Consider the following 57,671-nt stretch of genomic DNA (forward strand, 5'->3'; position numbering starts at 1 on the left):
CGCGAGGCCCGCCTCCGCGCAGGCGGCCAGCCACGCGACGACGACCAGGGCGATCGCGCCGGAGACGAGGGTGGGGCTCATGACACGGTCGGGGCGGGCGACGGGCCGGTCAGGCCCTTCTCGGCCCGCCACCCGTCCACGATGGCCGCCTGGAGACCGAACATCTCGGCCTTCTCGTCGGGCTCCTCGTGGTCGTAGCCGAGCAGGTGCAGCACACCATGGACGGCGAGCAGCTGGAGCTCCTCGTCCATGGAGTGCTGCGTGGGCGCTTCCTCACCCTGCTTCTTGGCGACCTCGGGGCACAGCACGATGTCGCCGAGGAGCCCCTGCGGGGGCTCCTCGTCGTCCTTGCTGGGCGGCCTGAGCTCGTCCATCGGGAAGGACATGACGTCCGTCGGCCCCGGCAGGTCCATCCACTGGATGTGCAGCTGCTCCATGGCGTCGGCGTCCACGACGATCACCGAGAGCTCGGAGAGCGGGTGGATGCGCATCCGCGCGAGGGCGTAGCGGGCGATGTCGAGGATCGCCTGCTCGTCGACCTCGGTTCCGGACTCGTTGTTGACGTCGATCGACATGGTGGCGCTGGGTCTACTTCCGCTTGTTACGGCCGCCCTTGTGGGTGCCGTTCTCCGTACCGTTCTCGCTGTCGTACTTCTCGTACGCGTCGACGATACGGCCGACGAGCTTGTGCCGTACGACGTCCTGGGACGACAGGCGGGAGAAGTGCACGTCGTCGAGGCCCTCCAGGATGTCCTGGACCTGCCTAAGACCCGACTTGGTGCCGTTCGGCAGGTCGACCTGCGTCACGTCACCCGTGATCACGATCTTCGAGTCGAAGCCGAGGCGGGTGAGGAACATCTTCATCTGCTCGGGGCTCGTGTTCTGGGCCTCGTCCAGGATGATGAAGGCGTCATTCAAGGTACGTCCGCGCATGTACGCCAGGGGCGCGACCTCGATGGTCCCGGCGGCCATGAGCCTCGGGATCGAGTCCGGGTCCAGCATGTCGTGCAGCGCGTCGTACAGGGGGCGCAGGTACGGGTCGATCTTCTCGTAGAGGGTGCCGGGGAGGAAGCCGAGCCGCTCCCCCGCCTCGACCGCGGGCCGGGTCAGGATGATGCGGTTGACCTGCTTGGACTGCAGGGCCTGGACCGCCTTGGCCATCGCCAGGTACGTCTTGCCGGTACCGGCGGGGCCGATGCCGAAGACGATCGTGTGCTTGTCGATCGCGTCGACGTACCGCTTCTGGTTGAGGGTCTTGGGGCGGATCGTGCGGCCCCGCGAGGAGAGGATGTTCTGGGTGAGGACCTCGGCCGGGGTCTCCGGACCGTCGCCCTCGCCGTTCTCCGTGGCTCTGAGCATCGCGATCGAGCGTTCCACTGCGTCCTCCGTCATCGGCTGTCCGGTGCGGAGCACCAGCATCATCTCGTCGAACAGGCGCTGGACGAGGGCGACTTCGGCCGCGTCGCCGACGGCGCTGATCTCGTTGCCCCGGACGTGGATGTCGGCCGCCGGGAAGGCCTTCTCGATCACGCGCAACAGGGAGTCGCCGGACCCCAGCACCGTCACCATGGGGTGCTGGGCGGGGACGGTGAACTGTGCTCTCGCCTGCCCCTGTGCGGGTGTGTGAGCTGTGGGTGTCTGAGTCATGGGCCGGCGCTTAAGGCCTGCGGTTCCTCCTCATCACGGCCGCGTAGCTGAGAGCGGCCTCGCGATACCAAGGGTACGACGCGGCGGTGACAACGCCGTAGGGCTTTTCGGGGGCGAGGTGAGTGGGGGGCGTAGGTTTTCGCGGCCGAGGTGAGTGGGGGGCGTGGGTCGAATGTCGGCCGCGGCCCGGTGGGGGCTGGTCGCGCAGTTCCCCGCGCCCCTAGGCGTGCTTCGCTCAAGCTGCGGGCAATCGTGCCGCCTAGGGGCGGCACCCGTCCCAAAGAGAGGCGGCACCCGGCAAGCGCCGGGCGAGCGACCCCACCCCCGCCGCACCCCCGCGCACCGCTGAACCTCAGGCCGACCTGAACCCGATCGTCGGTACAGCCCGCCGCAACGGCCAGGGCCGGGCGTCGGACTCCGGCACCAGCCCCGCCAGGAACGCGTACCGACGGAGCGCGGCCGGGTCCTGGCCGTCGACGGACTGGACGCGGCGCCACCAGGCCCCGATCTCGGACCACCCGGGGGCCGAGAGGGACCCCCCGAACTCCTGGACGGAGAGCGCGGCGGTGAGGCCCGCGAAGGCGAGCCGGTCGGCCAGGGGCCACCCCGCGAGCGTGCTGGTGACGAAGCCCGCGACGAACACGTCCCCCGCACCGGTGGGATCGAGGGCCTCGACGGCGATGGCCGGCACCTCGGCACTCTCCCCGGTCCGCCGGTCGACGGCGTACGCCCCCTCCGCACCGAGGGTGACGACGGCGAGCGGCACGTGATCGGTGAGGGCGTGCGCCGCGGCGCGAGGACAGCCGGCCCCGGTGTACCGCATCGCCTCCTCCGCGTTCGGCAGGAAGGCCTCGCAGTGGGCGAGGTCGGGCAGCGCCGCCAGGTCCCACGCCCCGGTGTCGTCCCAGCCGACGTCGGCGAAGATGCGCGTGCCCTTGCTCGCGGCCTGGGCGATCCAGGGGGCGCGCACGCCGGGCGTGAGGGAGGCGATGGCGGCACGGGCGCCGGGCGGGCAGTCGGGGGCGGGCTCCTCCGGGGGCGGCTCGTGGCCGTGGGAGACCATCGTGCGCTCGCCCTCGTAGGCCATGGAGACGGTGACCGGTGAGTGCCAGCCGGGCACCGTGCGCGACGGGCCGAGGTCGATGCCCTCACCGTGGGCGAGGGCGTCCCAGCAGTACTCGCCGTAGTGGTCGTCGCCGAACGCGGCGGCGAGGGAGGTCTTCAGGCCGAGCCTGGCCAGCGCCGTCGCCATGTTGGCCACGCCGCCGGGGCTCGACCCCATCCCGCGCGCCCAGGACTCGGTCCCGCGCACCGGGGCGGAGTCGAGCCCGGTGAAGACGATGTCCAGGAAGACGGTGCCGGTGAGGTACACGTCCCAGGGCGGGTCGTCCGGTCCGCGCAGGGCGGCGAGGGGATCGACCTGGGGCTGACACGGCCCGGCCTTTCCCCGGTACGACAATCCCTTTCCGATGGGCGCGGCGGGCGCCTTGGACGCGATCACGGTGTGCTCCCTGACCAGTGGTGCCGATTCAGCCAGTCTGCACCACACCACTGACAACCCGCCGCGTCACACGGCGACCACCGGTCGCACCGGGCCGTCGGCCCGAGCCCGGACCAGGGCCCGGACCCGTGCCCGCCGGGGCGCTACCAGCGAGGCACCGCCGGCGTCACCCACCCCGGCTCGGCGACCCGCATCGCCGCCGCGTCGTCCCGCTCGCGCAGCGCACCGTCGTCATCGAGCCACCGCTGATGCAGGAACGCGAGCTTGTCGCGGTCGACCTCGACACCGAGCCCGGGCGCGTCCGACACGGCGACCTTGCCGCCGTCGAAGGTGAGCCGCTCGGTGAGCACGTCCTCCGACTGCCAGGGGTAGTGGGAGTCGCAGGCGTGGTGCAGGTTCGGGACGGTGGACGCGACATGGGTCATCGCGGCCAGGGAGATCCCGAGGTGGGTGTTGGAGTGCATCGACACCCCGACCCCGAACGTCCGGCAGATCGCGGCCAGTTGCTGCGTGTTCCGCAGCCCGCCCCAGTAGTGGTGGTCGGACAGGACCACCTGGACGGCGTCCCGGGTGAACGCCTCCTTGATCTCCGCGAAGGTCGTCACGCACATGTTGGTGGCCAGCGGCACGTCGGTCGCGGCGGACACCTCGGCCATCGCGTCGGTGCCGAGCGCGGGGTCCTCCAGGTACTCCAGGACCTCCCCCAGCTCCGCGGCGACCTTCAGCGAAGTCTCCACGCTCCAGGCGCCGTTGGGGTCCAGCCGCAGCGGATGCCCGGGGAAGGCCTCGGCGAGGGCGCGGATCGCGGCGATCTCCTCGTCCGGCGGGAAGACCCCGCCCTTGAGCTTGAACGAGGTGAAGCCGTACCGCTCGGTGAACAGGCGGGCCTGCTCGACCACCCCGGCCGGGTCGACCGCGGCACCCCAGTCGTCCTTCTCCGAGGCGACGCCCTCGGGGTGGTCGGCCCACTTGTAGAAGAGGTACGCGCTGTACTCGACGGCGTCCCGCACCTTGCCGCCGAGCAGCGCGTGCACGGGCAGGCCGAGCGCCTTGCCGAGGGCGTCGAGACAGGCGACCTCGAAGCCGGAGACGACGGACAGGCGCAGCTTGTCGGCGGTCTGGACCCCGCGCAGCCCGCCGACATCGACCTGCCCCGAGACCCGGGCGTCGTCCACGGCCACCTCGTCGGCGACGGTGAACAGGCCGTTCAGGTCACCGACCTGACGTCCGATCAGCTTGTCGGCGAACGGCCGGGCCAGCTCCAGGTACTTGGTGTCGCCGTAGGTCTCGCCGACGCCGGTGATCCCGTCGGCGGTCTCGACCTCGACGATCAGGCGGGGCGTGTACGGCTGGTGCACGCCCTGGGTGTTGAGCAGCGGCGGGTCGGCGACCAGGATCGGGGTGAGGCGGACGTCGGTGATCGTGAGGTTCACAGGGCGGCTCCTACGAGGTCGAGTCCGGCGGCCAGCAGCGTGCGCAGCTCGGCGAGGTCGGCGGCCGAGGGGTCGGTGAGCGGGGCGCGCACGGGTCCCACCGGGCGGCCACGCAACCGTGCGGCGGCCTTGACCAGCGACACGGCGTATCCGGGCACCCGGTCGCGCAGTTCGACGAGCGGGACGTAGAAGTCGCGCAGCAGCTTCTGGACGGTGCTGTCGTCGCCGGCGTTCAGGGCGGCGAAGAAGGCGTTCGCGATCTCGGGGGCGAAGGCGTGGACGGCGGAGGAGTAGGCGGGGACGCCGACGGTGGCGTAGGCGCGGGCCTGGATCTCGGCGGTGGAGGCGCCGTTGAAGAACAGGAAGTCCTCGGGGGCGGCGAGGGTCAGACGCTGGAGGCGGTCGAGGTCGCTGTGGCCGTCCTTGAGGCCGATGACGGTCGGGATCTGCGCGAGGCGCCTGAGGGAGGCGGCCGTGAAGGCGACCTGGCCGCGCTGGTAGGCGATGAGCGGCAGCCGGGTGCGGGCCGCGATCTGCTCCACCTGCGCGACGAGCCCGTCCTGCGGGGCGGCGACGAGGTAGTGCGGCAGGACGAGCAGCGCGTCGGCGCCGGCCTCCTCCGCGATGCGCGCGAAGCGGGCGGCCTGCGCCCAGCCGTAGCCGACACCGGCGACGACGGACACGCTCCCGGCCGCCTCCTCGACGGCGATGGTCACGACCCGGCGGTACTCGTCCTCGTCCAGCGAGAAGAACTCGCCGGTGCCGCAGGCCGGGAAGACGGCGCCGGGGCCGGTGGCGATCTGGGCCGCGACATGGGCGCGGAAGCCGTCGGGGTCGAGAGAGCCGTCGTCGTGGAAGCTGGTCAGCGGGAACGACAGCACACCGCGTGCCATGCCCTCCCGCAGTCGCCGGGTCGTGTCCGTAGCGAGACTCACCCTCGCTCATCTCCCTATGTAAACGTCATCTACGTATGAAGATGAAGATTAGGTAGGCGAACCACTGTCGTCAATGGGTGGACCCGCCCCGATTACGATCGGCTCATGTCAGACACCGGGGGCGTACGAGAAGTGAAGTCGGCCGCGCGCACGGTCGAACTGCTGGAGCTGCTGGCCGCGCGCGGCGACCGCCCGGCGCGCCTCCAGGAGCTCGCGGACCGGCTGGGCGTGCCGCGCAGCTCGATGTACGCGCTGCTCCAGACCCTCATCTCGCGCGGCTGGGTGCGCACGGACGTCACCGGCTCGCTCTACGGCATCGGCATCCACGCCCTGCTCACCGGCACCAGCTATCTCGACTCCGACCCGCGTGTGCGGGCCGTACGGCCGTATCTCGACGAGGCGTCCCAGGCGCTCGGCGAGACGATCCACCTGGGGCGCCTGGACGGCCGGGACGTGGCGTATCTCGCGACCCGGGAGTCCCACGAGTACCTGCGGACCATCAGCCGCGTCGGGCGCCGCCTCCCCGCCCACGTGGGCGCGCTGGGCAAGGCGCTGCTGGCCGAACGGGACGACACGGAGCTGCCCGAGGGGCCGTACGAGGCCCTCACCCCCAACTCGCACACCACCCGCGAGTCCCTGCTCGCCGACCTCGCCGAGGTACGGTCCCGCGGCTACTCGATCGACCGCGAGGAGGGCGTCCCCGGCATCGTCGGCTTCGGTTTCGTCCTGCGCTACGACTCCCCCGCCACCGACGCGATCAGCTGCTCGGTGCCCGTCGCCCGCCTCACACCGGAGCACGAGGCGCAGATCATCACGGTGATGCGGGAGATCAGAGCCAAGATCGAGGCGACGGCACCGGGTGCCGGAGGCGCCCCTCACTGGCGGTAGCCCACCCCGAGGAAGCGGAGCGAAAAGACGCTCGTCTACCCGGCCCCTCCCGCCCCAAACGCAACGTGCCTCACATCACACCCCCCGCTCTTCTTCCGGAACCGCGTGCTTGATACAAATTCTCCGCGCGTTCCTGTCCGTCGACGGTCGTCGCCCATCCCCTTCTCGAGCCGCTTCTTTCGCATGCCCTGGGAACGCCCGTGTCCGCCCGCACCACCGCCCTGCCCTGGCCCCTCGTCGCCCTTTTCACGGCCGGGTACCTAGCCCCGTACCTCCTCCCGACCACCGTCGGAAGGCTCGACTCGGGACTTCCGCTCACCGCCACCGAGGCGGGTGCCGTCGGCAGCGCCCTGCTGCTGAGTTCGGCGTCGGCGGGATTCCTGCTCGCCTCCCGTGCCGACCGGATCGGCCCCCGGACCCTCGCCCGCGTCGGCCTGGCCCTGGCCGTCCTCGGATACGGCGGCGCCGCCCTCACCACCTCCGTCCCGGCCGTGATCGCGGGCGCGCTGCTCGGCGGCTTCGGCTCCGGCACCGCCACCACGGTCGCCGCCACCGGAATCGCCGCCCGACCGGACCCGCACCGCACCACCACGTTCGGCCTGCTCGGGGTCTCCGCCCTCGCGGGCGCCGTCTACCTGACGGTCCCCCACCTGGGCCCCGGCCACGGCCAGCCGCTCGCCGCGATCGCCCTCACCGCGCTCGCCGTCTGGCCCCTGACCGGCCGCCTCCCGGCACGTACCGCCGTCCCGCGCACCCGTCTCGACGGCGGCCGCCTCCCCCGCCCCCGCTCGGGCCTCCTCCTCGCCACCGCCCTGTTCTGCTGGTCCCTGGCGCAGAACTCCCTATGGGGCGTCAGCGGCCGGATCGGCCTGACCCAGGCCCACCTGCCGGAGACCACCGTCGGCGCGGTCTTCGCCATGGCCCTCGGCGCCGGACTCCTGGGCGTCCTCGGCGCGAGCGCGGTCGGGCCCCGCTTCGGCTCGGCCGTACCCGTCGGCGCCGGCACCGTCCTCATCGCGCTCTGCATCGCGCTCAGCGCGTCCGCGACCGACCTGGCGACCTTCGCGACCGGCGAGATCGCCTGGAACCTGCTCTACCCGGTCGTCCTCTCCTACGTCATCGGCCTCGCCGCCTCCCTCGACCCCCGCGGCCGCTGGGCCGTCCTCGTCGGCTCCGCCTCCTCCCTCGGCACCGCCGCCGGCCCCCTCACCGGCAGCCTCCTGTCCACCCAGCTCGGCTTCCCCGCCACGGGCACGGTCCTGGCGGTCGGCCTACTGCTGATCGCGGTGCCGATGACGGCGGTGGCGCTGGCTCCGAGGCGGGTTCCCGTCCCCACGGTCGTCGAGATCGAGGTCACGCCTCTCAAGACCGGCTCAGGTCATCTCAGCCCGTCCGGCGTTTGAGGACGAGGCCCCTTCAGGGCCGAAGCGGGGGTCTGGGGGCGGCAGCCCCAGGGACGGTCACCCAGACCCCCGGTCACCCGAACTCGTACGCCTCCACCTCGGAGAGATACCGAGCCCGCCGCTCCTCGTCATGCTCAAGAAACGCCGCCACGAACGAGTTCCGGGCCAACTCCCGCAACCGCTCCTCGCCCAGGCCCAGCGCCAAGCGCACCGCGTCGAAGTTGTCGCCCGCGTAACCCCCGAAGTACGCCGGATCGTCGGAGTTGACCGTGCACAACAGCCCCGCGTCGAGCATGGCGGGCAGCGGATGGTCACCGAGGACGTCGACGGTACGGAGCCGGACGTTGGAGAGCGGGCACAGCGTCAGCGGGATCCGGTCCCGCACGAGCCGGGCGACCAGCTCCGGGGACTCCATGCAGCGCAGCCCGTGGTCGATCCGCTCCACCCCGAGCACGTCCAGCGCCTCGACGATGTACGACGGCGGCCCCTCCTCACCGGCATGCGCCACCCGCCGCAGCCCCAGCGCCGCCGCGGCCTCGTACACCTCGCGGAACTTCACCGGCGGATGCCCGACCTCGGCGGAGTCGAGCCCGACGCCGACGATCCGGTCGAGGTACGGCTTCGCGGCGTCCAGCGTCTCCAGGGCCGACTCGGCGGACTCGTCCCGCAGGAAGCAAAGGATCAGCTGCGTGGACACCCCGTGCCGGGCCTCGCTGTCGCCCAGCGCCCGCCACAGCCCCTCGACGACCGTGCCCATGTCCACGCCCCGCGCGAGGTGCGCCTGCGGGTCGAAGAAGATCTCCGCGTGCCGCACCCCCTGCGCGGCGGCCCGGGCGAGATAGGCGTTCGCCAGGTCCTCGAAGTCCCGCTCGGTGCGGAGCACCGCCATGAGCTCGTAGTACAGGTTCAGAAACGACTGGAGATCCTCGAACCGGTACGCCTTGCGGAGTTCGTCCGTGTCGGCGTACGGCAGCTCGACGCCGTTGCGGGTGGCCAGCTCGAACGCCAGCTCCGGCTCCAGCGTGCCTTCGATGTGCAGGTGCAGCTCAGCTTTGGGGATGGACATCAAAGCATCGTACGGCTGCTTTATCGCCGTTTCGGAACCGGTACCCGCATGAGGTCGTGGGCCACGGTCAGCTCCCCCTCGTACCCGGCCGCCCGCGCCTGCCGCTCGAACTCCTCCGGCTCGGAGTAGCGCTGACTGAAGTGGGTGAGGACGAGATGGCGGACACCGGCGTCCCGCGCGACCCGCGCCGCCTGGCCTGCCGTCAGATGTCCGTGGTCCACGGCGAGTTGCTCGTCCTCGTCGAGGAACGTCGACTCGATGACCAGCATGTCGCAGCCCTCGGCCAGCGCGTGCACGCCGTCGCAGAGCCGGGTGTCCATGACGAACGCGAACCGCTGCCCCCGCCGGACCTCACTGACCTCGCCGAGGGAGACGCCGTTCAGTGAACCCTCTCGCTGGATCCGTCCCACGTCCGGCCCCTTGATGCCGTGCGCGGCGAGCCGGTCGGGCAGCATGCGGAAGCCGTCGGGCTCGATGATCCGGTAGCCGTAGGACTCGACGGGATGCGAGAGCTTGCGGGCTTCGAGGGTGTACGACGGTGTGGTGGCGAGGGGGCCGTCCGCGCTCACCGGTGCCTCGACGAGCCGGACCGTCTCCCGGTAGGCCGTCGCGTAGCGCAGCCGGTCGAAGAAGCGCTGCCCCGACTTCGGGTAGTGCGCGCTGATCTCGTGCGGGACCCGGTCGAGGTTGATGCGCTGGATGACTCCGGCGAGGCCGAGGGAGTGGTCGCCGTGGAAGTGTGTGACGCAGATCCGGTTCAGGTCGTGGGCGGCGACCCCGGCGCGCAGCATCTGGCGCTGGGTGCCCTCGCCGGGGTCGAACAGGATGCCCTCGCCGTCCCAGCGCAGCAGGTAGCCGTTGTGGTTGCGGTGCCGGGTCGGGACCTGGCTGGCGGTGCCGAGGACGACCATCTCACGTACGGACACGGCGAGTTACCCGGGGGGCCACTGGAGGCCGCGGCCGCCGAGGACGTGCGCGTGGGCGTGCCAGACGGTCTGGCCGGCGCCGCTTCCCGTGTTGAAGATCGTGCGGTAGCTCTCCAGCTTCTCGTCGTCGGCGACGGCCTGGGTCTCGCGCAGGACGTCGGCGGCGATGGCGGGGGCGCCGGCGGCGAGGGTGGCGGCGTTCTCGTAGTGCGCCTTGGGGATCACCAGGACGTGGGTGGGGGCCTGGGGGTTGATGTCCCGGAAGGCGACGGTGGTGTCCGTCTCCCGCACGATCGTCGCCGGGATCTGGCCTGCGACGATCTTGCAGAACAGGCAGTCGTCCTGGGGTTCCCCTGGCATGGTGATCCTTTCGGAGTAGGGCTCGGGACGCATCGTATCGTCGCCGGGTGCGGGTGCGTTTGGGCTGGTCGCGCCCCTAAAGGGTCGGCACCGCGGGCGGAGTCTTCGCCGGACCGGTCTCCAGCGCCTCCAACGCGATCCTGATCGCCTCATCCAGTTGCGCGTCGCGTCCCGCCACATAGTCCTGAGGCCGCTGCACGACCTCCACGTCGGGATCGACGCCGTGGTTCTCCACGCCCCACTCGTAGTTCTCCAGCCAGAACGCGTACTTCGGCTGGGTGATGAGCGTGCCGTCGACCAGGCGGTAGCGGCTGTCGATGCCGATGACGCCGCCCCAGGTGCGCACGCCGACGACCGGGCCGATGCCGAGGGCCTTGATCGCCGCGTTGACGATGTCGCCGTCGGAGCCTGAGAACTCGTTGGCGACGGCGACGACGGGGCCGCGGGGGGCGTCTTCGGGATAGCTGTACGGCCGCATCCCGCGCGGGACGGCCCAGCCGACGATCCTGCGCGCCAGCTTCTCGATGACGAGCTGGGAGGTGTGGCCGCCGCGGTTCTCGCGGACGTCGACGACGAGGCCCTCGCGGCCGACCTCGACGCGCAGGTCGCGGTGGATCTGGGCCCAGCCGGGGGCCTGCATGTCGGGGACGTGGAGGTAGCCGAGCCGGCCGCCGGACTTCTCGTGGACGTATGCGCGCCGGTCGGCGACCCAGGCGTGGTAGCGCAGCGGTTCCTCGTCGGCGACGGGGACGACGACGGCGTGCCGTACCTCGCCGCCGCCGGAGGGCGAGATGGTCAGCTCGACGGGCTTGCCTGCCGTGCCGACGAGGAGCGGGCCCGGCCCGGTGACCGGGTCGACCGGGTGGCCGCCGACCGCGACGATCGCGTCCCCGGCGCGTACCGCGACGCCGGGCGCGGCGAGCGGGGAACGGGCGTCGGGGTCGGAGGTCTCGGTCGGCAGGACGCGGTCGATCCGCCACTGTGCCGTCCCCTGGGGGCCGTCCTCGTGGCGGGAGATGTCCGCGCCGAGCAGCCCCTGCCGGGGCCCGTGGCCGTAGCCGCCGCGCGGCTTGACGTAGGCGTGCGAGGTGCCCAGTTCGCCCTGGACCTCCCACAGGAGGTCGACGAGGTCGTCGTGGGTGGCGACCCGGTCCAGGACGGGCCGGTAGCGGTCGAGGACGCCGGTCCAGTCGACGCCGTTCATGTCGGCCCGCCAGAAGTGGTCCCGCATGATGCGGCCGGTCTCCTCGTACATCTGCCGCCACTCGGCCGTGGGGTCGACCTGCTGGCGGACCCGGCCGAGGTCGACGGTGATGTTGGAGTCGCTGTCGTCGTCGTTCGAGGCCCGCCGGTCACTGGGTACGACCTTCAGGCGGCCGTCGGTCCACAGCAGGACCCGCTTGCCGTCGCCGCTGACGGCGAAGTGGTCGGCGTCGGCGGCCAGGTGCTCCAGGCGCTGCTGGGCGAGGTCGTAGCGCTCCAGCTCGGTCTTGGGGTCGGGGTCGTCCGGGGTGGCCCGGGAGGAGCCGAGGACGCCCTGCACCGGGTGGCGCAGCCAGAGCAGGCCGTCCTTGGCGGCCCGCAGATTGGAGTAGCGGGCGGCCTCGACCGGGAAGGGCACGATCCGGTCGGCGAGGCCTTCGAGGTCGATACGGGTGGCCGGGGTGCCCTCGCTGTCGGGGGTCTCGTCCTTGTCCGGCGCGTCGAAGGGGCGGCCGTGCCGCTGCGGGCCGAACGGGGACGGTGTGGTCGCCGCGAGGGTGATCAGGTGCGGGCGGTCGCCGATGACGAAGGCCAGGTCGAAGACGTGCTCGTCGTAGACCGGGTCGAAGGAGCGGTTGGAGAGGAAGGCGAGGTGCTTGCCGTCGAGGGTGAAGGCGGGGGCGTAGTCCTGGAAGCGCAGCGGGGTCGCCTCGGTGACCGACAGGTCGGTGGTGTTGGCGAGGCGGAGCTGACGCAGCGGGCGCGGGCCGGGGTGCGACCAGGCCAGCCAGGCGGAGTCGGGCGAGAAGACCAGGCCGGAGACGTCACCGTCCTCGCTGCGGTCGACCTCTCGGACCTCGCCGGTCTCCCGCTCGACGAGCAGGACCCGGCCGTCGTGCGCGGCGACCGCGGCCCGGCTGCCGTCCGGCGCCATGGCGAGCCCGAGGACCCGGCCGAGCTGTCCGGCGGCGAGGCGGCGCGGGGTGGCGCCCGGGGCCAGACCGGTGGCGGGCGCGAACTCCAGGGCGTCGTCGCCCTCCGCGTCCGTCACCCACACCACCCACTCCTCCCCGTCCGCCCGGAAGGTGCGCGGCAGCCGCGTCCGTACGCCGGGTTCGGCGGCCAGCGCGCGGGCCGGACCGGAGCGGTGGGTGACCCAGTGCACGGCACCGCGGACGGCGATCGCGCTGCCGCGGCCGGTGTGGTCGGGGGCGCCGGAGCTGAACCAGCGGGCGGCGTTGACCGCGAACGGCTGCCGGTCGACGCGCTGGCCGCCGAGCCGTACGTCGAGCCTGCGGGGCTCGGCGCCGTCCAGGTCGTCCAGGATCCACAGCTCACCGGCGCTGGAGTACACGACCCGGGTGCCGTCACCGGACGCGTGCCGGGCGTAGAAGCCGTCGAGAGGGGTGTGCCGGCGCAGGTCGGAGCCGTCGGCGAGGGAGGAGTAGAGCGCGCCGACGCCCTCGTGGTCGGAGAGGAAGGCGATACGGTCGCCGGCCCAGGTGGGGTACTCGATGTTCCCGGCGAGGTCCTCGTGCAGCCGGACGAACTCCCCGTCCCCCGCGCGGTCGATCCACAGCTTGCCCGCGGTGCCGCCCCGGTAGCGCTTCCACCAGGCCGCCTCGCGGCCCATCGGCGAGGAGACGAGCACCGTGCCCGCGTCGCCGAACTCCACGCTGCCGACGAGACCGTAGGGCAGGCGGGCGGCGGGGCCGCCGTCGAGCGGGACGGCGTACGCCCATCTGCGGCGCAGGTTGGCCTGGCCGTACGTGGTGACCGCGAGGACCTGTCCGTCCGGGGTCCAGCCGCGCACCTGGGTCTGTGAACTGCCCCAGTGGGTGAGGCGCTTGGCGGGGCCGCCGTCGACCGGGGCGATGTGCACCTCGGGGTCGCCGTCACGCGTGGAGGTCCAGGCGACGGTGGTGCCGTCGGGCGAGATGCGGGGGTGGGTGACCGGTACGTTGTCGGCGCTGACCCGCCAGGCGCGGCCGCCGTCGAGCGGGGCGAGCCACACGTCGTCCTCGGCGGTGAAGGCGACCGATTCGCCGTGCAGATGCGGGAACCGGAGGTATGCGGAGGTCGCTGGCTGTGTCACCCGATCACCCTATGCAGGGGCGGCGAGGGACGACAGGGGTTTGGATCACTTGCCCTCGGGCCAGCAGTCGGGCTCGCTCTGGCAGTACACGGTCTTCGTGACGGTCACGGTGACGGTGGCGCCGGGCTGCTGCGGGTTGTTGACGGGCGGGGTGGACGGGGCGTTGCAGTTCCCCAGTCCCTCCACGTGGAACCACTCCTTGCCGTCGATCTTGGCGGTGAGATCGCCGCGTACGCAGGCCCCGCTGACCGCGCGGGTGATCCTGCCGGTGACGGTGATGTCCTTGCCGTCCTCGGTCTCGCCCTCGCAGTCGACCTCGGCGACGGCGTTCTCGGTGGCGCTCGGCGAGGCCCCGTCGTCGCCGTACGACGCCGTGCAGTTGAGCCAGCGCACGTCCGCCTTCTGCCGCTCCAGCTCGGCCGTCACGGTCTGGTCGGTCGTGTACGCCACGGTCGCCGAGTTCAGCCCACCGGGCTCACAGGCCACCATGCTCCCCACAGCCACGACAGCGAGTCCCGCCACGGCCACGACCCGCTGTCCCCGTGGTCGACTCCGAATCCGCCTCAAAGCCCCCATGGACGGCAGCGTGCCACCGTCGTGCCCGACGCGGAAGGGCGCATACGGCCATGCGCGCGCCCCGCCGTCCGGACGACATGCCCCCGTGGCGACCAGCCACCGAGGGTCGACGGAGCACTCCTCAGCCGCGCAGCAGCAGCCACTCCTGCAACTCCACCAGGTTCCCCTCCGGGTCCTTGAGGTGGGCGACGCGCATCCGGTCGGTCATCGGGGCGGGGCCGTGCAGGAGGACCGCCCCACGCGCGGCGATCTGCTCGCAGTAGGCGTCCAGGTCGTCGACGCGCAGGACGACCAGGGAGCGGTGGCCGGTGGCCGTGTCGCCCAGTTCGCCCAGCACCTCGGCCATCATGGCCCGGTCCTGGAGGGCGATGCCCGCCGAGCCGGTGGCGGGGCTGAACTTCTCGTACGGACCCTCCGCCGCCCCCGACTGGGGCTTCAGGCCGAGGACCTCGGCGTAGAAGCGGTAACAGGCGGCGAAGTCGGTGACGAGGAGGCGTACTTGGGCGAGTTCCACGGCCGTTCTCCAGAGGGGCGGGACCAGGTGTTCAGGACCAGCGTCCGGTGCGGCCGAGGAGCAGGGCCGTCGCCGCGGTGCCGGCGGTCGATGTACGCAGCACGGTACGGCCCAGGCGGTACGCCTTCGCACCCGCCTCCTCGAAGAGCGCCAACTCCTCGGGGGAGACGCCTCCTTCGGGGCCGACGACCAGCACGATCTCGCCCTCGGCGGGCAGTTCGGCGGTCGCCAGCGGCTCGCTGCCGTAGTCGCGGTCCTCGTGCAGGACGGCGGCGAAGTCGGCTTTGGCGAGAAGTGCGGCAACCTGCTTGCTCGTCGCCGCGTCCGCCACCTCCGGGAAGCGCACCCGGCGGGACTGCTTGCCGGCCTCGCGGGCGGTGGCCCGCCACTTGGCGAGCGCCTTCAGGCCGCGGTCGCCCCGCCATTGCGTGACGCACCGGGAGGCCGCCCACGGGACGATCGCGTCGACGCCGGTCTCGGTCATCGTCTCGACGGCGAGTTCCCCCCGGTCCCCCTTGGGGAGGGCCTGGACGACGGTGATCCGGGGGGACTCCGGGGGCTCCTCGGAGACGGTGGTCATGTGGAGGATCAGCCGGTCCTTGCCCTCGGTGCCGATCACCTCGCACACCGCGTGGCGCCCGGCGCCGTCGGTGAGGACGACCTCCTCACCGGCTCGCAGCCGCTTCACGGAGACCGCGTGCCGTCCCTCGGGGCCGTCGAGGACGTACTGTCCGCCGCTCGCACCGGCGTCGGGGACGTGCTCGACCACGAACACCGGGGCGGTCATCGCAGCTCGCCCTTGGTCGACAACGCTGTCTTGGCCGCGTCGAGTTCGGCGGCCAGGACCTCCACCAGCCGCCCCGCCGACAGCTCCCGGGCCATGCGGTGCCCCTGTCCCGCCCACAGCGCCATGCCCTGCGGGTCGCTCGCCTTGGCGGCCGCCTTGCGCAGCGGCGAGGTGAGGTGGTGGACCTCCGGGTAGGCGGCGGGGGCGTAGGGCCCGTGCTCGCGCAGGAAGCGGTTGACCAGGCCGCGGGCCGGGCGGCCGGAGAAGGCCCGCGTCAACTCCGTACGGACGAACAGGGGGTTGGTCAGCGCCTGCTTGTGCACGGCGTGCGCGCCGGACTCGGGGGTGGCGAGGAACGCGGTACCGAGCTGGGCCGCGCTCGCGCCCGCGGCGAGCACGGCGGCGATCTGGCTGCCGCGCATGATGCCGCCCGCGGCGACGATCGGGATGTTCACGGTCTCGCGGATCTGGGCGACCAGGGAGAGCAGTCCGATGGCGGAGCCGTCGGTCTCCGGGACGTCCCGGTGGGTGCCCTGGTGGCCGCCCGCCTCGATACCCTGCGCGATCACCGCGTCGGCGCCGGCCCGCTCCACGGCGAGGGCCTCCTCGGCGGTGGTCGCGGTGACCAGCGTGACGGTTCCGGCGCGGCGCAGGGAGTCCAGCACCTCCCGGCTCGGGACGCCGAAGTGGAAGGAGACCGCCGGCACGGGGTTGTCCAGCAGCACCGCGAGCTTGGCGTCGTAGCCGTCGTCACGGCCGCTGTCCGGGTCACCGAGCTCGGTCTCGTACCAGCCGGCCTCACCGGCCAGCTGGTGGGCGTAGACGTCCACGGCCGCCGGGTCCGCGTACTCCGGCTGCGGCATGAAGAGGTTCACGCCGAAGGGACGGTTCGACAGGCTCCGCAGCTGTTTGATCTCCTGGTACATACCGTCGGCGGTCTTGTACCCGGCGGCCAGGAACCCCAGCCCGCCGGCCTCGGCGACGGCGGCGGCCAGATGCGGTACGGAGACGCCGCCCGCCATCGGGGCCTGCACGATCGGGTGGGGGAGGAGATCGGTCAGTGCGGAGGACATGACGGCATGTTGTCACGTCCTCCGGACAACTCCGAATCGACCCTGGCACCCGTCCCGCGACGCCGGTCAGCGGCCGTTGAACGCGCGCCCCGACTCGCGTCAGCGGCCGTTGAACGCGTCCTTCAACCGCGAGAACAGCCCTTGCTGCCCCGGCTGGAACTGCCCCTGGGGCCGTTCCTCGCCGCGGAGTTTGGCCAGTTCGCGGAGGAGGCGTTCCTGCTCGGGGTCGAGCTTGGTCGGGGTCTGGACCTCGACGTGGACGATGAGGTCGCCGCGCCCGCCGCCGCGCAGGTGGGTGACGCCCCGGGCGTGCAGCGGGATCGACTGGCCGGACTGGGTGCCGGGCCGGATGTCGACCTCCTCCAGGCCGTCCAGCGTCTCCAGCGGGACCTTGGTGCCGAGGGACGCCGCCGTCATCGGCAGCGTGACCGTGCAGTGCAGGTCGTCGCCGCGCCGCTGGAACTGCGCGTGCGGCAGCTCGTGGATCTCGACGTACAGGTCGCCGGCGGGGCCGCCGCCGGGGCCGACCTCGCCCTCGCCCGCGAGCTGGATCCGGGTGCCGTTGTCCACACCGGCCGGGATCTTCACCGTCAGGGTGCGCCGCGAGCGGACCCGGCCGTCACCGGCGCACTCCGGGCACGGCGTCGGGACGACCGTGCCGAAGCCCTGGCACTGCGGGCAGGGCCGCGAGGTCATGACCTGGCCGAGGAAGGACCGCGTCACCTGCGAGACCTCACCGCGACCGCGGCACATGTCACAGGTCTGGGCCGAGGTCCCCGGCGCCGCGCCCTCACCACTGCAGGTGGTGCACACGATCGCCGTGTCGACCTGGATGTCCTTCGTGGTGCCGAAGGCCGCCTCGTCGAGCTCGATCTCCAGCCGGATCATCGCGTCCTGGCCGCGCCGCGTGCGCGAGCGCGGACCGCGCTGGGACGCCGTACCGAAGAAGGCGTCCATGATGTCCGAGAAGTTCCCGAAGCCACCGGCGCCGAAGCCGCCCGCGCCTCCGCCGCCCGCCTGCGAGAGGGGGTCGCCGCCGAGGTCGTAGACCTGCTTCTTCTGCGGGTCCGAGAGCACCTCGTAGGCGGCGTTGATCTCCTTGAACCGCTCCTGGGTCTTCGGATCGGGGTTGACGTCCGGGTGCAGCTCGCGTGCGAGCCGACGGAACGCCTTCTTGATCTCATCCTGCGACGCGTCGCGGCGCACGCCGAGAACGGCGTAGTAGTCCGTGGCCACTTACGACTCCGCCAGGATCTGTCCGACGTACCGTGCCACTGCGCGTACCGCTCCCATCGTTCCCGGGTAATCCATGCGGGTCGGTCCGACCACGCCGAGCTTGGCGACTGCCTCGCCGCCCGAACCGTAGCCGACCGAGACCACGGACGTGGAGTTGAGTCCCTCGTAGGCGTTCTCGTGACCGATGCGTACGGTCATGCCCGAATCCCCGGCCTCACCAAGGAGTTTGAGGAGCACGACCTGCTCCTCCAATGCCTCCAGGACGGGCCGGATCGTGAGGGGAAAGTCATGTCCGAAGCGGGTGAGATTGGCGGTGCCGCCGATCATCAGCCGCTCCTCGTTCTCCTCGACGAGCGTCTCCAGGAGAGTGGAGAGCACCGTCGTGACCGTGCCCCGGTCCTCGATGTCGAAACCCTCGGGCAGGTCCTCGACCAGGTGCGGGACATCGGCGAAGCGGCGTCCCGCGACCCGGCTGTTGAGCCGCGCCCGCAGATCCGCGAGCGAGGCCTCGCCGAACGGCGCCGGGCAGTCCACCATCCGCTGCTCGACCCGGCCGGTGTCGGTGATCAGCACGAGCATCACCCGCGCGGGGGCGAGTGAGAGCAGCTCGACGTGCCGCACCGTCGAACGGGTCAGCGAGGGGTACTGCACGATGGCGACCTGACGTGTGAGCTGCGCGAGCAGCCGCACGGTCCGGGCCACGACGTCGTCGAGGTCGACGGCACCGTCGAGGAAGTTCTGGATGGCACGCCGCTCGGGCGCGCTCATCGGCTTGACGCCGGCCAGCTTGTCGACGAACAGCCGGTAGCCCTTGTCCGTGGGGATCCGCCCGGCACTGGTGTGCGGCTGGGCGATGAACCCCTCGTCCTCCAGGGCCGCCATGTCGTTGCGCACGGTGGCCGGGGAGACGCCCAGGTTGTGCCGCTCCGTCAGGGCCTTCGACCCCACCGGCTCCTCGGTGCCGACGTAGTCCTGGACGATGGCGCGCAGCACCTGAAGCCTGCGTTCACTCAGCACGTCGCGCTCACCTCCGGAATGTCGTCCCCCAGTCCCCTGGGTGCCTCGCCTGGCACTCTTCACATCCGAGTGCCAGCGTTCCCCGGCCCAGTGTACGGCCGTGGGGTACGCCCCGGGCAAGGCCGGTCCTGCGATGTCGTGCTCGGCGGTGCCCTTTTGGTTAGCGTCGCGGTATGAGCGTGACTTGGGAAGAGTGCGGGTGGCAGCGGCTGGCGGCCGGTGTGGGGCGGTGCCGGCTGCCGGGCTGGGACTGCACGACGGGACTGGTCGTGGGCGAGGGCACGGCCCTGTTGATCGACAGCGGGTCGAGCCTGGAGGAGGGCGCGCGGCTGCGGGAGCAGGCTGAGCGGCTGTCCGGCCACCGTGTGACCCATGTCGCCCTCACCCACCCCCACTTCGACCACGTCCTCGGTACGGCCGCCTTCGCGGGCGCCGAGGTGTTCGGCGCGGTGGGCGTCGACGCGGTGCTCGGCGGCCGGCACGGCCGCGAGGAGATGCGCGAGGACGCGGTGCGCAACGGGCTGGACGCAGGCCTGGCCGACGAGGCCGCCGACGCGCTGGTGCCGCCCCGCCACCTCGTCTCCGGCGAGTGGACCCTCGACCTGGGCGGCGGCCGGCAGGCGCTCCTGGCGAACGTCGGCCCGGGTCACACCGCCCACGACCTCGCCGTGCTGGTCCCCGGCTCGCCCGAGGTGGTCTTCTGCGGCGACCTGGTCGAGGAGTCCGGCGCACCGCAGGCGGGCCCGGACGCCGTACCGTCGCAGTGGCCGGCCGCGCTGGACCGGCTGCTGGCGCTCGGCGGCGAGGACGCGCTGTACGTGCCCGGTCACGGAGCGGTGGTGGACGCGGCGTTCGTCCGGGCGCAACGGGACGCCCTGGCGGCGCGTTTCGGCGTGTCGCGCTGACCGGGGATCGAGTTCTCCTATCGTCGTTCGAATGCGCCAGTACTCCGCCGACCTGACCCCTCCCTGGAAGAAGCCCAAGCCCGTCCCCGAGGTCCCCGCCGAGCCCGGCCTGGTGGTGGAGGAGCCCGGCACCGGCTTCTGCGGCGCGGTGATCCGCTGCGAGGCGGGCACGGTGACCCTGGAGGACCGCTTCGGCAAGCACCGCGTGTTCCCCCTGGAGCCGCGCGGCTTCCTCCTGGAGGGCCGCGTGGTGACCCTGGTCCGGCCCGCGTCCGCCGCTCCGGCCCGCCCCTCCCGTACGGCCTCCGGCTCGGTCGCCGTCCCCGGCGCCCGCGCCCGCGTGGCCCGCGCCGGGCGCATCTACGTCGAGGGCCGCCACGACGCGGAACTGGTCGAGAAGGTCTGGGGCGACGACCTGCGCATCGAGGGCGTCGTCGTGGAGTACCTGGAGGGCGTCGACGACCTCCCGGCCATCGTCGCCGACTTCGCCCCCGGCCCCGACGCCCGCCTCGGCGTCCTCGTGGACCACCTCGTCCCCGGCAGCAAGGAGTCCCGCATCGCCGCCGCGGTGACCAGCGAACACGCCCTGATCGTCGGCCACCCCTACATCGACATCTGGGAAGCCGTGAAGCCCTCCGCGGTCGGCATCCAGTCCTGGCCCCGCGTCCCCCACGGCCAGGACTGGAAAACAGGCGTGTGCCGTGCCCTGGGCTGGCCCTCGGACAACACGGGCGCGGTCTGGCAGGCCATCCTGAAGCGCGTCACCTCGTACAAGGACCTGGAACCGGAACTCCTGGGCCGAGTGGAGGAACTGATCGACTTCGTCACGGCACCGAAGTGAGCACGCCGGACGTTCCCAGCCCGTCCGGCGCATGAGAACGAGCCCGCACCCTCCAGCCCGTCCGGCGCATGAGAACGAGCCCGCACCCTCCAGCCCGTCCAGCGCATGAGAACGAGCCCGCACCCTCCAGCCCGTCCGGCGTTTGAGGACGAGGCCCCTTCAGGGCCGACAGCGGGGGTCTGGGGGCGCAGCCCCCAGGGATGGGACGGGTAGGGGCGGCGGGGGCGAAACCCCTCAGTCCACCAGGTCCCGAACCACCGCATCCGCCAGCAACCGCCCCCGCAGAGTCAGCACCGCACGCCCCTCCCCGTAAGCCCTCTCATCCAGCAGCCCCCCGGACAGCGCCCGCCGGGAAGCCGCAAGCCCCTCCTCCCGCAACAGCGACAACGGCACCCCCTCCCGAAGCCGCAGTTCCAGCAGAATCCGCTCCACCCGCCGGTCCTCGTCCGAGAGCAGTTCCCGTCCGGCCCCGGGCGACCGCCCCGCCGCCAGCGCCCCCGCATACGCCCCGGGATGCTTCACGTTCCACCACCGCACCCCGCCCACGTGCGAGTGCGCCCCAGGCCCGGCCCCCCACCAGTCGGCGCCCCGCCAGTACAGCTCGTTGTGCAGGCACCGCCCCGCATCGGAGGTGGCCCAGTTCGACACCTCGTACCACTCGAACCCGGCCGAGGACAGCACGGACTCGGCGAACAGATACCGGTCCGCGTGCACGTCGTCGTCGGTCATCGGAACCTCGCCGCGACGAATACGACGGGCCAGCTGCGTCCCCTCCTCGACGATCAGCGCGTACGCCGACACATGGTCCGGCCCGGCCCCGATCGCCGCCTCCAGCGAGGCCCGCCAGTCGTCGTCGGACTCGCCGGGCGTGCCGTAGATCAGATCGAGGTTCACATGGGAGAACCCCGCCGCCCGGGCCTCGGCGACGCACGCCTCCGGCCGCCCCGGCGTGTGCGTACGGTCCAGGACCTTCAGCACGTGCTGCCGGGCGCTCTGCATTCCGAAGGAGACCCGGTTGAAGCCGCCCTCCCGAAGGGCCGCCAGATACGCCGGATCCACCGACTCCGGATTCGCCTCGGTGGTCACCTCCGCGTCGGCCGCCAGCCCGAACTCGTCGCGGATCGCCCCCAGCATCCGTACGAGATCACCGGCGCCCAGCAGCGTCGGCGTACCGCCACCGACGAACACCGTACGGACCTCGCGCGGATCGTCGCCCAGCACCTTGCGGGCGAGGCGGATCTCGTCGACGAGGGTGTCGGCGTAGTTGTCGCGGGAGGCGAGGACACCACCGGTGCCGCGCAGCTCGGTGGCCGTGTAGGTGTTGAAGTCGCAGTACCCGCAGCGGGTCGCGCAGTAGGGGACGTGCAGATAGAACCCGAGGGGCCGGTCGGCCGCCCCGGCGAGCGCCGACGCGGGCAGGGCGCCGTCGTCGGGCACGGGCTCGCCGTCGGGGAGTGCGGAAGGCATGTCCCCCATTGTCCCGCACGCCGGGACCGGCCCCGGATGCCGTCCCGTACGCCCGCCCCGGACCCGGATGGCCCAGCAGGAGCGACCGCGCGGACGGCGGTGCCGTTTTGCTGGAAACCCACCCCGAGTCAGGAGGCCGACGTGGGCATATCCGGACTTCTCACCGCTGCCACGGCGCTCGCGGGCGCCCTGCTGCCGACGCTCGCGCCCCCGGTCGCCGCCACCCCGCATCCGGCGGTGCCCTGCACGGCCGGGACCGGCCCCTACCAGCGTGAGATGGAGCGGTATCTGCGACTCCCGGTGGACGGCCGACAGACCCCCACCGACTGCGAGGCGATCCGCGCCTTCCAGACCCGCAACGGCGTACGGCCCGCCGACGGCTACGCCGGTCTCGCCACGTACCGCACGATGCGGGTCGTCGAGGCCCGCCCGAACCCGAACGCGGCCGGGAACTGCCCCGTCCGCTCCTACCGGATCGCCTGCGTGGACCTGACCCGGCAGCTGATGTGGGTGCAGGTGGGGACCCGGGTGACGTTCGCGCCGGTGCCGATCCGCTCGGGCCGCGACGGCTACGAGACCCGTACCGGCTGGTTCTCGGTCTACTGGCGCGCGCGGGACCACTACTCGGACCTGTACGACAACGCGCCCATGCCGTACTCGCAGTTCTTCAGCAACGGACAGGCCTTCCACGGCACGTACAACGACCTCTTCCAGGGCGGCTCGCACGGCTGCGTGAACCTGCGGCTGGACGACGCGCGCCGGCTGTGGGACGCGCTGGCCCAGGACGACGCGGTGTACGTGTGGGGCGAGAAGCCCGGCACCGAGCGCCGCCTCAGGGCAGGAAGCCTGCTCCGAGACGCTCTCCCCGTGGGGCCCCGGGCAGCACGTACGCCACCGCCGACCCCCGGTGCTCACTGAACCGGCTCAGCTCGTCCTGCGCGGCCATCCGCCGCTGCACCCGCACGAACAGGTTCGGGTCCCTCATGAAGGCGAGGAAGAGCAGGCCGCGGTCGTCGGGGCCGTTGTCGTAGGAGTAGCCGCGGCGCAGCATCCGGGCGCCCGCGTCGAGCCGGGGGCTGGCCGCGCGGGCGTGGGAGCCGAGCGGGGTGACGTACCGGCCCCGCTCGGTCTTGGCGAAGATGTCCACCTCGTCCTCCTCCCGGCCACCGCCCAGCGGAGCACCGTCGGCCCGCCGCCGCCCGATGACCGCCTCCTGACGGTCGGTGGCGAGCCGCCCGAACTCCGCCACCCGCAGATGCACCCGGCGTACGACGAGGAAGGTGGCGTTCCCCTTCCACACCCACCGCTCGCACTCCTCGGGGGTCGGGTTGGAGCTGCCGTCCTTGAAGCCGAGCAGGTTGCGGGGCGTGGCGCCGGGCGGGGCGGGCGGCAGGAAGCCCGCCTGGCTCCAGCGCGGGCGCAGGGGCTCCTCCTCGGCGAGCCGGAGAGCCGTCCGCCGCAGGATCCGGGCGTCGTCGGCGCAGAGCTGGACGATCAGGTCGCCGCCGCAGTGGGCGGGGTCGAGCCGGTCGCCGGGGAAGGGCGGCAGCTCCCGCAGACCGGCGGGGACGGGAAGACCGAGGCGGGCGGGGAGGCGGGGGCCGATGCCGACGGTGGCGGTGAGCGAGGCGGGCCGACCGCCACCGGCGAGGACACGGCTCCACCCCCACAGGACCGCCTTCAGGGCCCGGACGCCCTCCGCGCCGCGCAGCGCGGGGTCGAGGTCGTGGGCGAGGACGAGCGCGTTCCGCTGCTGCGCCGTGGTCACACCGTCCTGCCGCGCGCCGTGCCGGCCGGGTCCCCTGCGCCCGGCAGGGTCGCCGTCGGCCCGCGTACAGGCGGTCGCCGCGAGTCCGGCGCCTGCGGCGGCGAGGACACTCCGGCGAGCCGGCGCACTGTCGTAAATCACATCAAGCGTGTTGAATCCGGCATCCGTTGCCTTGGGCACGAACGGGACGATACATCTGCGGCGTGCGATCGAACCGTTTCCCGCGCCTCCTGCTGCTCACCTCGCTCCTGGCCGCGCTCGCCGCGTGCGCGCCCGGCTCCCCCGGCGGCGCGCAGGGCGGTACCGGCGGGGCCGCCGTCGTCCGGGTCCCGCAGGACACCGGCTCGCTCCAGCGGGCGGTGGACCGGGTGCGCCCCGGCGGCCTGGTCCTGGTCTCCCCCGGCGTCTACCGCGAGAGCGTCACCGTGGCCAAGCCGCGCGTGGTGCTGCGCGGCACCGCCCGCTCGACGGTCGTCGTGGACGGGGAGTTCGAGCGGTCCAACGGCATCACCGTCACGGGCGCCGGTGCGGTCGTGGAGAACCTGACCGTCCGCAACCACCTCGCCAACGGCGTGCTGTTCACCGGGGTGACGGACGAGCGGTTCCAGGGGGTGGGCGCGGGCGGATCGGCGTACGACCCGCTGGACACGGTGAGGTTCCCGCCGCTGAAGGGCTTCCGGGCCTCGTACGTGACGGCGTACAACAACGCCCTCTACGGCATCTACGCCTTCGACGCCCGCGCCGGTGTCATCGAGCACTCCTACGCCTCCGGGCACGCCGACTCCGGTGTCTACGTCGGCCAGTGCCGGCCCTGCGACACGGTGGTCCGGCACAACACGGTGGAGCACAACGCGGTGGGCCTGGAGGTGACGAACGCCTCCGAGCGGCTGTATCTGCTGGGCAACCGCGCCTCGCGCAACCGGGTGGGCCTCACCCTCAACTCCAACGACCTGGAGGCGCTCGGACCCCAGCACGACGCGGTGATCGTGGGCAACACGCTCACCGACAACAACGACGACCGCAGCCCCGAGCAGGCCGACGGCGGCTTCGGCATCGGGATCGGCGCGGGCGGCGGACGCGGCAACCTGATCGAGCGCAACCTCGTCACCGGCAACCGCTCGGCGGGCGTACTGCTCTCCGACGTCCAGGGCTACCCGGCCCGGGACAACACGGTCCGCGGCAACCGGGTCGACGGCAACGGCACGGACCTGGTCCTGGCGACGGGCGCCCCGGCGGGCAACTGCTTCACGGACAACGGCGGTTCGCGCACCAGCCCGGCGCGTCTGGCCGTTCTCGCCGCGTGCGGCCGCGCCACCCGACGTGCCGAGGCGCCCGTGCCCGCGGAACCGGGCAGCGGCGTCCTCCCGCTCGGCCGCGCCCGCCCCGTCCAGGCGCCACCGGGCATCTCCTTCCAGGACGCCCCGGCCCCGCCCGCCCAGCCGAACCGGCCGGGCGGCACGACCGAGCCCCCGCGACCGGCGACGAATTTGCCGGGCCGGGTGGATCCCGGGGCGTATCCGTTGCCGGGGCGGGGGTGACACGGCCCCCGCTCCGAGCCCGGGGCCGGTCAACGACCGGTGGCGCCCTTCCAGGGTTCCTCCGGCACCCTCCCCGGCACCCGGCCCGCCGTCACGTCGACCGTCACCGTCCGCCCGGTTCCGAGATCCGCCGTGAGCCGGCGCAGGTTGCCGTCGGCGTCGATCCAGTACGCCAGCGGAGAGCGGCCTGACGGTGAGCCGCCGGTGCCCCGCGGCCGGGGGCGCGGGCCGCTGAAGACGTCGTAGGAGCGACCGCCGATGCGCTCGCCCCGCAGCCACAACGGGCCGGACTGCGCGAGGAGTTGGGCGTTGTCGGGGCGGTCGGACGCGAGGGACAGCACCAGCCGCAGCCCGACGTCGAGCGGCCCTCCGGCATACGCCCGCCGCACCCACGCCCGCTCCCGCACCTCCCGCGCGGCCCGGACCACGTCCCCGCCCCGGTCGCCCGGGGCGTCCGCCACCGCCACCCCCGCCGGATCCCACGCCAGCAGTCCCCGCGCGTCCCCGGCCTCGTACGCCCCGACCGCCCGATGCCTACGGTGATCGACCACCGCGCGGACCACGGTCGCCCCGGACGGCGTGGCCGCGCGGAGCGTGACGGCCGACGGGCTCGCCCGGTACGTGCGGAAGCGGGTCAGGGCCATGCGTTGGGCCTCGGGCGCCGAGAGGGCACGCGGACCGTCGTCGGAGCCGGTCCCGGTCCCGGCACCAGTCCCGGTCGCTGTCAGGAGTACGGCGGTGAGGCCGCCCGCCGCCAGCAGGGCTCCGCCGGCCGCCGCGAGCCCCTTGGTCTTCGCCTTGATGCGCATGGCACGTCTCTACACGCGGGCGGGCCGCCCACCGGTCCACACCGGTGGGCGGCCCGCCCGGGGTTCACCCCCGTGGGGGTGTCAGCGCTGGGTGTCAGTGCCGGGGTGTCAGCACTTGCCCTTGCACGGCTCCCCGCGCTTGTTGGCGATCTTCACGACCAGTCCGTCGCCGGTCGCCGCGTTCTTGAGGGTGAGCGCGTACGGCCCGGAGACCGGCTTCTTCGGCAGGACGTAGCCCTCGGGGACGTCCGTCTCGACCAGGTAGTACGTGCCGGCCGGGAGGCCGCCGAAGGCGCACCTGCCCTGGTTCGAGGTGACGCAGTCGTCGACCAGGGTGTCCTTCTTGGCGCCCTGACGCTGCAGCCCGGACGTGCCGTTGCTGTCGCGCCACAGCTGGAACACCGCGCCGCCCAGCGGCTTCTTGGTCTTGGCGTCGGTCTTGAGGACCGTCAGACCCAGCGCCTTGACCAGGCCCGCGTCGAGCGTGAGGTCCTGGCGCTTGCCCGGGCCGAGGGTGACGACCGGGGAGCAGCCGGTGGCGGGGTCCACCACGGAGTCGTCGCCGACCTTGCCCGCGTCCTGCTTGGTCCACAGGTAGCCGGCCGGCTTCACGAAGCACACCTTGTACGAACCGTCGGCGAGCCCGTCGAAGAGGTACTTGCCCTTGTCGTCGGTCTTCGTCGTCCCGATGACCTTGCCGGTCTTGGGGTCGACCAGGTTCACGGTGACACCCGGCACCGGCTTCTCGTCCGGGTCCTGGATGCCATCGCCGTCGGTGTCGTACCAGACGTAGTCGCCCAGCTTGTTGACCGGACCGACCAGGCCCGCGTCGATGTCGTGGTCGACGTGGCCGGGGTCGCCGACGCGCACGCCGGTGGCACCGGCTGAGTCGACGTCCGAGTCGATCGCCGTGTTCGAACCGGCGCCCCGGACCGTCCACTTGAGCTCGGCGAGCTTCGGGGCGCCCGGGAGCTTGCTCGGGTCGATGCCGCTGTAGTCGAAGGTGGCCTTGTAGGCGGTGTTGGGCTTCAGGCCCTGGGCGGTACCGAGGTAGTACTCGCCGTTGGCGTCGGTCTTGGTCGTCAGCTTGGTGCCGTCCGGCGCCGTCAGCGTGACCACCACTCCGGCGATCGGCGGCTCGGACGGGTCCTGGACGCCGTCGCCGTCGGAGTCGTACCAGACCCGGTTGCCGATCTGGACGGGCGCCTGGTCGCACAGGAGCTCCAGGTCGGCGAGGCCGTTGCCCTTGCCGAAGAGCGAGGCGTCGTACGAGGAGCCGAAGGTGATGTCGCCCGCGACGGCCCCGTTCTCGGAGTTCCAGCGGCGCACGCCCTGCTCGTAGGCCCGGTTGGTGAACGGGTCGTAGACCGTGCTCCACAGCTTCTTGCGGTACGGCTGGAGGACCGTGCCGCCCTCGCCGATCTGGTCGTGCTGGGCGTCGCCGAGGACGGTGAGGTCGTTGTAGAACTCGCCGTTGCCCGGGCCGAGCTTGTTGCCGGGCAGATTGCCGGTGAGCATGCCGCAGCCGGCGTTGTTCTCCAGCGTGTAGCCCGCGCCGGACTTGCAGGCGCGCAGGACGTCACCGGCGGCCAGCCCCGAGGAGAGCTCGGTCGTGGTGTTGTACCGGTAGGTCAGGTGGCCCTGCATGTCACCGAAGCGGTCGCGCATGCCCAGGATCAGGTCGCCGTTGTCGGCGATCTCGATGTTGGACAGGATCGGCTGCGGGGCGGAGACGAAGCTGTGCTCCTCGCGCTCGGGGACCCGCTGGTTCCAGGCCTCCCACAGGCCGCTCATCCGCTGGCCGACGGTGGTCATGTCGGTGCAGCGGTAGTTGGTGGCGGGAGCGCCGGTGAAGCGGTAGGCGCAGCCGCGCGGGTAGTTCAGCGCGTAGGTGAAGACCGGGGCGAACATGCCGGCCTTGAACTCGTACACGTGTGCGCTGAGCTTGGACGGGTCGCCCCAGGGGGCGGCGGTGGTCACGGTCGTCTCGGCGCCGCAGACCCCGCCGACCAGCACCCGGCCGCCGCGGACGCCGAGGCCGTACGGGTGCCAGTCGCCGACGCAAGTGGCCGGCTTCGGGACGGCGTACGACGTCGGCGTGCCGGCGGTGACGGCGTTGCCGGTGCCCTGGAGGGGCACGGTGTACAGCTTGGAGTCGTTGAGGTTGACGGCGTAGAGGGTCTTGCCGTCCCCGGAGACGTCGACGTCACCGAGGCCCTCGCGGCCCACCTTCGGGTAGACGGCGTTGTCGTTGAGGTAGTTGTTGGCGCTGTCGTGCGCGGTCAGCGTGCCGGGCAGGGTGGTGAAGGTCGTGACGGCCTTGCTGGTCGCGTTGTAGCGGTAGATCGCGTTGACCGCGCCCGCCGGGCCGTACGCGGTGTGCCGCTTGACCAGCGTTCCCATGAACACGTTGCCGGTGCGGTCCGTCCCGATACCGAAGACCGCCTGCTGCTTGGTGGTGTCGGTGAGCTGGGTGAACGTACCGCCGGGCGGGGTGTTCGTGACGTCTCCGAGGAAGGACACCAGGCCGTACTTGCCTGTCGCGTCGGCCTTGGCCAGCCCGCAGGTGACCAGGGTCGGGTTCTCCTGGCAGTACTGGTCCGGGTCCCAGAACCCGGTCGTGTAGGTGACGTTCTTCCCGCCGCCGACGTCGACGAAGCCGACCGCGCTGCGCATGACGTCCGCGCCGGTGCCGAGGCCGGCGACCGCCTCGGAGAGGGTGCCCGGGTCCGGGTTGGTGACCTGGATCCGGTACTTGCCGCCCAGCAGGGCGGAGGTCGCCGGGGTGAAGACCGCGGTGCCGTCGGCGGCGGTGGTCGCGGTGAGGCTCGTACCGGCGTCGTCGGTCAGGGTGACCTTGACGCCGGCGAGTCCGGGTTCCAGGACGCTGTCGTAGGTTCCGTCGGCGTCCACCTCGGTGACCACCCGGACGGTCACCTTGCCGTCGCCGGTGCCGGCGGCCCGTGCGGTCGGCGCGCCGACAGAGCCGGCCACCGTCCCGGCCGCCAGCAGGGCCAGGCTGATTCCGCCCAGCCCTGTCGCTTTCCAGTTTCTGTGCAGCACGCTTTCCTCGTCTCGTGAAAACGGCCCCCAGATTCATGTATAGAAAGTGTGAAGAGTTACTAATCGGACCATTGGGATTAAAGGTGGAGTAAGGGGAGGCGAACGGAGGTGACGGGAGGCGAGCGGAGGCGAGAACGCGGAGGTGAGAACGGGGGAACAGGCGGTCAGCGCCGGTCCGCCTGGAGCACCAGCAGCGCCAGGTCGTCCTCCGGCGGACGCGTGCCGAACTCGTGCACCAGTCGCCGGATGCGCTCCGCGATCAGCTCCGCGTCGAGCCCCGTGCAGCCTGCGAGCGCCTCGGCGAGCCCGTCCTCGTCGTCGAACTGCCGTGAGCCGCTGCGCCGCTCGGTGACCCCGTCCGTCACGCACAGCAGGCTGTCCCCGGGCCGCAGCTCGAAGGTCTCGGAGGTGTACGTCGCGTCCTCGACGACCCCGAGCAGGGTCTGCGGCCGCGCGGCCGTGCGGACCTCGCCGCCCGCCTCGAGGAGCAGCGGCAGCGGGTGTCCGGCGGAGGCGAGGGTGCAGCGCACTCCGCCGTCGAAGGGGACCAGTTCGCCGTAGAGGAGCGACAGGAAGCGGGTCTGCGGGCCGTCGCCCGGGGTGGGCGGGCGGCCGCTCGCGGAGGCCAGGGCGCGGGCCGCGGCGTCGGCGGCCTCCGTGGCGTCGTCGAGGAGGAGTTGGTTGAGGCGGTCCAGGACGTCGCCGACCTGGTAACCCTCGCGGGCCAGCAGCCGCAGCCAGGGCCGGGCGAGGCCGATGACGACGGCCGCCTCGGGCCCCTTGCCCTGGACGTCGCCGACGGCGAAGCACCAGCGGCCGTCGCCGGCCGGGAAGAGGTCGTAGAAGTCACCGCTGGGCCCGCCCTTGTCGCACGGCTCGTACACCAGGGCGCTGCGCACCCCCGGTATCTCGGCGACCGCGCCGGGCAGCAGGCCGCGCTGGAGCACGGCGCTGATGGTGGCCTGCCGGGCGTACCGGCGGGCGGCGCCGACGGCGAGGGCGACCCGGCGGCTGAGGTCCTCGACGAGCCCGGTGATCTCGTCGGGGAAGGACGGCACCCCGGACCGGCCGATGACCAGGGTGCCGAGCGGACGGCCACCGGCGGTCAGCCGGTACGCCAGCGCGGCCCCGTGCGCGCCCAGCGCCTCGCAGGGCCAGCGGAAGGGAGCCGGTCCGGCCCGGGCGGCCTCGGGCGGGTGCGGGGGCTCCTTCTCCAGAGCCCGGCGCAGCTCCTCGATGCGGTTCTCGCTGCCGTGCCACACCCGGGCCAGCCTCGGGCCGTCGCCCCCGGTCCCGCCGGCCGGTCTGCTGCGGCCGGTGACCTCGTCCTCCAGCCAGACCGCGCACCAGTCGGCCAGCCGCGGCACGATGAGCTGTCCGGCGAGCGCGGCCACCAGGTTCTCGTCGAGCTGCCCGGCGAGCAGGTCGGAGGCCTCGGCGAGGAAGGACAGGGCGCCCCGGTCGAGCCAGTCCCGTTCCGGCCCGGGTTCCGGGCGGCGCGGGTGTGCCCGCCCGGGCGGGGCGGACTGCGGGGGCGAGGCGGAGGGCGAAAGTGAGGCGGACCGCGAAGGCGAGGCGGACCGTGAGGGCGGGTCCGGCGCGAGCAACTCCGCCACGCGCAGCTCGCGCTCCCCGGCGTACGCCTCCAGCGCCTCGACGGTCGACTCCGCCTGCGCGGGCAGCCGCGCCCACACCGTCTTGGCGCCGGTGCGGAAGGTGATGCCCCAGGACTCGGCGAGCGCGGCCACCAGCCGCAGGCCGCGCCCGTACTCCGGCACCTCCGGAATCTCGTACGACGGTTCGACGGCGCTGTCACGGGGAGCACGGGAGGGGTGGCGGTCCAGGACCTCGACGACGAGGGCGCCGGTGTCGGGCTCCAGGCGGCAGTCCACCTCGACGTCGGTGCCCGCGTGCACGACGGCGTTGGTGACCAGTTCGCTGAGGACGACCAGCCCGTCGCCGAGCTGACGGTCGGTGAGGTGCTCGGTGCCGGGCAGCGCTTCCTCGGTCCACTCGGCGAGCGCGGTGCGCAGCAACGCCCGGGCGGAGCAGGGCGCGGAGGAGCCGCCGGGCAGGCTCACATGCGCCCGAGCGGGCGGACGCGCCTGCGCGCCCGGGTTCACGCCCCCGGGCACAGGCGCCCCAAGGGCACGGGAGACAGTCTCCCGTTGCGCAGGAATGGCTCCCATGTCCACCTCCCCGAGCAGTTCGGACGAATACACCTCAGTCGACGCGGACAGAGTGACAGACTGGCCACGCCCATAAGCGCCGAGTTACCGAAGTGGGCCGCCATGAGTGAGAACAGTGCTATGCGTGTGCTCGAAGAAGGGCAGGAGGACGATCGGATTCGAGCGTCGGATCTGCGTCCGCTGCTCGCTGTCATGAGGGCCGCGCGGGACGGCGACTTCAGGAAACTCCCCGAGACGGGCGACGGCATCGCCGCCGAACTGACGGCGATCTTCAACCAGCTGGTGGACCGCAACTCCCACTTCACCGGCGAAGTCCAGCGTGTCAAAAGGGAGTTGATCCGGCACGGCCGACTGGACGAGCGGCTGTCGCCGAGTCCGGGGCAGGGTGCCTGGACCTCCCGGGTCAACGACGTCAACCAGCTGCTGGACGCCTTGGTGGCCCCGGCCGCGAACGCCACGCGGGTGCTCGACGCGGTGGCCGGGGGCGATCTGACCCAGCGGGTCGATCTGCACGACGGGAACCGGCAGTTGCGCGGCGATCTGCGGCGCCTGGGCCGGGCCGTGAACAAGATGGTCGACCAGCTCTCCCTCTTCACCGGCGAGGTCACCCGGGTCGCCCGCGAGGTCGGCACCGAGGGACGGCTCGGCGGACGCGCCAAGGTGACCGGCCTGTCCGGAAGTTGGCGGGACGTGACCGAGGCCGTCAACACGATGGCGTCCCGGCTGACCGCACAGGTCCGTGACATCGCCCTGGTCACCACGGCGGTGGCGCGCGGCGACCTGACCCGCACGGTCACGGTCGAGGCGACCGGCGAGCTGCTCGAACTGAAGCTCACCGTGAACACGATGGTCGACCAGCTCTCCGCCTTCGCCGACGAGGTCACCCGCGTCGCCCGCGAGGTCGGCACCGAGGGACAGTTGGGTGGCCGGGCCCAGGTGCGGGGCGTGTCCGGGGTCTGGAAGGACCTCACCGACAACGTCAACTTCATGGCGTCGAACCTGACATCGCAGGTGCGGAACATCGCCCAGGTGACGACGGCGGTGGCGAACGGGGATCTCTCCCAGAAGATCACCGTCGACGCCCAGGGCGAGATCCTGGAGCTGAAGTCCACCATCAACACGATGGTCGACCAGCTCTCCGCCTTCGCCGACGAGGTCACCCGCGTCGCCCGCGAGGTCGGCACCGAGGGAAACCTCGGCGGCCGGGCCCAGGTGCGAGGCGTCTCCGGCGTCTGGAAGGACCTCACCGACAACGTCAACTTCATGGCGGACAACCTGACGTCCCAGGTGCGGAACATCGCCCTGGTCTCCACCGCCGTGGCCCAGGGCGACCTCGGCAAGAAGATCACGGTGGAGGCCAAGGGCGAGATCCTGGAGCTGAAGTCGACGATCAACACGATGGTCGACCAGCTCTCCGCCTTCGCCGACGAGGTCACCCGCGTCGCCCGCGAGGTCGGCACCGAGGGAAACCTCGGCGGTCAGGCCCAGGTCCGGGGCGTCTCCGGCGTCTGGAAGGACCTCACCGACAACGTCAACTTCATGGCCCTGAACCTGACCTCGCAGGTCCGCAACATCGCCCAGGTCACCACCGCCGTCGCCAACGGCGACCTCTCCAAGAAGATCACCGTCGACGCGCGCGGCGAGATCCTCGAACTGAAGGACACCGTCAACACGATGGTGGAGCAGCTGCGCGCCTTCGCCGACGAGGTCACCCGCGTGGCCCGCGAGGTCGGCACCGACGGCCGGCTCGGCGGGCGGGCCCAGGTGCTCGGCGTCTCCGGTGTCTGGCGGGATCTGACCGACAACGTCAACTACATGGCGGACAACCTCACTTCGCAGGTCCGCAACATCGCCCAGGTCACCACCGCCGTCGCCAACGGCGACCTCTCCAAGAAGATCGACGTGGACGCGCGCGGCGAGATCCTGGAGCTGAAGACCGCCATCAACACCATGGTCGACACGCTCTCCTCGTTCTCCTCCGAGGTCACCCGCGTGGCCCGCGAGGTGGGTTCCGAGGGCCAACTCGGCGGCCAGGCACGGGTCGAGGGCGTGTACGGCACCTGGAAGCGCCTGACGACGAACGTGAACGAACTCGCGTCGAACCTGACCACCCAGGTCCGCGCGATCGCCGAGGTCGCCTCCGCGGTGGCCCAGGGAGACATGTCCCGCTCGATCACCGTGGAGACCCAGGGCGAGGTCGCCGAGCTGAAGGACAACATCAACCTGATGGTGGCCAACCTCCGCGAGACGACCCGCGCGAAGGACTGGCTGGAGTCCAATCTGGCCCGCCTGGCCGCCCTGATGCAGGGCCACCGGGATCTGATGGAGGTCGCCGACCTGCTGCTGCGCGAGCTGACGCCCCTGGTGAACGCCCAGTACGGCGCGTTCTTCCTGGCCGACCCCGACGAGGACGGCGCCGCCCTGCGCACCACCGTGCCCGCGAAGGGGCTCGCCTTCATCGCGGGATACGGCTCCGCCCAGGGGGCGACCGTCGAGACCGGCGGCCTCCCGGTGCACGGTCTGGTCCGGCAGGCGGCACGCGAGAAGAAGCGGATCCTCGTCGAGGAGGCACCGCCGGACTACATCAAGATCAACAGCGGTCTGGGGGAGGCCGCCCCGGCCAGTGTCGTCATCATCCCGATCCTCTTCGAGGACAAGCTCCTCGGCGTGATCGAGCTGGCCTCCTTCTCCCGCTTCTCCGACGTGCACCTGGCCTTCTTCGACCAGTTCGTGAACACCATCGCCGTCGCGATCAACACCATCATCGCCAACTCCCGTACGGAGTCCCTGCTCGGCGAGTCCCAGCGGCTGGCCCGCCAGCTCCAGGAGCGCTCCGACGAACTCCAGATGCAGCAGGCCGAGTTGCAGCGCTCCAACGCCGAACTGGAGGAGAAGGCGGCCCTGTTGGCGACCTCCTCCCAGTACAAGTCGGAGTTCCTGGCGAACATGTCGCACGAACTGCGCACCCCGCTGAACTCCCTGCTGATCCTGGCGCGCCTGCTGTCCGACAACCCGGACGGCCATCTCTCCGACCAGGAGGTGCAGTTCGCGACGACGATCCACCGTTCCGGCTCCGACCTGCTCCAGCTGATCAACGACATCCTCGACCTGTCGAAGATCGAGGCCGGCCGGATGGACGTACGCCCGAAGAAGCTGCCGCTGATCAAGCTGCTCGACTACGTCCACGCCACCTTCCGCCCGCTCACCCTGGACCGGGGCCTCGCCTTCGAGGTGGCGGTCGGCCAGGACGTGCCGCGCGAGATGTACTCGGACGAGCAGCGCCTGCAGCAGATCCTGCGCAACCTGCTCTCCAACGCGATCAAGTTCACCGCGTCGGGCCGGGTCGAGCTGCGTGTCAACCGGATCAAGGACCCCGAGCACCGCCACGTCCGCGACAGCGACGACGTGATCGCCTTCGCGGTCTCCGACACCGGTATCGGCATCGCCGCCGAGAAACTCCCGGTGATCTTCGAGGCGTTCCAGCAGGCCGACGGCACCACCAACCGCAAGTACGGCGGCACCGGCCTCGGCCTGTCCATCAGCCGGGAGATCGCCGGCCTGCTGGGCGGCCGTATCGTCGCGGAGAGCGAGCCGGGCAGGGGCTCCACCTTCACCCTCTACGTCCCCGTGGTCAGCCCCGGCCACTCGGCGACCGGCCCCACCACCGAGGACCACGCGCTGCCGGCGCCGGAGGAACTGTCGACCGAGTCCTACCCGACCGCCCACGACGCGGACGAGACCTGGCCGACACCCACCAAGCTGGAGGCGTGGCGGAACGGGCGGGCGGGCCAGGTGCTGCCCGGCCGGCGGGTGCTGATCGTCGACGACGACATCCGCAACGTCTTCGCCCTCACCCATGTCCTGGGCCGCGTCGGCATGCCCGTCCTCTACGCGGAGAACGGCCGCGAGGGCATCGAGACCCTGGAACGCAACCCGGACGTCGAACTCGTCCTGATGGACATCATGATGCCGGAGATGGACGGTTACGAGACCATCGCCGCCATCCGCCGCACCCACCGCTGGACCGGCCTGCCCATCGTCGCGCTCACCGCGAAGGCGATGCCCGGCGACCGTGAGAAGTCCATCGCGCGGGGCGCCAACGACTACGTACCCAAGCCGGTGGACGTCGACCAACTCCTGACCGTCGTCTGCGCGCTCCTGGACCCCGAGCGCGCACAGGACGAGGAGGACGCCGATGTCGAGGAGGCCGTGGTGCCGCCGGCCGACGACTGAATGAGGCCCGTCCCATGAGTGCTGAGGCAACGACCGACGACAGCGCCGGCATCCTCCTGGTCGACGACATGGAGGACAACCTGATCGCGCTGGAGGCCGTCCTGGGGTCCCTCAACGAACCGCTCGTCCGCGCCCGTTCGGGCGAGGAGGCCATGAAGGCCCTGCTCCGCCGGCAGTTCGCCCTCGTCCTCCTCGACGTCCGCATGCCCGGCATGGACGGCTTCGAGACGGCCGCCAACATCAAACGGCTCGACCAGACGAAGGACGTCCCGATCATCTTCCTCACCGGCGCCGAGGACGAGTCCGGCTACGCCTTCCGCGGCTACGCCACAGGAGCCGCCGACTACTTGACCAAGCCGTTCGATCCATGGGTTCTCCGGGCCAAGGTCAGCGTGTTCCTGGACCTGCACCGAAAGAACCAGCAACTGGAACGCCTGCTGACCCAGCAACGGACCGACTACCAGGAGGTCGGCAAACGACTGATGGCCCTGGAGGACGAGCTGACGGAGCCTCAGCGCACCCAGGTGAAGGAGCTACGGCGCCTTCTTGAGAAGCGCTGACTTGAGCCACCTGGGGGCGCGGGGAACGGCGCGACCGGCCACGACGCACCGTTAGCCGCCAACGCACCCCGCACCCCGCACCCCCTCCGCAACCGCGCTACGCCTCGCGCGACCCCGCATACATCTCATCGATCAGATGCTTGTACTCCCGCTCCACAACCGGCCGCTTCAGCTTCAGACTCGGCGTGATCTCCCCGTGCTCCACGTCCAGATCCCGCGGCAGCAACCGGAACTTCTTGATCGTCTGCCACCGCTGCAAGCCCTCGTTGAGCTGCTTCACATACCCCTCGACCATGGACACGGTGACGGGCGCGGCGACGACCTCCGCGTACGACTTGCCCTCCAGCCCGTTCTCCTTGGCCCACTCCAGGATGGACACCTCGTCCAGCGCGATCAGCGCCGTGCAGAAGTTCCGGTCCGCCCCGTGGACGAGGATGTTGGACACGTACGGACACACCGCCTTGAACTGCCCCTCGACCTCCGCGGGCGCGATGTACTTGCCGCCGGACGTCTTGATGAGGTCCTTCTTGCGGTCGGTGATCCGCAGGTACCCGTCGGGCGACAGCTCCCCGATGTCCCCGGTGTGGAACCAGCCGTCCGACTCCAGCACCTCGGCGGTCTTCTCCGGCAGCCCGTGGTAGCCCTCCATGATCCCCGGGCCCCGCAGCAGGATCTCCCCGTCGTCCGCGATACGGACCTCCGTGCCGGGCAGCGGCTTGCCGACCGTCCCGGTGCGGTAGGCCTCGCCGGGGTTCACGAACGAGGCGGCCGAGGACTCCGTCAGGCCGTAGCCCTCCAGGATGTGGATGCCGGCGCCGGAGAAGAAGTAGCCGATCTCGGGCGCGAGGGCCGCCGAGCCGGAGACGCAGGCGCGCAGGTTGCCGCCGAAGGCCTCGCGGATCTTGGCGTAGACGAGCGCGTCGGCGACCTTGTGCTTGGCGGACAGTCCGAAGGGCGCGGACGCGGTGCCGGTGCGGCGGAAGGTGTCCTGCGTGGCCTTGGCGTACTCGCGGGCGACCGCGGCGGCCCACTGGAAGATCTTGTACTTGGCGCCACCGCCCGCACGGGCCTTCGCGGCGACCCCGTTGTAGACCTTCTCGAAGATGCGCGGGACGGCCGCCATGTAGGTCGGCCGGACGATCGGCAGGTTCTCGATGATCTTGTCGACCCGGCCGTCGACGGCGGTGACGTGACCGACCTCGATCTGTCCCGAGGTCAGCACCTTGCCGAAGACGTGCGCGAGCGGCAGCCACAGGTACTGCACGTCCTCGGCGCTGACCAGTCCGGTCGCGGCGATGGCCTTCGCCATGTACGACCAGTTGTCGTGCGGGAGCCGCACGCCCTTGGGGCGGCCGGTGGTGCCCGAGGTGTAGATGAGGGTGGCGAGCTGGTCCTTGGTGATCGCGCCGACCCGCTCCTTGACCACCTCCGGGTCCTTCTCCAGGCGGGCGGCGCCCCGGGCCTCCAGCTCGGCGAGGGTGAGGACCCAGTCGCTCGTCTCGACTCCGGCCGGGTCGATGACCACGACATGGGTGAGGTGGGGCAGCTCGGCCTTCTTCTCCACGGCCTTGGCGAGCTGGGCCGCGTCCTCGGCGATCAGCACCCGGGAGTCGGAGTCGGAGAGGATGAACGCCGACTCCTCGGCGTTGGTCTGCGGGTAGACCGTGGTCGTGGCCGCGCCGGCGCACATGATGCCGAGGTCGCCGAGGATCCACTCGATCCGGGTCGAGGAGGCGAGGGCGACGCGCTGCTCCGGCTGCACCCCCAGCTCGACCAGACCGGCCGCGATCGCGTACACGCGCTCCGCGGCCTGCGCCCAGCTCAGCGACTTCCAGTCGTCCGGGCCCTCGCCGGAGGCGGGCGGCACGGGGTAGCGGTACGCCTCGGCGTCCGGTGTGGCCGCGACGCGTTCCAGGAAGAGGGTCGCCACACTGGGCGGACGGTTCTCGATCAGTGTCTGTGTGTCGCTCACGACATCCTCCGGGGCCCGCGACAAAGCGGCTGGCTCATTACGGCTGGGTCATTGCGGCTGAGGCGTTACTGCTGGGCGTTGCGCCTGGTGTCACTCGCGCGTCTTGTTTAACTCGCGAGTAACCATCGAGCAGAGATCAGGGTAGAGCCCGTCCGGCCGGGGCGTAAGGGGCGGCGGCCTGTCACTTTCCACGGAGAGCGACGCTACGCACGCGTAGGGGCCCACCGTGCGAACACGCGATGAGCCCCTGTTCCCACGGTGGAACCCGACTACTTCTTGCCCTTGCCGGATCCCGCGCTGTCGTCACTGCTCAGTACGGCGATGAAGGCCTCCTGCGGAACTTCCACGGAACCCACCATCTTCATCCGCTTCTTGCCCTCCTTCTGCTTCTCCAGCAGCTTCCGCTTGCGGGAGATGTCACCGCCGTAGCACTTGGCGAGGACGTCCTTGCGGATGGCGCGGATGGTCTCGCGGGCGATGACCCGGGAGCCGATGGCGGCCTGGATGGGGATCTCGAAGGCCTGGCGCGGGATGAGCTCGCGGAGCTTGGCGACGAGCCGTACGCCGTACGCGTACGCGGCGTCCTTGTGGGTGACGGCGGAGAAGGCGTCGACCCGGTCGCCGTGCAGCAGGATGTCGACCTTCACCAGCGAGGCGTCCTGCTCGCCGGTGGGCTCGTAGTCCAGGGAGGCGTAGCCGCGGGTCTTGGACTTCAGGTTGTCGAAGAAGTCGAAGACGATCTCGGCGAGGGGAAGCGTGTAGCGGATCTCCACGCGGTCCTCGGAGAGGTAGTCCATGCCGAGAAGGGTGCCGCGGCGGGTCTGGCAGAGCTCCATGATCGAGCCGATGAACTCGCTGGGAGCGAGGATCGTGGCCCGCACGACCGGCTCGAAGACCTTGTCGATCTTGCCCTCGGGGAACTCGCTCGGGTTGGTGACCGTGTGTTCCTTGCCGTCTTCCATGATCACGCGGTAGACCACGTTGGGCGCGGTGGCGATGAGTTCGAGGTTGAACTCGCGCTCCAGGCGCTCACGGATGACGTCGAGGTGCAGCAGGCCGAGGAAGCCGACGCGGAAGCCGAAGCCGAGGGCCGCGGAGGTCTCCGGCTCGTAGACCAGGGCGGCGTCGTTGAGCTGGAGCTTGTCCAGGGCCTCGCGGAGGTCGGGGTACTCCGAGCCGTCCAGCGGATAGAGGCCGGAGAAGACCATCGGCTTGGGGTCCTTGTACCCGCCGAGGGCCTCGGTGGCGCCCTTGTCCTTGCTGGTGATGGTGTCGCCGACCTTGGACTGACGGACGTCCTTCACACCGGTGATGATGTAGCCCACCTCACCGACGCCGATGCCGTCGGCCGGTGTCATCTCGGGGGACGAGACGCCGATCTCGAGGAGCTCGTGGGTGGCGCCGGTCGACATCATCTTGATGCGCTCGCGCTTGTTGAGCTGGCCGTCGATGACGCGGACGTAGGTGACCACGCCCCGGTAGGAGTCGTAGACCGAGTCGAAGATCATCGCGCGGGCGGGGGCGTCCTTGATGCCGACCGGGGCCGGGACGTCGCGGACGACCCGGTCCAGGAGCGCGTCCACGCCCAGGCCGGTCTTCGCCGAGACCTTGAGCACGTCCTCCGGCTGGCAGCCGATGAGGTTGGCGAGCTCCTCGGAGAACTTCTCCGGCTGCGCGGCCGGCAGGTCGATCTTGTTCAGTACGGGGATGATCTTGAGGTCGTTCTCCATCGCCAGGTAGAGGTTGGCGAGGGTCTGGGCCTCGATGCCCTGGGCGGCGTCGACGAGGAGCACGGTGCCCTCGCAGGCCGCGAGCGACCGCGAGACCTCGTAGGTGAAGTCGACGTGCCCCGGGGTGTCGATCATGTTGAGGATGTGCGTGTTGCTCTTGTCATGGGTGGGAGCCCACGGCAGACGCACCGCCTGCGACTTGATCGTGATGCCGCGCTCGCGCTCGATGTCCATCCGGTCGAGGTACTGAGCACGCATCTGCCGCTGCTCGACCACACCGGTCAGCTGGAGCATCCGGTCGGCGAGCGTGGACTTGCCGTGGTCGATGTGCGCGATGATGCAGAAATTGCGGATCAGAGCCGGGGCGGTGCGGCTCGGTTCGGGCACATGGCTAGGGATCGCGGGCACGCAGGGTCCTGATTCTTGAGGTGTCCGCAGCCGTCTGCGGTCTCGGGTCGGAACGATCGGGTCTATACGTAGGCTCCATGGTCCCACGGGCGGCGACCGGGGACCGGTTTGGGCCATTCTCCGGGCCACTGGTACCGTGAGGGGCTGTGCCTCATGCCCTCTCAGCGCGAGGCACACCCCAAGAAAATCACCGGTGCGGGTCCCTCGCGGCCCCGTACCAGAACCTGTAGAGGCTTATTCGTGGCGAACATCAAGTCCCAGATCAAGCGGATCAAGACCAACGAGAAGGCCCGGCTGCGCAACAAGGCCGTCAAGTCCTCCCTGAAGACCGCGATCCGCAAGGCCCGCGAGGCCGCTGCCGCGGGTGACGCCGAGAAGGCCACCGAGTACCAGCGCGCTGCGGCGCGTCAGCTCGACAAGGCCGTCGCGAAGGGCGTCATCCACAAGAACCAGGCCGCCAACAAGAAGTCGGCGCTTGCTTCCAAGGTCGCGTCGCTCAAGGGCTGAACCCTTCTGATCTGACCGCCGGAAGGACCAGAGCGGGCCCTCTCTCATCCGCTCCCGACCGGCACCCCAGGGTCACGCGCGGCCTGCGTTCGCCACGCGGGCGTGACCCGAACAGCTCATGCCGAAGGCCCCGCCACCCAGCCCTTCCCAGGGCGGGCGGCGGGGCCTTCGGCCTGTCCGTCAGGCCGACCAGAACTCGTTGCTGCGGTCGATGTCCTCGACACACTCGTCCAGGTCGGTGGCCTTGTCGCCCACGATCCGGAAGATGATGCACCCGTTCTCGTCGAGGCGCCTGCCCTTGCGTTCGGCGGAGAAGCGGTGCGTCGCGACGACATGCCCCCTGCCGTCGACGAGCAGCGACTGCAACTCGGACCGCATCGAACCGCCGGTCTCCTCGAAGAGCCGACCGTACATCTCGATGATCGCGTCCTGGCCCTTGAAGTCTCCCGAGAGCGGATGACTGCCGGGCACGTGGTGGGTGCAGTCCGCCGTCATCAGTGCCCGCAGTGCCTCCATGTCACCGCGGGAGAAGGCCTCGAAACCCTTGCGGACGAGCGCTGCGTGCGGGTGTTCAGCCATGGCGATCGCCACCTTTCCGTGTTCGGCGAGGTGCGGCTGACAGGGACGATTGTCCTCCCGGGCGGGGCTATCCGCGCCCTTTGGACCGCGCCGCCCGTGCGATGGCCACCACGGCCTTCTCCAGGGCGTACTCGGGGTCGTCCCCGCCGCCCTTGACGCCCGCGTCGGCCTCGGCGACGGCCCGCAGCGCGTCGGACACCCCGTCCGGCGTCCAGCCCCGCATCTGCTGCCGGACCCGATCGATCTTCCACGGCGGCATGCCCAGCTCCCGCGCGAGATCCGCGGGCCGCCCGCCCCGGGCGGACGACAGCTTCCCGATCGCCCGCACGCCCTGCGCGAGCGCACTGGTGATCAGCACCGGCGCCACCCCGGTCGCCAACGACCACCTGAGCGCCTCCAGCGCCTCCGCGGCCCGCCCCTCCACCGCCCGGTCGGCGACGGTGAAGCTCGACGCCTCGGCCCGCCCGGTGTAGTACCGCCCGACGACGGCCTCGTCGATCGTCCCCTCGACATCGGCGACCAGCTGGGACACCGCGGACGCCAGCTCCCGCAGATCGCTCCCGATCGCGTCGACCAGCACCTGGCAGGCCTCCGGCGTGGCGGACCGGCCCACCGCCCGGAACTCCTGCCTGACGAAGGCCAGCCGATCCGCCGGCTTCGTCATCTTCGGGCACGCCACCTCCCGCGCCCCCACCTTGCGCGCGGCGTCCAGCAGCCCCTTGCCCTTGGCCCCGCCCGCGTGCAGCAGCACGAGCGTGATCTCCTCGGCGGGCGCCCCGAGATACGCCTTCACGTCCTTGATCGTGTCGGCCGACAGATCCTGCGCGTTGCGGACGACGACGACCTTGCGCTCCGCGAACAGCGAGGGGCTCGTCAACTCCGCGAGCGTCCCGGGCTGCAGCTGGTCCGACGTCAGGTCACGTACGTCCGTGTCGGCGTCGGCGGCCCGGGCAGCGGCCACCACCTCCTGCACGGCACGATCGAGCAGCAGGTCCTCCTGGCCCACGGCAAGTGTCACCGGGGCGAGAGGGTCGTCATTCGCAGTCTTCCTGGCCATCGCGCCAAGCATGGCACGCGCCACTGACAACGGGGGCGGGAGGCCGGGTGAGGCGGAGTCACCCCTGCCCCGCGGCGACGAGGGTGCACAGGGCGATCAGCATGAGGGGGACGGCGACGGCACCCGTCCGTTCGCACGGCCGCAGGCGGCTCGCGGCCCGAACGACGATGATCACCACGGCGAGCAGGATCTGCGCGGTCCACACGACCGTGTTCATGGCCTCGGCTCCTCGGAGTGGCGGTCGACCTACACCAAGGAGACGCGGAAAGCCCCTCCGGATGTGACACGCCTACCGGCCGACCCCGAAACCGACCCGCCCACGCCCCCAACCCCACCGGCTGTTCGGCTACGGCTACGGCTCCTCCCGCCACCCGTCCCACTCGCCCGCGAACTCGTCCAGCTCCGCGGGATCCAGCCTCCCCTCCTCGTCCCGCAGCACGACGAGCCACTGCGCGTCCTCGGCGTCGTCCTCCCCGGCCAGCGCGTCCCGGACGGGCCGCAGCTCCTCCGTCACCCCGAAACGCTCCCCGAGCGCCTGGGCCACCTCCTCCGCCGCATCCCGGTCGGGCAGCACCAGCACATGTCTCACATCACTCACGCGCCCATTGTCCGACAGGGGTGTCGCGACGCGGCCCCGCCGTGGCCCGAATCAGCTGTCCCGGCCAGGGTTCCGGCCGCTGTCCCGCACCGTCGGCACGGCGTCCAGCCCGATACCGAACCGGTCCCGGTAGACCGCCAGCACCTCCTCGTCGGTGGTCAGCTCCCGCTCCTCCCGCCGTCCGTCGGCGGCCGTCACCTTGAAGGTGCGACCGCTGAGCGTGATCCTCCCTCCGTCCCGCGTCAGCCGGGAACAGACCAGCGACCGCGTGAAGTGGGAAGCCGGTGACGTGCTGTGCCACCACGCCCCGGCCACGAAGTCGCCGAGCGCCCGGGGCCGCACCTCCAGGCGGTACTGCGGCCAGCCGTCCACGACGACGTCCAGGTCGGCCGCCTCCGCCACCGCGTGCCCGCCCCGCACCCCCGCCCGGTCCGGCCCCGCCTCCACGATCCGGAACGTACCGCCGGGGTCCTCCTGCTCCCCTCTCTCCCCGAACACCAGCGGATGATGGCTGTGCGCCCCGAACCCGACGTCGGCCAGCCACTCACCCGCGTCCACGGTCCCGACCCGCAGCGCGAGATGGTCGTACGGAATCCCCGGCCGCCCCTCCTCCGCGTACACCCGCGCCGCGAGCAGCGTGACCTCGAAGCCCAGCGCGTCGAGCAACATCCCGAAGGCGCCGTTGAGTTCGTAGCAGAACCCGCCCCGCCGCGCCCCCACCACCTTGTCCAGCAGGCGCTTCTCCTCCAGCACGATCTCCTCACCGAGGTGGACCGACAGGTTCTCGAAGGGCACGGCCCGCAGATGGCTCAGCTGCAACGCGCGCAGCGCGTCCGCGGTGGCGCCGGCCTTGTCGATGGGCCACCGCTCGATGCCCAACCGGCGGAGATACGCGTCGACCTGTGTGGAATTCATGCCCTCAGTCTCGCGCCACCCGAAGGTCTCCGCCGCCCGCACCGGCCACCGCGAGCGCCCCGTCCCGGTCGGTCCGCAGCACCACCGCGCCTCCGTCCCGCAGCGCCGCGACCGTGCTGGGGGCGGGGTGGCCATACGTGTTGTCGGCGCCCGTCGAGATGAGTGCCAGCCGCGGCGCCGCCCACCGTATGAGCTCGGGGTCCTGGTAGGCGGAGCCGTGGTGGGCGACCTTGAGCACATCGACCCCGCCCAGTCGCGGACCTGCCGGTGATCTCAACAGGGCCTGCTGCGCCGGGGGTTCGAGATCCCCGAGCAGCAGGAACCGCAGCCCGCCCGACCGCACCAGCATCGCCACGCTGGCGTCGTTCGGCCCCTCCGGTACCGGCGCGGGGCCCGCCGGCGGCCACACCACCTCCCAGGACAGCTCCCCGCTGCGCCGCCGCTCACCCGCCAAGGCGGACGTCACGGGGATGCGCTCGGCCGCCGCCTGTCTCCGCACGAACTCGGCCTGGTCCGCGGGCTCTTCGAACCCGGTCGTCTCGATCGCCCCCACCGAACGCCCGCGCAGCACCCCGGGCAGCCCCGCCACGTGGTCGGCGTGGAAGTGGGTCAGCACGACCAGCGGAATCCTGGTGATGCCGAGTGTGCGCAGACAGTGGTCGACGAGCTTCGGATCGGGCCCCGCGTCCACGACCACCCCCGTGCCCTCCCCTGCCGCGAGGACCACCGCGTCGCCCTGGCCCACGTCGCACATGGCCAGCCGCCAGCCCGGCGGCGGCCAGCCCGTGATCACTCGGGTGAGCGGCGGCGGCTGCACCATCACCAGCAGGAGCAGCAGCCCGCAGATCCCGCACAGCCAGGGATGCCCGAGCAGCCGGCGGCCCACCAGCAGGACGACCCCCGTGACGAGGCCGAGCAGGGCCGCCCCCGCCCAGGTGTCCGGCCAGTCCACTCCCCCGCCGGGCAGCGCCGCCCCGGTCCGGGCGATCTCCGCGATCCACTCGGCGGGCCAACTCGCGCACCAGGCCACCCCCTTGGCCACCGGCATCACCACGGGCGCCGTCGCCAGCGCCGCGAAGCCCAGCACGGTGGCCGGCGCGACCGCGAACTCCACCAACAGGTTGCACGGCACCGCCACCAGGCTCACCCGCGCCGACAACACGGCCACCACCGGCGCGCACAGAGCCTGCGCGGCCGCCGCCGCGGCCAAGGCCTCCGCAAGGCGCGGCGGCACCCGGCGCCGTCGCAGCGCGAGGCTCCACCGGGGCGCCAGCGTGAGCAGGGCGCCGGTGGCCAGCACCGAGAGCAGGAAGCCGTAACTCCTCGCCAGCCACGGGTCGTACAGCACCAGGAGCAGGACAGCCGTCGCCAGCGCCGGGATCAGCGACCTCCGGCGCCCCGTCGCGAGCGCGAGCAGCGCGACGCCTCCGCAGGCCGCGGCACGCAGCACACTCGGGTCGGGCCGGCACACCACGACGAATCCCAGCGTGAGCACGCCGCCGGCCACCGCCGTCCCCCGCAGCGACAGACCGACCCGGGGCGCGAGCCCCCGGCGCTCGATGTGCTGGGCCAGCCCGGGCGGCCCGATGAGCAGGGCCAGGATGATCGTGAGATTGCTGCCGGAGACGGCGAGCGTGTGCGCGAGGTCGGTCTCCTTGAACGCCTCGTCCAGTTCCGGAGTGATCCGCACGGTGTCCCCGACGACCAGCCCCGGCAGCAACGCCCGGGCATCCTCCGACAACCCGTTCGTGGCCTCCCGCAGTCCCGCACGCAACCGCCCGGCGAACCGTTGCGCCCCCGTCGGCTCCCCCACCACCTCCGGTGCCGCCCGGCCCCGTACCCGCAGCACGGCGGCGACCCTGTCCCCTCCCACGGCGGCGGGCACCAGCCGCGCGCTCACCCGCAGCCGCGTGGACGGCAACAACCCCAGCCAGGGCGAACGCCCCGGCCCCTCGGCCGTCGGGCGCGCACCCGACACCGCCGTCCCGCCCTCGGGCCGCCCCTGTCCGCCGCCGCTCCTGTCCCGGGCGTCGACGATCACCAGCACCGGCGTCCGCGTCGCCACCGTCCTCCCGTCCGCCCCCTCGACGCGTCGCACCTCGGCGTTGATCAGCACGGACGTCGGGGCCGCGTGGTTCCCGACGATCCGGGGCCGGGTGAGCCGAGGGTCCGAGGTCACCTCGATCTCGACGGTCGCCGTGGCGTACTCCCGCGCCAGCACGGGCACCGGCCCTCGCCGCAGATCGGCCCCGTGCAGCCCGGCCGACACCGCCGCCGCCCCGACACACAGCAGCACGGCGGCCCCCGAGGCACGCACCCAGCCGCCCCGGGAGGACCGGGCTCCGGGCGCGGTGTCCCTCCCGGCGGCCACGGTCCCTCTCGTCGGAGCCGCCCGCACCCGCGAGGCCACGAGAAGAGCCCCGGCCACGACGAGACACCCGACCGCGAGCCAGGCCGTCCACCCCGGCGAAGCGCCCAGCGTCGACGCGGCCGTCGCCCAGGCCGCCAGGGCCGGCGGCACGAGCCGAAGATCCGTCGGCCCCTCCTGCCGCGGGTGCGCCGACCCGAGCCGTCCCCCGGAACCGGCGTGGACGGCCGAGCGGGACCGGGACGGGGCCTGCCCGTGAGGCGCGGCCTGCCCATGAGCCGCGTCGGGCTCGGTGGGCGGGGCGGGCTCGGTGGGCGCGTCCCGCACGGGCAGTGCGTGCCTCACGGGCAGGGCGTCCCGCACGGGCAGCGCAGCGGCGGTGTGCCTCCCTGGCGCGCTCATGGCCGTACGAGATTCCGCAGATCGGCGAAGCGGCGGTCGCCGATGCCGTTGACCTCGCGCAACTCGTCCACCGAGCGGAAACCGCCGTGCTGCGTCCGGTAGTCGATGATGTGCTGGGCCAGTACGGGTCCGACGCCGGGAAGCGTGTCGAGCTGGTCCACGGTGGCCGTGTTGAGGGAGACAGGAGCCGTCGGCGCCAGGCCCGTCGCCGGGCCTCCCGAACCGCCCACGCCGGGTGCCGCCACGGCCGCAGGGCCGCCGACGACCACCTGCTCGCCGTCGACCAGGAAACGGGCGCGGTTGAGGCCGTCCGTGTTCGTGCCGGACTTCACGCCACCAGCCGCACGCAACGCGTCGGTGACCCGTGAACCGGCCGGAAGACGGTGAACCCCGGGCTCGCGGACCTTGCCGCTGACGTCCACGACGATCTCCGCACCCGCCGTGCCCCCGGCACTCGGCGCGCCCGGCCCGCCCGGTGCCCCCACCGCACCCGCCGCCCCGCCCGGCGCCGCGTCCCCCTCGTGCCCCTTCTCCTCGTACGGCCGTACCGCCCGGACCACCTCGGGCGCGCTGACGGCCTCGGTCCGGCCACTCCAGAAGTGCTGCACGGCGAACACGGCGGCGACCAGGAGCAGCACCGAGAGCGCGAGCACACCCCGCCGCTCCAGACCGCACCGCGTCTGAAGCCACACCGGCATCCGCTCCCGCAGCGCGAGCCCGACGGTCGGTCGCGGGCCGTGGCCGTGGCCGTGGCCCTCACCATCCGCCTCGTGACCGATTTCGTAGCCGATCCCGCTGTCGATCTCACTGCCGGCCTCACGGTCGACCGCGACACCCGGTTCGGCGAACAGCGCCTCCGCCCGCTGCCGAAGCTCCTCCGCCGACGCCTGCCGGCCCCGGTGCCGAACCCCGGACCGCGGCCGCCCGCGAGACGGGCGCCCACGAGACGGTGACCGGTGATGGCGGGCCCGGCCGTCGGAGGCGGGCCCCCGTCCCGGACCACTGGTCGCGACGGCTGTACGTGAACGTGATCGAAGTGCCATGCGCCGAGGATCGGACACATCGGCACCTTCGCGATGATCTTGGTCAATTCCCGGGGATTACCGCCCGGTTGTGGAAAACTCCGTCACCCTCACGAGTGATCGAGCTGGGTGAAAAGCCGCGTGGCCTTGGATGAGTCACCGAAACCATCGACCCCCGACCTCACCGCGGCGAGACCACAACCCCCAGCAATCCGGGCCCGGTATGCGCCCCGATCACCGCCCCCACCTCGCTCACATGCAGATCGGCCAGACCCGGCACCCGCGCCCGCAACCGGTCCGCCAGGGCCGACGCCCGCTCCGGGGCCGCGAGATGGTGGACAGCGATGTCGACCTGCGCGCTGCCCGCCCGATCGGCCACGATCTCCTCAAGCCGGGCGATGGCCTTCGAGGCCGTCCGCACCTTCTCCAGCGGCTCGATCCGACCGCCGTCGAGTTGCAGCAGCGGTTTCACGGCGAGCGCGGAGCCGAACAGGGCCTGCGCGGCGCCGATCCGGCCACCGCGGCGCAGAAAGTCGAGGGTGTCGACGTAGAAGTAGGCGGAGGTCCCCGCGGCCCGTTTCTCCGCCGCCGTGACGGCCTCGTCCACCGTGCCGCCCGACTCCGCCGCCTCGGCCGCCGCGAGGGCGCAGAAGCCCAGGGCCATCGCGACCATCCCGGTGTCCACCACCCGTACCGGCACCGGCGCCTCGCGCGCCGCCACGACCGCCGCGTCGTGGGTGCCGGAGAGTTCGGCGGACAGATGCAGGGAGACGATGCCGGTGGCGCCCGCCTCGGCGACCTTGCGATAGGTTTCCGCGAACAGTTGCGGACTGGGCCGCGAGGTGGTGACGGGCCGTCGCTTCTGAAGCGCCTGGGCCAGCGAACGGGTCGAGATCTCGGTGCCCTCGTCGAGCGCCTGGTCGCCGAGGACCACCGTCAGCGGCACCGCCGTGATCCCGTGGAGCTCCATCGTCCGCTGCGGCAGGTAGGCCGTTGAATCCGTGACGATCGCGACATGGCGGGACATGAGCTGGAGGTTACCTGGCGTAGCGTCCGGGCGGCAGCCCGGCCCCTCTCACCCGGGCACCTGTGTCCGGATCACGTCGTGCTCTCGGGGCGGGGCTTCTTCTGCCAGGGATAGGTGGGTCGCGCGCTCGGCGGGGTGATGGCCGGCCGCGTGGGTTCTCCCGCCGGACGGGACTCGGTCGCCTCCGGCCAGATCTGCCGGTCCGTGACCGTGGCTCCGTCGGCGGCGGGGGCCTCCGGCCACGGGGGCGGCGGCGTGGTGGCCGTCGATTCCGTGGTCGTCCAGTGCCGCAGTGCTCCCGCCTCCATGTCGATCTGCGTGCTCAGGGAGTCCAGATCGTCCTCGGCGAACCGGCGGGCCCGGTCGCGGGCCGCCCAGCGCAGCGAGTCCGCCGACTTGGTGATGCGCTCGGTGCGCTCGCGCAGGCCGGGCAGCCGCTCCGTGAGGGTGGCGCGGTCGGGCTCGGACTCCAGGCGGCGCAGTTCGGCGTCCAGCTCGTGTCCGTGGGCGCTGAGGCGCTCGAAGAGCCCGAGGGACTCCTTGAGGGACTCGTCCTCGGCCACGCCCGCGTGCAGCGCGTCCTGGGTGGCGCGCATCGAGGTGCGCAGCTTCAGCCGCAGCTGGGCGATCTCGCCCGCCGGACCGAGCTGGGCGAAGGACTTGGCGCGCAGTGTGTGGTCCTCGACGGTGCGGCGGGCCTGGGTGATGGTGCGGTCCACCCCGCGCTTGGCGGCGCCGACCGCCTTCACCGTGGCGTAGGCGCCGAGCACCACCAGGAGCACGAAGAGCAGGGTGACTATGGCGATCACTGCTTCCACGAACTCCTCCTCGAACCGGTCACGGCACGTTCCGCGCCGCTCTTCCACGGTAAACGCAAAGGGCAGGCCCGGAGTTCCACCAGAACCCCGAACCTGCCCGTAGGGGACCACCCCGAGACACCCGCCCCGGCCGTGCTCCCGGCGCCTACGACGACGTGGGAGGACCCAGAACCGTGCTCACGCCGGAACGATGTTCACCAGCTTCGGCGCCCGCACGATCACCTTGCGGATACCCGCACCGTCCAGCGCCGCCACGACCTTCTCGTCGGCCAGCGCGACCTTCTCCAGCTCGTCCTCGGAGATGGACGGCGGGACCTCCAGGCGGGCCTTGACCTTGCCCTTGATCTGCACGACGCAGGTCACGGTCTCGTCCACGACGTAGGCCGGGTCGGCGACCGGGAAGTCCTGGTGGACCACCGAGTCGGTGTGGCCCAGCTTGCGCCACAGCTCCTCGGCGATGTGCGGGGCCAGCGGCGCGATCAGCAGGACCAGCGGCTCGGCGACCGAGCGCGGCACCGCGCCGCCCGCCTTGGTCAGATGGTTGTTCAGCTCGGTGACCTTGGCGATGGCGGTGTTGAACCGCAGGCCCTCCAGGTCCTGGCGCACCCCGTCGATGGCCTTGTGCAGGGCTCGCAGCGTGTCCTCGTCGGGCTCCGCGTCCACCACCGTGACCTCGCCGGTGGCCTCGTCGACGACGTTGCGCCACAGCCGCTGCAGCAGCCGGAACTGGCCGACCACCGCGCGCGTGTCCCACGGCCGGGAGACGTCCAGCGGGCCCATCGCCATCTCGTACAGGCGCAGCGTGTCCGCGCCGTACTCGGCGGCGATCTCGTCCGGAGTGACCGCGTTCTTCAGGGACTTGCCCATCTTGCCCAGCAGCCGGGAGACCTGCTCGCCCTGGTAGTAATAGGCGCCGTCGCGCTCCTCCACCTCGGCGGCCGGCACCGCGATGCCACGGCTGTCGCGGTAGACGTAGGCCTGGATCATGCCCTGGTTGAACAGCTTGTGGAACGGCTCCGCGGAGGAGACGTGCCCCAGGTCGAACAGGACCTTGGACCAGAAGCGGGCGTACAGCAGGTGCAGCACGGCGTGCTCGGCGCCGCCGACGTACAGGTCGACGCCGCCGTGCGGCTGCCCCTCGCGCGGGCCCATCCAGTACTGCTCGATCTCCGGATCGACCAGCTTCTCGCTGTTGTGCGGGTCCAGGTAGCGCAGTTCGTACCAGCAGGAACCGGCCCAGTTGGGCATGGTGTTGGTCTCACGCCGGTACTTGCGCGGACCACGGCCGTCGCCCAGGTCCAGGGTGACGTTGACCCAGTCCTCGTTGCGCGACAGGGGCGTCTCGGGCTGGGTGTCGGCGTCGTCCGGCTCGAAGGTGCGCGGCGAGTAGTCCTCGACCTCGGGCAGCTCCAGAGGCAGCATCGACTCGGGCAGCGCGTGGGCGATGCCGTCCTCGTCGTAGACGATCGGGAAGGGCTCGCCCCAGTAGCGCTGGCGGCTGAACAGCCAGTCGCGCAGGCGGAAGTTGACGGTGCCCTCGCCGACGCCCTCGCGCTCCAGCCACTCGGTGACGCGCGCCTTGGCGTCTACGACGCCCAGGCCGTCCAGGGAGACCTCCTCGGCGGAGGAGTTCACGATCTTCGCGTCGTACGACACGAAGGCGTCGTCCCACTCCGAGGTGTCGGTGCCACGGGCGTCGGTGGGCTCGACCACGCAGCGGATCGGCAGCTCGAAGGCGCGCGCGAACGCGAAGTCACGCGTGTCGTGCGCCGGGACGGCCATGATCGCCCCGGTGCCGTAGCCCATCAGGACGTAGTCGGCGATGAAGACGGGGACCTGCTCGCCGTTGACCGGGTTGGTGGCGTACGCGCCGATGAAGACGCCGGTCTTGTCCTTGGCCTCGGCCTGCCGCTCGACGTCGGACTTGGAGGCGGCCTGGGCGCGATAGGCGGCGACGGCCTCCCCGGGGGTCGCGTGACCGCCGGTCCACACGTCGTGGGTGCCCTCGGGCCAGGCGGCCGGGGTGAACTTCTCGACCAGCGGGTGCTCGGGCGCCAGCACCATGTAGGTGGCGCCGAACAGGGTGTCCGGGCGGGTGGTGAAGACGGTGATGCGCTCGCCGTCGATCGGGAAGTCGACGCGGGCGCCCTCGGAGCGGCCGATCCAGTTGCGCTGCTGCAGCTTGATGGCCTCGGGCCAGTCCAGCTCCTCCAGGTCGTCCAGCAGCCGGTCGGCGTAGGCGGTGATGCGCATGTTCCACTGGCGCAGCTTGGCCTTGAAGACGGGGAAGTTGCCGCGCTCGGAGCGGCCGTCGGCGGTGACCTCCTCGTTGGCCAGCACGGTACCCAGTCCGGGGCACCAGTTGACCGGCGCGTCCGAGGCGTACGCCAGGCGGAACTCGCCCAGGACGTCGGCGCGCTCGGCGGCGGTCAGCTCGTGCCACGCGCGCGTGTGCCCCGGTACGGGGCGCTCACCGGTCTCGAACAGGGCGACCAGTTCGGCGATCGGACGGGCCCGGTCCGCCTCGACGTCGTACCAGGAGTTGAAGATCTGCAGGAAGATCCACTGGGTCCACTTGTAGTACTCCGGGTCGATCGTGGCGAACGACCGGCGCTTGTCGTGGCCCAGACCCAGGCGGCGCAGCTGGGACTTCATGTTGTTGATGGCGGCCTCGGTGGTGATCCGAGGGTGCTCGCCGGTCTGCACGGCGTGCTGCTCGGCGGGCAGGCCGAAGGCGTCGAAGCCCAGGGTGTGCAGGACGTTGTGGCCGGTCATCCGCTGGTGGCGGGCGAAGACGTCGGTGGCGATGTAGCCCAGGGGGTGGCCGACGTGCAGGCCCGCGCCGGAGGGGTACGGGAACATGTCCATGATGAACTTCTTGGGCCGGGCGGCCAGCTCGGGGTCGCCCGCCAGGTCACCCTTGGGGTTCGGCGCCGCGTAGGTGCCCTCGGCGTCCCAGAAGTCCTGCCAGCGTGCCTCGATGTCGGCCGCCACGGCAGCCGTGTAGCGGTGCGGCGCGGCCACCTCGGCGGCAGCGGAATTCGTCTCGCTCATGATCCTCAAAGCTCCATCGATCGTCTCTGCCAGCGGCTGTGACACTCGGGAAACGAAAAATCCCCTCGCACAGGAGGGGACGCCGCGCCGATGCCGACCTGCCGTTCACCGGCGGTCGGGACTGATCAGCGCGGCCCGCTAAGCAGAAGGCGTACGGCACGCATGGCGTTAGGGTACCGCAGCCGTTGAGCAGGACGCGACGCGCTTACGTATGCCCTCTTGGCACCGGGTGCCGCCTCGCCACCGATGTCGAGTCACCACCGCCCGAGCCCGACAGGAGCTGAACCGAGGTCAATGATTACCCGGCGTAACAGCCACTAAGGGACATCACAACGGCCTCATTGTCGTTTGATAACAGCGCAATAACTCAAACCTCGTACCCATCGGTATGGCGCCACTTAGAGTGCGGCAGCGGGACCGCTTTCCCGAAACTGCTCGGAGTTGCCCCCATGAACCCTCGTCGTAGTAACAGCTCGCCCTCCCCGTCAGGCCGGTCGGCCTATGGGGTGGCGTCGGCTGTCTTCCTGCTCCTCATACCCGTGTCCGTGCTGGTGGGAGGTGACAGGTTCCGTGACTTCCTGAACTTCGGCGCGGGCGTCCTGTCGCTCGTTTCGCTCAGTTGTTCGGTGATCTGGGGCCTGGTCGCCCAGGACCGGATCTTCCTGAACACCCGCCAACGGATCATCGGGCAGGCGGTGCACCGGACGACCGCCGTCGCCTCGATTGCGTTCCTGCTGCTGCACATCACCACCAAGATCGCGCTGGACCACACGTCGCTGATCGCCGCGCTGATCCCGTTCTCACTCGGTGTCACCGGCACCGAGGGCCTGATCGGCCTCGGTTCGCTGGCCGGCCTGCTGATGATCTTCGTGGGCGTCACCGGCGCGCTGCGCAGCCGGTTCGCCTCCCCCGCCCCGGTGGCGGCCCGCTGGCGGGCCATGCACATGCTGGCCTACCCGGCCTGGTGCGCCGCGCTGATCCACGGTCTCTACGCGGGTCGCGCGGCCAAGCCGATCTTCGTGATCCTGTACGGCCTGGCGGTGCTCGGCGTCACCGCGGCCCTCGCCCTGCGCGCGGCCCCGCGCCCGTTCAAGCGCCGGGTCGCCGACCGGATCTCCGCCTTCCTGGGCAGCGAGGAGCGTTCGGGCCGTGAGGGCCTGGAGGAGAGCCGCGCCAGGATCGCCGAGTCGGGGCTGCCGGGCTACGAGAGGCAGGCACCGGGCGAGAGGCAGCTCCCGGGCTACGAGAAGCAGCGCTCGACCGGCTCCCAGCCCCGGGTGCCCTCGTACGACGCTCCCCTCGCGGCGCCGGAACCCGCGAACGGCTTCGCGGCCGCCTACCGGGCCGTCTCGACACCGCGCGCGCAGCAGCCCTACGCCGACCAGACCGCCCGTATGGACCTGCCGATGGACATGCAGCCCACCGAGGCCATCCCGCGCATGGACAACGGCGGCAGCACCTCGGGCAGCTGGCCGATCCCGTCCCCGCCGCCGGTCGGCGAGGCGCCCCCGTCCGCCTACGACCCGCTCCAGGACACCGGTTACAACATCCCGGCCTACGGCAGTCAGCCGGCGAACGGCTACGACGGCAGTGACGTGTACGACACCGGTGAGACAAACACCCTCTACGGCACGTACAACCCGAACGACACGTACAACAGCGGTCCCGCCACTGAACCATCGCCCGGTCAGTCGTACGACTTCGACTCCCCGGGTTCGGGCGAACCTTGGAACACGCCTTCCGGAGGCTATAGGTGAACGAGGCCCTGCCCGACGTCCCGGAAGTCCGCGTCGTCGGGCTTCCCCAGCTCACGTCGGGCTTCGACCTTGTCGAGAGACTTGACCTGCCCATGCACCTGAAGGTGCACGGGCCGCTCGAACCCATGGGCGGAGAGCAGCTCGCGCAGCTCTCCGAACGCATCAACCTCAAGGGCCGCGGCGGCGCGGGCTTCCCCTTCCACAAGAAGCTGCGCTCGGTCGCCGAGGCGGCGATCAAACGCGGCGTACGGCCGGTCGTCGTCGTCAACGGCAGTGAGGACGAACCGGCCTGCCGCAAGGACACGGTGCTCATCAACCGTGCCCCGCACCTCATCCTGGACGGCGCGCTGCTGTGCGCCGAGGCCCTGGGTGCCCGCACGCTCGTGGTGGGGGTCACCCGGGAGTCGACGCAGCGCTCCATGGAGGCCGCGCTCGCCGAACGCGGCCTCAGCAACGGCCGCCGATCCGCTCTACGCGCACGCGTGCAGCGCAATCCGGTCCGCATGGTCACCGGCGCCGCCGCGTCGCTGATCCGCTCCATCGACGGCGGCCCGGCGATCCCGCCCGGCCGCAAGGTCAGCGCCTCGCAGAACGGCGTCGGCGGCGCCCCCACCCTGCTGTCGAACGCCGAGACCTTCGCCCAGCTCGCGATCGCCGCCCGCATCGGCCCGGAGCGCTACGGCAACACCGGTCTGTACGACGAGCCGGGCACCGTCATGCTCACCGTCTCCGGCGCGGTGGCCCGCCCGATGGTGATCGAGGTCCCCACGGGCGTGCCGCTGCGCTACGTCCTCCAGCTCGCCGGTGCCCCGCCGGTCCCGCAGGGGGTGCTGACCGGCGGCTACCACGGCAAGTGGATCGACGCGGCGACGGTCAACGAGGCGATCGTCTCCCGCAACTCCCTGGACGCGGTGGGCGGCGCGCTCGGCGCCGGCGCGATCCTGCCGATCACTCAGGAGACCTGCCCGCTGGGCGAGTCGCTGCGCGTGGCGCAGTGGCTGGCCGAGGAGAGCGCGGGTCAGTGCGGCCCCTGCTACCTCGGTCTGCCGGCCGCCGCGCGCGGCATGGAGGACATCATCAACGGCGGCGGTCCGGCCGCCCTGGAGGCCCTCAAGCAGGTCGCGAAGAACGTGAAGCGGCGCGGCGCCTGCTCGCACCCCGACGGCTCCGCGATGTTCCTGGAATCGACCATCAAGGCGTTCACGGACGACCTCGCCGCACATGTGCTCGGCAACGGCTGCGGGCGTCCCGTGGAGGGCGTTCTGCCGCTCTTCGAGGGCGGCAGGGCCCCGACGGGCATCCCCGGCGGCGCGGAGTCCGAGGAGAACGGTCCCAGCCGCCAGAAGATCTACGTCGACTGGACGCTCTGCCGGGGCCACGGCCTGTGCGCGGACATCCTCCCGGAGGTCTTCGAGCTCGGCGCCGACGGCTTCCCGACCGTCGCGCAGGCCCAGGTGCCGCGCTACGCGGAGGCCAAGGCCCTGCGCGCGGTGCGCCGTTGCCCCGCGCTCGCCCTGCGCATCGAGGACCAGACGGAGCGGGCACCGTCGCGCAACAACCTGCCGGTCCTCTCCCAGGGCCGCGGCCGCCGCGCCCTGGGCCGCTGAGCACCCGGAGGGGCGGGCTCCAGGCCCGCCCCCCGGCGCGCATCTCCTCAACGCACAAGGCAACGCAGAAGGCGGGCCATCCTCTCGGATGACCCGCCTTCGATTTCTGTGGAGCTAAGGAGAATTGAACTCCTGACCTCCTGCATGCCATGCAGGCGCTCTACCAACTGAGCTATAGCCCCGTGCCGTGTTCCTTCCGGTTTCCCCGGCGGCGACGCCAACTTTACCGGGCCACCGGGGAGAGCACCAAATCGTTTCCGCTCTGTCCGTATTTAATCGCTTACGCCCGCTTACGCGGTGACGAACGAGTAGAACCGTTTGAGCGTGCAGTGTTCTTCGAGAAGCCGGCCGTAGATCGGCTCCCCCTCCAGCTCGCGGTACGTCTCGATCGGGTCGCCTTTTATGATCAGCGCCCGCGCACACTCCTCGCACCAGTACTGGTAGTCCGGATTGACCGGTTCCATGTCCCGGACGATGGGCGTACCGCTGCCGCACCAATCGCACTTTCGCCTGTGTGCACCCATCGATCAGCTCCAGCTGTGGCCGCAGGCCGTGCACACGTAGGAGATCCCGCCGTTGTCGCCGAGGACTTGGGCAACGTGGAGAGAACCGCAGGAAGGGCAGGTGAGGCGGGTGACCGTGTCCCGTGTCGACGCTGCTTCAAGGAGGTGGCCGACCTCCCTGAGGATGCTCGCAGGCATCACCGCTCCCTCCCGTCGGGCCGCGCCCCCTTCCGGCCGTTTGATTCTGCCACGGCCGGGCCAATACGGTCAGCGACGCCTCAGTACCAGTCCGGACACGGCACCCACCGCGGCCGTCCCGGCCAGCGCGAACACGCACACCGAAAGCGCCTCCGCAGAGGTATACGCCCCGGAGGCCCCGAGTGACTCAAGCCGGTTCAAGAACAGTGTGCCGAACACCGCGACCCCGATCAGCTGGCCGAGCTGCGTGACCGTGGCGAGCAGACCACTGGCGTCCGCCGCGTGCTCGGGCGGCACCGTCGCCAGCGCCCGGGTGAGCGTCGGACTGAAGGCGAGCGCGAGCCCGACACCCACACCGGCGTACGCCACGTACAACGGCACACCGCCCTCGCCGCCGCCCCGCAGCGCCAGTCCGACGCCCAGGACGGCCAGCGCGGTGATCACGAACCCGGCCGGGGTCAGGGCACGCTGCCAGGAGGCGGGCCAGGAGCGCCAGGTCAGACCGACCAGGCCGAAGACGATCGCGGTCGGCGCGAAGGTGAGACCGGCCCGCAGCGCGCTGTAGCCGAGGCCGCCCTGGACGTGCAGGGTGAGCGCGAACAGGAAGCCGCCGTTGACGGCCATGACGGCCAGCACCCGGAAGACGGCGAGGCCCATGCCCGGCCGGCGCAGCACGCCCGGCGCGATCAGCGGGGCGCCGCCGCGCCGGGCGAGCCGGGACTCGTACCCGCAGAACACCCCGAACAGCAGCGCGCCCGCGGCCAGCGACAGCCAGGACCACAGCGGCCAGCCCTCGTCCTGGCCGAGCACCAGCGGCACCGTGACCAGCGACACGGACACCCCGAGCAGCACCAGGCCGGGCAGATCCAGCCCGCGCGCCGGCGGCCGCCGCGCCGTCCGGTCCCCGCGCGGCAGGACACGGCCGCCGACGGCCAACAGGACGACGCCCACCGGCACGTTGACGAGGAAGACCGGCCGCCACCCGGTACCGAACAGATCGGCATCGACCAGGATCCCGCCGGCGACCTGACCGGCGGCGGCGCCGACGGCGAGGACCGCCGCGTAGGCACCGAGCGCCTTCGTCCTGGCCTCCGCGGTGAAGTGGCGCTGGATCAG

At 71.7% G+C, this 57,671-nt stretch carries 46 protein-coding genes and 1 tRNA gene (2 of these 47 only partly in view); 11 read left to right on the forward strand and 36 right to left on the reverse strand.

Annotation, left to right across the window (positions count from 1 at the left end; translation table 11 throughout):
* The 6 genes from K4B79_RS16595 to K4B79_RS16620 form a co-directional block, all read right to left on the reverse strand.
* Positions 1 to 81, reverse strand: partial view of a hemolysin family protein gene (locus tag K4B79_RS16595; RefSeq protein WP_232027359.1) — the 5' portion only. 1,230 nt of this gene lie to the left of the window's left edge; the window shows 81 of its 1,311 coding nt (coding positions 1–81); the start codon lies at positions 79 to 81; the stop codon falls past the left edge of the window.
* Positions 78 to 575: an rRNA maturation RNase YbeY gene (gene ybeY, locus K4B79_RS16600; RefSeq protein ID WP_232027360.1), complete on the reverse strand. Its 498-nt coding sequence runs from the start codon at positions 573 to 575 to the stop codon at positions 78 to 80. Before ybeY ends, K4B79_RS16595 begins: the two co-directional genes overlap by 4 nt.
* 13 nt (positions 576 to 588) lie before the next feature.
* On the reverse strand, positions 589 to 1,647 hold the full coding sequence (locus K4B79_RS16605) for a PhoH family protein (protein WP_232027361.1): 1,059 nt from the start codon (positions 1,645 to 1,647) through the stop codon (positions 589 to 591).
* 352 nt (positions 1,648 to 1,999) lie between these two features.
* The gene (locus K4B79_RS16610) at positions 2,000 to 3,148 is read right to left on the reverse strand and encodes a carbohydrate kinase family protein (protein WP_374208474.1); all 1,149 of its coding nucleotides are present in this window, start codon (positions 3,146 to 3,148) and stop codon (positions 2,000 to 2,002) included.
* A 143-nt stretch (positions 3,149 to 3,291) separates the two neighbouring features.
* Entirely contained in the window at positions 3,292 to 4,581 is a 1,290-nt protein-coding gene (locus tag K4B79_RS16615) for a glucarate dehydratase family protein (RefSeq protein WP_232027362.1), read from the reverse strand.
* A complete protein-coding gene (locus K4B79_RS16620; protein WP_232027363.1) occupies positions 4,578 to 5,516 on the reverse strand; it encodes a 5-dehydro-4-deoxyglucarate dehydratase in 939 nt (312 codons plus the stop codon). The genes K4B79_RS16615 and K4B79_RS16620 overlap by 4 nt, the downstream gene beginning before the upstream one ends.
* A 105-nt stretch (positions 5,517 to 5,621) precedes the next feature.
* Between K4B79_RS16620 and K4B79_RS16625 the strand changes: the two genes are divergently transcribed.
* Both K4B79_RS16625 and K4B79_RS16630 read left to right on the forward strand, forming a co-directional pair.
* On the forward strand, positions 5,622 to 6,404 hold the full coding sequence (locus K4B79_RS16625; protein ID WP_232027364.1) for an IclR family transcriptional regulator: 783 nt from the start codon (positions 5,622 to 5,624) through the stop codon (positions 6,402 to 6,404).
* A 200-nt stretch (positions 6,405 to 6,604) separates the two neighbouring features.
* A complete protein-coding gene (locus K4B79_RS16630) occupies positions 6,605 to 7,807 on the forward strand; it encodes an MFS transporter (protein WP_232027365.1) in 1,203 nt (400 codons plus the stop codon).
* 73 nt (positions 7,808 to 7,880) lie between these two features.
* Here the strand turns inward: K4B79_RS16630 and K4B79_RS16635 are convergent, their stop codons facing one another.
* The 10 genes from K4B79_RS16635 to hrcA all read right to left on the reverse strand — a co-directional run bounded on the left by K4B79_RS16635 (position 7,881) and on the right by hrcA (position 18,660).
* On the reverse strand, positions 7,881 to 8,873 hold the full coding sequence (locus tag K4B79_RS16635; RefSeq protein ID WP_232027366.1) for an adenosine deaminase: 993 nt from the start codon (positions 8,871 to 8,873) through the stop codon (positions 7,881 to 7,883).
* A gap of 20 nt (positions 8,874 to 8,893) precedes the next feature.
* Entirely contained in the window at positions 8,894 to 9,799 is a 906-nt protein-coding gene (locus tag K4B79_RS16640; protein ID WP_232027367.1) for a ribonuclease Z, read from the reverse strand.
* Positions 9,800 to 9,805: 6 nt separating this feature from the next.
* Entirely contained in the window at positions 9,806 to 10,159 is a 354-nt protein-coding gene (locus tag K4B79_RS16645; RefSeq protein WP_232027368.1) for a histidine triad nucleotide-binding protein, read from the reverse strand.
* Between the two features lie 76 nt (positions 10,160 to 10,235).
* Positions 10,236 to 13,457 carry a S41 family peptidase gene (locus K4B79_RS16650; RefSeq protein WP_232027369.1) on the reverse strand — a complete coding sequence of 1,074 codons (3,222 nt, stop codon included), beginning with the start codon at positions 13,455 to 13,457 and terminating at the stop codon, positions 10,236 to 10,238.
* A gap of 45 nt (positions 13,458 to 13,502) precedes the next feature.
* Positions 13,503 to 14,033, reverse strand: a complete 531-nt coding sequence (locus K4B79_RS16655; RefSeq protein WP_232027370.1) for a hypothetical protein — start codon at positions 14,031 to 14,033, stop codon at positions 13,503 to 13,505.
* Positions 14,034 to 14,154: 121 nt separating this feature from the next.
* Positions 14,155 to 14,547, reverse strand: a complete 393-nt coding sequence (locus K4B79_RS16660) for a VOC family protein (protein WP_232027371.1) — start codon at positions 14,545 to 14,547, stop codon at positions 14,155 to 14,157.
* 31 nt (positions 14,548 to 14,578) lie between these two features.
* Positions 14,579 to 15,334 carry a 16S rRNA (uracil(1498)-N(3))-methyltransferase gene (locus K4B79_RS16665; protein ID WP_232027372.1) on the reverse strand — a complete coding sequence of 252 codons (756 nt, stop codon included), beginning with the start codon at positions 15,332 to 15,334 and terminating at the stop codon, positions 14,579 to 14,581.
* Positions 15,331 to 16,407, reverse strand: a complete 1,077-nt coding sequence (locus tag K4B79_RS16670) for a nitronate monooxygenase (protein ID WP_232027373.1) — start codon at positions 16,405 to 16,407, stop codon at positions 15,331 to 15,333. The genes K4B79_RS16665 and K4B79_RS16670 overlap by 4 nt, the downstream gene beginning before the upstream one ends.
* Positions 16,408 to 16,506: 99 nt before the next feature.
* Positions 16,507 to 17,643 carry a molecular chaperone DnaJ gene (gene dnaJ, locus K4B79_RS16675; RefSeq protein WP_232027374.1) on the reverse strand — a complete coding sequence of 379 codons (1,137 nt, stop codon included), beginning with the start codon at positions 17,641 to 17,643 and terminating at the stop codon, positions 16,507 to 16,509.
* The gene (gene hrcA, locus K4B79_RS16680; protein ID WP_232027375.1) at positions 17,644 to 18,660 is read right to left on the reverse strand and encodes a heat-inducible transcriptional repressor HrcA; all 1,017 of its coding nucleotides are present in this window, start codon (positions 18,658 to 18,660) and stop codon (positions 17,644 to 17,646) included. It lies immediately after the preceding gene.
* Between the two features lie 173 nt (positions 18,661 to 18,833).
* On the opposite strand from hrcA, the gene K4B79_RS16685 reads away from it, so the two are divergent.
* Both K4B79_RS16685 and K4B79_RS16690 read left to right on the forward strand, forming a co-directional pair.
* Complete coding sequence (locus K4B79_RS16685; protein WP_232027376.1) at positions 18,834 to 19,565, forward strand: MBL fold metallo-hydrolase; 732 nt, start codon at positions 18,834 to 18,836, stop codon at positions 19,563 to 19,565.
* A gap of 31 nt (positions 19,566 to 19,596) precedes the next feature.
* Positions 19,597 to 20,406 carry a DUF3097 domain-containing protein gene (locus tag K4B79_RS16690; RefSeq protein WP_232027377.1) on the forward strand — a complete coding sequence of 270 codons (810 nt, stop codon included), beginning with the start codon at positions 19,597 to 19,599 and terminating at the stop codon, positions 20,404 to 20,406.
* Between the two features lie 234 nt (positions 20,407 to 20,640).
* Here the strand turns inward: K4B79_RS16690 and hemW are convergent, their stop codons facing one another.
* Positions 20,641 to 21,873 (reverse strand): radical SAM family heme chaperone HemW, encoded by a 1,233-nt coding sequence (gene hemW / locus K4B79_RS16695; protein WP_232027378.1) that lies wholly within the window; start codon positions 21,871 to 21,873, stop codon positions 20,641 to 20,643.
* A gap of 141 nt (positions 21,874 to 22,014) precedes the next feature.
* Here hemW and K4B79_RS16700 point away from each other — a divergent pair, with 141 nt between their 5' ends.
* Entirely contained in the window at positions 22,015 to 22,791 is a 777-nt protein-coding gene (locus tag K4B79_RS16700) for a L,D-transpeptidase family protein (protein ID WP_374208475.1), read from the forward strand.
* On the opposite strand, the gene K4B79_RS16705 is transcribed toward K4B79_RS16700, so the two are convergent.
* Positions 22,706 to 23,821 carry a Dyp-type peroxidase gene (locus tag K4B79_RS16705; RefSeq protein WP_232027379.1) on the reverse strand — a complete coding sequence of 372 codons (1,116 nt, stop codon included), beginning with the start codon at positions 23,819 to 23,821 and terminating at the stop codon, positions 22,706 to 22,708. The two genes, K4B79_RS16700 and K4B79_RS16705, sit on opposite strands and share 86 nt — an antisense overlap.
* 23 nt (positions 23,822 to 23,844) lie before the next feature.
* Here K4B79_RS16705 and K4B79_RS16710 point away from each other — a divergent pair, with 23 nt between their 5' ends.
* Positions 23,845 to 25,179 (forward strand): right-handed parallel beta-helix repeat-containing protein, encoded by a 1,335-nt coding sequence (locus tag K4B79_RS16710; RefSeq protein WP_232027380.1) that lies wholly within the window; start codon positions 23,845 to 23,847, stop codon positions 25,177 to 25,179.
* Between the two features lie 29 nt (positions 25,180 to 25,208).
* Here K4B79_RS16710 and K4B79_RS16715 read toward each other — a convergent pair whose 3' ends face one another.
* The 3 genes from K4B79_RS16715 to K4B79_RS16725 all read right to left on the reverse strand — a co-directional run bounded on the left by K4B79_RS16715 (position 25,209) and on the right by K4B79_RS16725 (position 31,240).
* Positions 25,209 to 25,988: a hypothetical protein gene (locus K4B79_RS16715; protein WP_232027381.1), complete on the reverse strand. Its 780-nt coding sequence runs from the start codon at positions 25,986 to 25,988 to the stop codon at positions 25,209 to 25,211.
* A 108-nt stretch (positions 25,989 to 26,096) separates the two neighbouring features.
* Positions 26,097 to 29,051 carry an SdrD B-like domain-containing protein gene (locus K4B79_RS16720; RefSeq protein WP_232027382.1) on the reverse strand — a complete coding sequence of 985 codons (2,955 nt, stop codon included), beginning with the start codon at positions 29,049 to 29,051 and terminating at the stop codon, positions 26,097 to 26,099.
* 164 nt (positions 29,052 to 29,215) lie between these two features.
* Positions 29,216 to 31,240 carry an ATP-binding SpoIIE family protein phosphatase gene (locus K4B79_RS16725; RefSeq protein ID WP_232027383.1) on the reverse strand — a complete coding sequence of 675 codons (2,025 nt, stop codon included), beginning with the start codon at positions 31,238 to 31,240 and terminating at the stop codon, positions 29,216 to 29,218.
* A 192-nt stretch (positions 31,241 to 31,432) separates the two neighbouring features.
* Here K4B79_RS16725 and K4B79_RS16730 point away from each other — a divergent pair, with 192 nt between their 5' ends.
* Positions 31,433 to 35,473 (forward strand): HAMP domain-containing protein, encoded by a 4,041-nt coding sequence (locus K4B79_RS16730; protein ID WP_445276261.1) that lies wholly within the window; start codon positions 31,433 to 31,435, stop codon positions 35,471 to 35,473.
* 14 nt (positions 35,474 to 35,487) lie between these two features.
* Positions 35,488 to 36,033: a response regulator gene (locus tag K4B79_RS16735; protein ID WP_232027385.1), complete on the forward strand. Its 546-nt coding sequence runs from the start codon at positions 35,488 to 35,490 to the stop codon at positions 36,031 to 36,033.
* 97 nt (positions 36,034 to 36,130) lie between these two features.
* Here the strand turns inward: K4B79_RS16735 and K4B79_RS16740 are convergent, their stop codons facing one another.
* Together K4B79_RS16740 and lepA are read right to left on the reverse strand one after the other, a co-directional pair.
* Positions 36,131 to 38,005, reverse strand: a complete 1,875-nt coding sequence (locus tag K4B79_RS16740; protein ID WP_232027386.1) for an AMP-dependent synthetase/ligase — start codon at positions 38,003 to 38,005, stop codon at positions 36,131 to 36,133.
* Between the two features lie 269 nt (positions 38,006 to 38,274).
* Positions 38,275 to 40,143 (reverse strand): translation elongation factor 4, encoded by a 1,869-nt coding sequence (lepA, locus tag K4B79_RS16745; RefSeq protein ID WP_232027387.1) that lies wholly within the window; start codon positions 40,141 to 40,143, stop codon positions 38,275 to 38,277.
* A gap of 240 nt (positions 40,144 to 40,383) precedes the next feature.
* Here lepA and rpsT point away from each other — a divergent pair, with 240 nt between their 5' ends.
* Complete coding sequence (gene rpsT / locus K4B79_RS16750; RefSeq protein ID WP_232027388.1) at positions 40,384 to 40,650, forward strand: 30S ribosomal protein S20; 267 nt, start codon at positions 40,384 to 40,386, stop codon at positions 40,648 to 40,650.
* A 180-nt stretch (positions 40,651 to 40,830) separates the two neighbouring features.
* Here the strand turns inward: rpsT and K4B79_RS16755 are convergent, their stop codons facing one another.
* From K4B79_RS16755 to leuS, 10 genes are all read right to left on the reverse strand, one after another.
* Entirely contained in the window at positions 40,831 to 41,229 is a 399-nt protein-coding gene (locus tag K4B79_RS16755) for a nuclear transport factor 2 family protein (protein ID WP_232027389.1), read from the reverse strand.
* 67 nt (positions 41,230 to 41,296) lie between these two features.
* On the reverse strand, positions 41,297 to 42,286 hold the full coding sequence (gene holA / locus K4B79_RS16760; protein ID WP_232027390.1) for a DNA polymerase III subunit delta: 990 nt from the start codon (positions 42,284 to 42,286) through the stop codon (positions 41,297 to 41,299).
* 58 nt (positions 42,287 to 42,344) lie between these two features.
* Positions 42,345 to 42,503: a hypothetical protein gene (locus tag K4B79_RS16765; protein WP_232027391.1), complete on the reverse strand. Its 159-nt coding sequence runs from the start codon at positions 42,501 to 42,503 to the stop codon at positions 42,345 to 42,347.
* A gap of 135 nt (positions 42,504 to 42,638) precedes the next feature.
* The gene (locus K4B79_RS16770; RefSeq protein ID WP_232027392.1) at positions 42,639 to 42,884 is read right to left on the reverse strand and encodes a hypothetical protein; all 246 of its coding nucleotides are present in this window, start codon (positions 42,882 to 42,884) and stop codon (positions 42,639 to 42,641) included.
* Positions 42,885 to 42,935: 51 nt separating this feature from the next.
* Positions 42,936 to 43,799, reverse strand: a complete 864-nt coding sequence (locus K4B79_RS16775) for an arylamine N-acetyltransferase family protein (RefSeq protein WP_232027393.1) — start codon at positions 43,797 to 43,799, stop codon at positions 42,936 to 42,938.
* 4 nt (positions 43,800 to 43,803) lie between these two features.
* Positions 43,804 to 46,569 carry a ComEC/Rec2 family competence protein gene (locus tag K4B79_RS16780; RefSeq protein WP_232027394.1) on the reverse strand — a complete coding sequence of 922 codons (2,766 nt, stop codon included), beginning with the start codon at positions 46,567 to 46,569 and terminating at the stop codon, positions 43,804 to 43,806.
* Positions 46,566 to 47,612: a ComEA family DNA-binding protein gene (locus K4B79_RS16785; RefSeq protein WP_232027395.1), complete on the reverse strand. Its 1,047-nt coding sequence runs from the start codon at positions 47,610 to 47,612 to the stop codon at positions 46,566 to 46,568. The genes K4B79_RS16780 and K4B79_RS16785 overlap by 4 nt, the downstream gene beginning before the upstream one ends.
* Before the next feature lie 160 nt (positions 47,613 to 47,772).
* Entirely contained in the window at positions 47,773 to 48,618 is an 846-nt protein-coding gene (locus K4B79_RS16790) for a DegV family protein (protein ID WP_232027396.1), read from the reverse strand.
* 71 nt (positions 48,619 to 48,689) lie between these two features.
* Positions 48,690 to 49,436, reverse strand: a complete 747-nt coding sequence (locus K4B79_RS16795) for a hypothetical protein (RefSeq protein ID WP_232027397.1) — start codon at positions 49,434 to 49,436, stop codon at positions 48,690 to 48,692.
* 177 nt (positions 49,437 to 49,613) lie between these two features.
* Entirely contained in the window at positions 49,614 to 52,490 is a 2,877-nt protein-coding gene (leuS, locus tag K4B79_RS16800) for a leucine--tRNA ligase (RefSeq protein WP_232027398.1), read from the reverse strand.
* 506 nt (positions 52,491 to 52,996) lie between these two features.
* Here leuS and K4B79_RS16805 point away from each other — a divergent pair.
* Positions 52,997 to 54,247, forward strand: coding sequence for a cytochrome b/b6 domain-containing protein (locus tag K4B79_RS16805; protein WP_232027399.1), 1,251 nt, complete (start codon positions 52,997 to 52,999; stop codon positions 54,245 to 54,247).
* Positions 54,244 to 55,854: an NADH-quinone oxidoreductase subunit NuoF family protein gene (locus tag K4B79_RS16810; protein WP_067432542.1), complete on the forward strand. Its 1,611-nt coding sequence runs from the start codon at positions 54,244 to 54,246 to the stop codon at positions 55,852 to 55,854. The genes K4B79_RS16805 and K4B79_RS16810 overlap by 4 nt, the downstream gene beginning before the upstream one ends.
* Before the next feature lie 109 nt (positions 55,855 to 55,963).
* On the opposite strand, the gene K4B79_RS16815 is transcribed toward K4B79_RS16810, so the two are convergent.
* The 3 genes from K4B79_RS16815 to K4B79_RS16825 form a co-directional block, all read right to left on the reverse strand.
* Positions 55,964 to 56,036, reverse strand: a tRNA-Ala gene (locus K4B79_RS16815).
* A gap of 108 nt (positions 56,037 to 56,144) precedes the next feature.
* Positions 56,145 to 56,378 (reverse strand): hypothetical protein, encoded by a 234-nt coding sequence (locus tag K4B79_RS16820; protein ID WP_003976229.1) that lies wholly within the window; start codon positions 56,376 to 56,378, stop codon positions 56,145 to 56,147.
* Positions 56,379 to 56,624: 246 nt separating this feature from the next.
* Positions 56,625 to 57,671, reverse strand: partial view of an MFS transporter gene (locus K4B79_RS16825; protein WP_269463519.1) — the 3' portion only. It continues 426 nt past the right edge of the window; 1,047 of the gene's 1,473 nt are visible here — the last part of the coding sequence; its start codon lies off the right edge, out of view; its stop codon occupies positions 56,625 to 56,627.

It is taken from the genome of Streptomyces lincolnensis (assembly GCF_021173675.1).
Classification (GTDB): Bacteria; Actinomycetota; Actinomycetes; order Streptomycetales; family Streptomycetaceae; genus Streptomyces; species Streptomyces lincolnensis_B.

What these genes read in the sequence shown, in the direction of transcription:
- ybeY (WP_232027360.1), bottom strand. Translation starts at nt 575, where the DNA reads ATGTCGATCGACGTCAACAACGAGTCCGGAACCGAGGTCGACGAGCAG.
- K4B79_RS16605 (WP_232027361.1), bottom strand. Translation starts at nt 1,647, where the DNA reads ATGACTCAGACACCCACAGCTCACACACCCGCACAGGGGCAGGCGAGA.
- K4B79_RS16625 (WP_232027364.1), top strand. Translation starts at nt 5,622, where the DNA reads ATGTCAGACACCGGGGGCGTACGAGAAGTGAAGTCGGCCGCGCGCACG.
- K4B79_RS16635 (WP_232027366.1), bottom strand. Translation starts at nt 8,873, where the DNA reads ATGTCCATCCCCAAAGCTGAGCTGCACCTGCACATCGAAGGCACGCTG.
- K4B79_RS16645 (WP_232027368.1), bottom strand. Translation starts at nt 10,159, where the DNA reads ATGCCAGGGGAACCCCAGGACGACTGCCTGTTCTGCAAGATCGTCGCA.
- K4B79_RS16655 (WP_232027370.1), bottom strand. Translation starts at nt 14,033, where the DNA reads ATGGGGGCTTTGAGGCGGATTCGGAGTCGACCACGGGGACAGCGGGTC.
- K4B79_RS16665 (WP_232027372.1), bottom strand. Translation starts at nt 15,334, where the DNA reads ATGACCGCCCCGGTGTTCGTGGTCGAGCACGTCCCCGACGCCGGTGCG.
- K4B79_RS16670 (WP_232027373.1), bottom strand. Translation starts at nt 16,407, where the DNA reads ATGTCCTCCGCACTGACCGATCTCCTCCCCCACCCGATCGTGCAGGCC.
- K4B79_RS16685 (WP_232027376.1), top strand. Translation starts at nt 18,834, where the DNA reads ATGAGCGTGACTTGGGAAGAGTGCGGGTGGCAGCGGCTGGCGGCCGGT.
- K4B79_RS16690 (WP_232027377.1), top strand. Translation starts at nt 19,597, where the DNA reads ATGCGCCAGTACTCCGCCGACCTGACCCCTCCCTGGAAGAAGCCCAAG.
- hemW (WP_232027378.1), bottom strand. Translation starts at nt 21,873, where the DNA reads ATGCCTTCCGCACTCCCCGACGGCGAGCCCGTGCCCGACGACGGCGCC.
- K4B79_RS16715 (WP_232027381.1), bottom strand. Translation starts at nt 25,988, where the DNA reads ATGCGCATCAAGGCGAAGACCAAGGGGCTCGCGGCGGCCGGCGGAGCC.
- K4B79_RS16725 (WP_232027383.1), bottom strand. Translation starts at nt 31,240, where the DNA reads ATGGGAGCCATTCCTGCGCAACGGGAGACTGTCTCCCGTGCCCTTGGG.
- K4B79_RS16730 (WP_445276261.1), top strand. Translation starts at nt 31,433, where the DNA reads ATGAGGGCCGCGCGGGACGGCGACTTCAGGAAACTCCCCGAGACGGGC.
- K4B79_RS16735 (WP_232027385.1), top strand. Translation starts at nt 35,488, where the DNA reads ATGAGTGCTGAGGCAACGACCGACGACAGCGCCGGCATCCTCCTGGTC.
- K4B79_RS16755 (WP_232027389.1), bottom strand. Translation starts at nt 41,229, where the DNA reads ATGGCTGAACACCCGCACGCAGCGCTCGTCCGCAAGGGTTTCGAGGCC.
- holA (WP_232027390.1), bottom strand. Translation starts at nt 42,286, where the DNA reads ATGGCCAGGAAGACTGCGAATGACGACCCTCTCGCCCCGGTGACACTT.
- K4B79_RS16765 (WP_232027391.1), bottom strand. Translation starts at nt 42,503, where the DNA reads ATGAACACGGTCGTGTGGACCGCGCAGATCCTGCTCGCCGTGGTGATC.
- K4B79_RS16775 (WP_232027393.1), bottom strand. Translation starts at nt 43,799, where the DNA reads ATGAATTCCACACAGGTCGACGCGTATCTCCGCCGGTTGGGCATCGAG.
- K4B79_RS16780 (WP_232027394.1), bottom strand. Translation starts at nt 46,569, where the DNA reads ATGAGCGCGCCAGGGAGGCACACCGCCGCTGCGCTGCCCGTGCGGGAC.
- K4B79_RS16785 (WP_232027395.1), bottom strand. Translation starts at nt 47,612, where the DNA reads ATGGCACTTCGATCACGTTCACGTACAGCCGTCGCGACCAGTGGTCCG.
- K4B79_RS16790 (WP_232027396.1), bottom strand. Translation starts at nt 48,618, where the DNA reads ATGTCCCGCCATGTCGCGATCGTCACGGATTCAACGGCCTACCTGCCG.
- leuS (WP_232027398.1), bottom strand. Translation starts at nt 52,490, where the DNA reads ATGAGCGAGACGAATTCCGCTGCCGCCGAGGTGGCCGCGCCGCACCGC.
- K4B79_RS16820 (WP_003976229.1), bottom strand. Translation starts at nt 56,378, where the DNA reads ATGGGTGCACACAGGCGAAAGTGCGATTGGTGCGGCAGCGGTACGCCC.